Here is a 57671-nt window from a genome sequence, read left to right as displayed (position 1 = left end):
CGACAGCGCCAATCAGTACCCGGCCCTGGGCCTGCAACAGATGGTCGCTGGCACGGATGCAAACGCGCTGTTTGCCACGCCCCACACGGTGCCCGGCGTGTTTACCCGCCAGGCCTGGGAGGGGCAGGTGCGCCAGGCCATCGACGCCATCGCCGAAGCGCGCCGCGAGGAAATCGACTGGGTGCTCAGCGACCAGCCCGGGCAAATCGCCGCCGAGCTGAGCCCGGAACAACTGCGCCAGCAACTCACTGACCGCTACTTTGAAGACTACGCCGACGCCTGGCTGGACTTTCTCAACAGCCTGCACGGGCAACCGGTGGGCAGCCTGGGCGAGGTGATCGATCAGCTGACGCTGATGAGTGATGTGCGCCAGTCGCCGTTGATTGCGCTGATGAACACGCTGAGCTGGCAAGGACAGGCCGGCCGTCGGGGACAGGCGCTGGGCGATACTTTGGTGAAGTCCGCGCAGAAGCTGATGGGTCAGGACGCGGCCATTGATTTGCCTGAATCCACCGGCCCGCTGGAGAACAGTTTCGGACCCTTGCTCGCGCTGCTGGACAAGGACGGCGACAGCGAGCGCCTGAGCCTGCAAGCCTTGCTCAACCGGGTGACCCGGGTGCGCCTGAAGCTGCAACAGATCAGCAACGCCGCCAACCCGCAGGCGATGACCCAGGCGCTGGCGCAGACGGTGTTTCAGGGGCAGCAGATCGACCTCACCGACACTCAGGCCTACGCCAGCCTGGTGGCAGCGAGCCTGGGCGCGGAGTGGGACAACGTCGGCCAGACGCTGTTCGTGCAGCCGCTGGAACAGGCCTGGCAACGGGTCCTGCAACCGGCAGCCGCCGGTCTCAACAGCCAGTGGCAACGGGCGATCGTCAACGACTGGCAGCAGTCATTCGCCGGTCGTTATCCCTTTGCCAACACCGCCAACGACGCGTCGCTGCCGATGCTCGGGCAAATGGTGCGCGCCGATTCCGGGCGCATCGAGCAGTTTTTGCAGCAGCAACTCGGTGGCGTGCTGCGCAAGGAAGGCAGTCGTTGGGTGGACGACTCCCGGCACAGCCAGGGCTTGCGTTTCAACCCGCAGTTTCTCACGGCGATCAACCAGCTCAGCCACCTCGCGGACGTGCTCTATACCGACGGCGGCATGGGCATGAGTTTCGAGCTGCGCGGCAAACCGGTGCGCGATGTGGTGCAGACGATGTTCATCCTCAACGGCGAGAAACATCACTATTTCAACCAGAAGGAGAGCTGGCAGCGTTTCGGCTGGCCGGGCTTCACCAGCCACCCGGGCACGCGCCTGCTGTGGACCAGTGTGCGGGCGAGCGAGCGATTGTTCGCCGACAACGAGGGCACCTGGGGCCTGATCCGTCTGCTGGAAAAGGCCCGGGTCACACCCCTCAACGACAGCGCCAGCCACTACCGCCTGCAAGTGCGCGCACCTGACGGTCTGGACCTGACCTGGGACCTGCGCACGGAGTTGGGGGCAGGGCCGTTGGCGCTGCTCAAACTGCGTGACTTCAAGTTGCCCAGGCAGATTTTTCTGGTGGAAAACGAGACGACCATGGCGCAGAACAAGAGACGTTACTAGGCCTCGGCCATCGCGAGCAGGCTCGCTCGCACAAGAGCACCACCGGACCTGTGGGAGCGGGCTTGCCCGCGATCGACTTCACCGGTGACGCGGGTTTACTGACGCCCTGCGGTGTTCTTGCGACCATCGCGAGTAAACTCGCTCCTACAGGGGCGCGGGGTATTTAACAGGTGCGGCAGACTTTTAAACTGTGGGAGCGCGCCTGTTCGCGATAATCGTCAACGCCGGTATCCTGATACCCCGAGCCGGCTTCACACCTATTGCGAGCGGGCTCGCACACAAGGACAGCACAGGTGACCATTGATGACTGATCTGCAAATCATCCAGCAACTCGACCAATCCTACCGGCACTGGACCGGGCGCGGGCTTCCTGTTCCGGAGGCTGTCGACGGGTCGCGTGAAGCGTGGATTCACCATCACGCCCCCTACAGCCTGGTGGCCCACAATGACGACCCCGACCCGCACTTCATCTACACCAATGAATGCGCAATGACCTGCTTCAAGTACAGCCGGGAAGAGTTTTGCGCCATGCCTTCTCGATTCAGCGCCTCAAGCCTGGATCGCAATGCGCGCCAGGCGTTGCTCGAGGTGGTGACCGCCAAGGGGATCGCCAGCGGGTACAGCGGATACCGGGTCGACCGCCATGGCGAACCCTTCATGATCCACGACGGCATCGTCTGGGAAGTGCTCGACGCAGAAGGTACACGCACGGGGCAGGCGGCACTGTTCTGGCCGCAACCGGCGCCGCTTGGCAGGTTCAATCACTAACGTTGCGACTTGCCCGTTCCGACGAGCGGTCGCTGATCTGCGCACCAATCGCTCAATCGTTGACCATCATCAATCCTTCACCCGTTCGCCGGGCGCAGCCTTTGGAAACGTGCAGGTAAAGGAGGGATCACCATGGCAACCATGAGAGCGGCTGTTTTCGTAGAAAAGAACCGGATCGTGCTTGAGGACAAACCCATTCCCGAAGTCGGTCCGCTGGACGCACTGATCCGCATTACCACCACGACCATCTGCGGCACCGACGTGCACATTCTGCGCGGTGAGTACCCGGTGGCCAAAGGCCTGACGGTAGGCCACGAGCCGGTCGGCGTGATCGAAAAACTGGGTTCGCAGGTGCGTGGCTTTTTCGAAGGCCAGCGAGTGATTACCGGCGCCATCACACCCAGCGGGCAAAGCTATGCCTGCCTGTGCGGCTGCGGGTCGCAGGACGGTCCGGATACCCGCCATGGTTTTCGCGCCACTGGCGGCTGGAAGTTCGGCAACATCATCGACGGCTGCCAGGCTGAATACGTACTGGTCCCGGATGCCCTGGCCAACCTGTGCCCGATCCCTGACGGACTCAGCGACGAGCAGGTCCTGATGTGCCCGGACATCATGTCCACCGGGTTTTCCGGTGCAGAACGGGGCGAAGTGAACATTGGCGACACCGTGGTCGTCTTCGCGCTCGGCCCTATCGGGCTTTGCGCCATTGCGGGCGCACGACTCAAGGGGGCGACGATGATCATCGGCGTGGACGCCGTGCCCGAACGCATGAGCGTGGCTCGCAAGCTGGGTGCGACTCACGTGGTCAACTTCAAGGAGGGCGATGTGGTCGAGCAGATCATGGCTCTGACCGATGGTCGTGGTGTCGATGTGGCCATCGAGGCGCTGGGTACGCAGGGCACGTTCGAATCGGCGCTGCGGGTGCTGCGGCCAGGCGGGCGGCTATCGAGCCTGGGCGTTTACTCCAGCGACCTGCGTATTCCGGTCGATGCCTTTGCCGCCGGGTTGGGCGACTTGAGCATCGTTTCGACGTTATGCCCTGGCGGCAAGGAGCGCATGCGCCGGTTGATGGCCGTGGTGCAGAGTGGCGGGGTAGACCTGTCGCCGCTGGTGACCCACCGCTACAAGCTCGACGACATCGAAGCCGCATACGAGCTGTTCGCGCACCAGCGCGATGGCGTGATGAAGGTGGCGATCACTCCGTGAGGCGAGCAGGCACCTGCACCATGGGTGTGGGTGCCTGAACCGCCAGGCCACCGAACGAGGCGGCAGAGTCCACATACCGCAGCGCGGATTTCACGTCCTTCCAGCCCACGTAACTCATCAAGCCCTTGATGTCCCAGCCGTTCGCCGACGCCCAGGTGGCGAAGCCCCGGCGCAGCGAGTGGCTGCTGTAGAGCTCGGGCGCGACACCCGCTTGCTCAAAGATGCGCCGTAACAGTGGAACCAGGCTGTTGGCGTTGATCCCGTCTTCAGCCAGGTGGCCCCAGCGATCGATCTTCCTGAATACGGGGCCATGGGCGATGCCGGCGGCGGTGATCCAGTTGATGTAGGCCTGAACGGGGCAGAGTTTCTTCAGGGCCGGGGTGTGATAGGTCGTGCCCAGATGCTGTCGGTCGCCCTTGGAATGGGGCAGGTAGAAGGTGATGCCGATGCCCGCTTCGACCTGGGTGTGCTCAACCTGCAAGCGTGCCAGTTCATCCCCGCGAAACCCGCGCCAGAACCCGATCAGCACCAGCGCAATGTCGCGCCGATGACGCATGACACCGGGCCAGTCGCCGTGCGCCTGGGCCAGGCTCGTTTGTTGCTCCAGCCAGCCCACGGTTTGCTCCAGGTGAACGAGTAGCAGCGGGGCGGCCTGTTTTGCCGGGGCAGGATGCAGCGTGCGGATGCCCTTGATCATCTGCTTGACCGTGGGCGTCTTGGTGGGATCGGGAAACCCCTGGGTGACATGCCACTGTGCCAACGCCGCCAGTCGCTGTTTCAGCGTGCTGATCGCCAGCTTGTCCGCGTACTCGGCGAGGTAACGCACGATGCCATCGCCGGTCGCTGGCAGGAAACCGCCCCACGTCACTTCGAAATGCTCCACGGCCGCGCGGTAACTGCGTCGGGTGTTCTCCCGCGTACCGGCCTGCAGATAACGATCAACCTTGTTCATGACGGGGTTCCTGCGCAATACGGGCTCTCAAGCAGATCACGATGGGCGAAAACTACCCATCACATTCGATAACGCTCAATTATGTTATCAAATACCGAAGGTTGCTTTGTGTAATTTCTATACATAACGTAGTATGTAAATACGTATTACGTAATACAGTATGAAATAGTAGGAGCGAAAACATGGCGCGTGGCGGTGTAAACAAGGTAATCGTCCTGAAAGCGAGGCAATCGTTGCTGGCGCGTGGCGAGAATCCGAGCATCGACGCGGTCCGTATCGAGCTGGGCAATACCGGCTCGAAAACCACCATTCACCGTTATCTCAAAGAGATCGAGACGATCGATCCGGCGCCGCCAACTTCGTCAGAGCGCCTGAGCGAGGAGCTGACCGCGCTGGTCGCCGGTTTGCTGGAGCGACTCCAGGAAGAGGGCAGGGAAGCGATCGACCTCGCCCAGGCACAATTCGATACCGAGCGTACCGCGCTACAGCAGCAGCTCGACGCCTCCCAGGTCCAAGTCGGTTCCCTGCAACGTGAGGTCGATATCCAGAAAAGCGCGCTGGCGGCACAGTCCGAAGAACTGCAGCTCTGCCAGGCCAGCCTTCAAACCGAGATCACCCGCAATGCGCGCCTGAGCCAGAGTTGCAGCGACCTGGAGCTACGGGTGCAGGATAAGGACGAACAGATCCGCTCCCTCGAGGACAAGCACCAGCATGCTCGCGAGGCGCTCGAGCATTACCGCACTGCGGTCAAGGAACAGCGCGATCAGGAACAACGCCGCCACGAAGGCCAATTGCAGCAAGTCCAGCTCGAGCTTCGCCAGTTGCAGCAAACCCTGATGCTCAAGCAGGACGAGTTGACCCGCCTGAACCGTGACAACGAGCGTCTGCTGGCCGAAGCCCGACAACAGGCGAAGGCCATTTCCACGCAGGGGGATTCTTTGCAGCGCTTATCCGATGAAAATGCCCACATGAAAACCTCGCTCGCCAGGGCCGAAGGCGCCAGGGAGTTGCTGCAAGAGCAGATGGGTGTTTCCCGCGATGAAATCAAAAGGCTCGAAGGCGAGCTGGCGCGAGCCGCGTCCGAGGCCGCGCACCAGTTGCAGCAATCTCACGCGCAGGTCGCGGCGTTGCAGCAGACGATCAATCAATATCAAACAGGTGAAGAGCGATGACCCATGAAGAAGCAGGACGCAACGCGGTGTCGGTGGAGCGATCGAGCCTCAAGTCTGCCCACGAACGCATCGTCGAGATGTTGATGGCCGGCGAACGGATCAACCTTCTTTTGCCATCGCGGCGAGCGCTACCGAGGTTGCAGCCGTCCGCGTCTCCACGCCGAGCTTGATGTAGATGTGCTCAAGGTGCTTGTTCACGGTCCTTGGGCTCAGTTGCAGGATGTCGGCAATGTCCTTGTTGGTCTTGCCACATGACACCCAGCGCAGTACCTCGACTTCGCGTTCGGTCAAGTGAAAGCGGTGGGACAGGCGGGTGAAGACCAGCGCGTCATCGAACCCCACCTGCTGGGACGAGTCGCGCGCCGATTGCAACGTGCGTGCGGTACGCAGGTGCGAGGCGACCCGTGCGACCATTTCTGCGCACTGTATGGGTTTGGTGACGTAGTCGATGGCGCCGGCCTCGAATCCCTTGACCACATGATCGGTGTCGGTGAGTGCCGTCATGAACAGCACCGGAATGTTCGAAGCCTCGGGCTGTTGCTTGATCTGTCGACAGGTTTCAAAGCCGTCCAGGCCGGGCATCATCGCGTCCAGCAGGATCAGGTCCGGTCGCCGGCGCTGGATGCGCGTCAATGCGCTGGTGCCATCCAGCGCGACCAACACCATGTAGCCGGCTTCATCCAGCGCATCGGACAGCAACGCCAGGTTATCCGGCGTATCGTCGACAATCAGGATGACCCCTTTCTCAGTCGGCTGGGTGATGGCGTTCATTGAGCACCTCCTTTAACTGCAAACTCAGTTCGTCCAGGCGAAAGCCCTTGGCCAGCAGCCGCAAGTCGGCGATGAAACTGGCGCTGGCGACGCTTTGACGCTCGATGGCATCCAGCTTGTTCTGGATGCCGCGTACGTGCCCGAGCCCGCACAGTTCATACAAATCTTCCAGGTCCTGGCGGGGCGGTAGCACCCACGGCACCTTTATCTCTGCGGTATTGGGCGGCCGGTGTTGCCACTCCAGTTTCAGGTGATGCTTGAGGCGGTCGAGCAAGTGGCGCAGGTGCACGGGCTTGGACAGGTAGTCGTGGCCCAGACTGTCCTCTGTGCTGGTGTTGGCATTGGCCGACAACACAATCACCGGCACATCGGAGCGGGCGTTGTGGCGGATCATGCGGATGGTGCTCCAGCCGTCCATGTCCGGCATCGACAGGTCCATGAGGATCAGGTCCGGGTGCAGCAGCGACACCTGGCGCACGGCCTCCAGGCCGTTCTGTGCCTGGACGATCTCGAAGCCCAGGGGTTCGAGCATCCCGGCGATGACCTTGCGATGCTCGATGTGGTCATCCACCACCAATACCCGACGGCGCCGGCCTTCGTAGCCGATCACATCATGGTTGGCGTCCTCGACCGCCTTGGGCACCCGCACTTCGGAGAGGAACAGGCGCACCTGAAAGTGCGTGCCTTCGCCCTGGGTACTGGAGACGGAGAGGGCGCCGCCCATCAGCGAGGTCAACATGCGGGTGATGGTCAAACCCAATCCCACGCCATTGTCCTGGCGAGTCTGGCCGCCACGCTCGAAGGGCTGGAAGATGCGCTCGATTTGCTCCGGGGCAATGCCGATGCCGCTGTCGATGATGTCAAAGATGGCGGTTTCCCTGCGGTAGCTGACACGCAACACCACTTCGCCACGGTCCGTGAAGTTCACCGCGTTGCCCAACAGATTGATCAGGATCTGCCTGACGCGTTTTTCGTCACCGCGCACCACCATGGGCATGCGCCCCTCAAGTTCCAGGCGAAAGTTGAGGTGCTTCTGGGTGGCGGTACTGGCGAAGATTTTCTCAAGGTCGTGCAGGAACTCCTGAAACAGGATTTCCGACGGCTCCAGCCGCAGTTTCCCCGCCTCGATCTTCGCCACGTCCAGCAGCCCGTCGATCAACGACAACAGGTGCGAACTGCTGCGCATGATGGTTGCCAGCGGGTCCTGATTTCGTGCGGGCGTTGCCCCATCTCGTTGCAGGATCTGGGTAAACCCCAGGATGCTGTTGAGCGGAGTGCGCAGTTCGTGGGAAAGCCCGGTGATGTAACGACTCTTGGCGGCATTCGCCGCTTCCGAGGCTTCCTTGGCTTCTTGCAGCGCCAGGTCGGTTTTCTCGTGGGCTTCGATCTCCTGGATCAGCAAGGACGTCTGGCGCTCGGATTCTTCCTGGGCGACGCGTCGACTTTCCCGGGTCAGCACGATCCACCAGGCCAGCACACCGGCACCGACGCACACCATCAGGAAGGCCTTGAGGAACGCCAGCGTCAACATCTGTTGAGCCGACGGATCGACCAACCCATGGGCGACCTGTTTGTAGATCAGTGCGAGCCCTCCAGATGATCCGGCCAGCAGAATCGCCAGCAGGCCAAGGTATTGCGCTAGGCGTGTGTGCAGATAGCGGCGCGGCAGGCGCGGCAACATGCGGCTGATCAAGTCTTCCAGTTGCAGGGAGAGCCGCGCCCGGGTCTTGCACTGATCGGCGCAACGCGCGTCGAGTGAGCAGCACAGCGAGCAAATGGGCGTGCGGTAGGCGGGGCAGTACGCCATGTCTGGCGTTTCGAAATGGTTGTTGCACAGGCCGCACCGCAGGTTTTCCTGTGGACCTTCAGGGTAGAGCAGGTTGCTTGCGCTGGTGCGGGCAATGTAATAACGCCCCTGGGTCAGCCACGCCAATAGTGGCGCGGTGATCAACGCAATAGTCAGCGAGATCAGGGGCGGCGCCGCCTGGGCCAGCGAACCAAACAAACCGAAGTGCGCGCAAAACGAGGCGAGCGAAGCGATCAACATCGCGCCGACCCCCACCGGATTGATGTCGTAGAGGTGCGCGCGCTTGAATTCGATGTACCGGGGTGACCAGCCCATCGGTTTGTTGATCACCAGATCGGCAACCAGGGCACCAATCCAGGCAATCGCCACGTTCGCGTAAAGCCCCAGCACCTGCTCGATGGCATCGAACACGCCCAGCTCCATCAGCACCAGTGCGATGGCGACGTTGAACACCAGCCAGATCACCCGACCGGGATGGCTATGGGTGACGCGGGCGAAGAAGTTCGACCAGGCCAGGGAGCCGGCATAGGCATTGGTCAGGTTGATCTTCACCTGGGAAATGATCACGAACAGGGTCATGGCCGCCAGTGCCCATTCAGGCGAACTGAACACATAGCGGTAGGCGACCAGGTACATTTGCGTCGGCTCGGCAGCTCGCTCGATGGGCACTTCGTACTGCAAGGCCAGGAACGCGAGGAACGCTCCGGCCATGATTTTCAGGGCGCCGGGGATGATCCAGCCGGGGCCGGCCATCAGCAGCGCCGCCCACCAGCGTTTGCGATTGCGCCGGGTTTTCTCCGGCAGGAACCGCAAGTAGTCGACTTGCTCGCCAATTTGCGTGACCAGCGACAGCGCCACACTGAACGCGGCACCGAACAACAACAGATCAAAGGTGCTGCCTTCGCCTTCGCGCCCCGAAAAGGTCATCCAGTCGCTCAAGGCCGTGGGGTTTTTCCAGATCACAAAGACATAGGGAACCAACAGCAGGATCAACCACAGCGGCTGCGACCACATCTGCAAGCGGTTGATGAGGGTGATGCCGTAGGCCACCAGCGGAATCACGATCACCGAACAGATGACGTAGGCGAGCGCCAGGGGAATCTGGAAGTACAGCTCCAGGGCCAGGCTCATGATCGCCGCTTCCAGGGCAAAAAATAGAAAGGTGAAACTCGCGTAGATCAGCGACGTGATGGTCGAGCCGATGTAGCCGAAGCCCGCACCACGGGTGAGCAGGTCCATGTCCACGCCATAACGTGCTGCGTAGTAGCTGATGGGCAGACCCGTGAAAAAGATGACCAATGCGGCGGCCAGGATGGCCCACGCGGTGTTGGTGAAGCCGTAGCTCATCACCAGGGCGCCACCAATGGCCTCCAGCGCCAGGAACGACACCGCGCCCATGGCCGTGTTGGCGATACGAAACTCGGACCATTTGCGAAAGGCCTTTGGGGTGAACCTCAACGCGTAGTCTTCCATTGTCTCGTCGGCGACCAGGCTGTTGTAGTCGCGGCGGACTTTGATGATGCGCTGGGAGCCAGGTGGAGACACGATACGCTTCCGCAGGAGAGTTGAAGGGCGCTGACAGGGTCGGTCGAAGCAAATTCCGTGCCCCGGCCTGGGGCCCTGTCCTCGGCGAACGCCCGCGATCATGCCAGCCCGGCGCGGTGCTGGCGGTACGTCAAATGACGTACTTCCCTACGTCAAGCTGCGTATACCGGGTTAATGCCCCCGGCTTCATGCTGCGTCCACCTCGTGACGAAACGCCATTTAGAGCGTTTGCCGCGAATCACCCGCACAGGAGCCGCATCAATGGAAAAATCATTACCGGGCGCCAAGCGCTTCCTCCCGCGACGGTTGACACTGGGGGCCGCCGCGCTGTCGCTGATCGCCGCCAGCATTGTTGGCCAATCGGCGCTGGCGGATGACGCCAACACCACGGGCCTGGCGGTGACCGCCACCGAAGTCACCGTGGGCCAACTGCATTCGGCCACCGGCACCATGGCGATCTCCGAAACCGGTTCGATCCAGGCCGAACGCCTGGCCATCGACCAGATCAACGCTTCAGGCGGGATTTTGGGTCGTCAGATCAAGGTCGTGCAGGAAGATGGTGCATCCGACTGGCCAACCTTCGCGGAAAAAGCGCGCAAGCTGCTGGTGGGCGACAAAGTGGCAGCGGTGTTCGGCTGCTGGACCTCGGCCTCGCGCAAGGCAGTGTTGCCGGTGTTCGAGAAAGAAAACGGCTTGCTGTACTACCCCACGTTCTACGAAGGGCTGGAACAGTCCAAGAACGTGATCTACACCGGCCAGGAAGCCACTCAACAAATCATTGCCAGCCTGGACTGGATCGCCAAGGAGAAGGGCGCCAAGACGTTCTACCTGATCGGCTCCGATTACATCTGGCCACGCACTTCGATGAAGATCGCCCGCAAGCACATCGAAAACGTACTACACGGCACGGTGGTTGGCGAGGACTACTACCCGTTGGGCAACACCCAGTTCGGTTCGCTGATCAACAAGGTCAAGCTGAAAAAGCCTGACGTGGTGTTCGCCGCCGTCGTGGGCGGTTCCAACGTCGCTTTCTACAAGCAACTCAAGGCGGCAGGCGTGACCGCTTCCAAGCAGAACCTGCTGACCCTGTCGGTGACCGAGGATGAACTGCTGGGTATCGGCGGCGAAAACATGGCCGGTTTCTATGCCTCGATGAAGTACTTCCAGAGCCTGGACAACCCGAACAACAAAGCCTTCGTCGATGCCTTCAAGGCCAAGTACGGCAAGGACGCGGTGATGGGTGACGTGACCCAGGCGGCCTATCTCGGCCCTTGGCTGTGGAAGGCGGCGGTCGAGAAGGCCGGCAGCTTCGACATCGACAAGGTGGTGGCCGCATCCCCGGGCATCGAGCTGAAAACCGCACCCGAAGGCTACGTGAAGGTCCACGACAATCACCACCTGTGGAGCAAGACCCGCATCGGTGAAGCCCAGGCCGACGGCCAGTTCAAGGTGATCTACGAGTCGGATCTGATCGAACCGAACCCGTTCCCCAAAGGTTACCAATAAGCCTCGTTCAAGGTGGGGGCGGGGGCCCTCACCTTGAAAACGCCACGCTCTATTCATTCGGAGACCACCACCATGCAATGGCTGACTGATTTCGGTGCCATCGTGGTCATGCAGGGGTTCAACGGGCTTTCCGTATTCTGCGTGCTGCTGCTCATGGCCCTGGGGCTGGCGATCATTTTTGGCCAGATGGGCGTCATCAACATGGCCCATGGCGAATTCCTCACCGTGGGTGCCTACACCACCTACGTGTTGTCGACGCTGGTGCAAACCTACCTGCCGTCGATGCAGCCTTACTATTTTTTCTTCGCCATCGCCTTGTCATTCCTGGTTGCAGGCTCGCTTGGCTGGGTGGTCGAGCGGGTGATGATCAGCCGTTTGTACCACCGGCCCCTGGACACGCTGCTGGCCACCTGGGGTTTGTCGCTGGTGATGCAACAGGCGCTTCGCTCGATTTTCGGCGCGCGGGAAGTCAGCGCAAACCCGCCCGAGTGGCTGATGGGTGCGGTCAACCTGACCGACGCCATCGAGATTCCGCGCAACGGCTTGTTCGTCATGGCCCTGACCGTGCTGATGACCGGTGGCGTGTTCCTCATGCTCTATCGCACGCGATGGGGCTTGCAGGTACGAGCAACGGTACAGAACCGGGTGATGAGCCGGGCGGTTGGCATCAATACCCGTGAAGTGGACCGCATGACGTTCGCCCTGGGTTGCGGGGTCGCGGGTGTCGCCGGTGCCGCGTTTACCACCATCGGCTCGACCGGCCCGACTGCCGGCTCGCTGTATATCGTCGACACCTTCCTGGTGGTGGTGTTCGGCGGCGCGCAGAGTCTGCTGGGCACGATTGCCTCGGCGTTCACCATTGCCCAGACGCAGTCGGTCTCGGAATTCTTCATGAGTGGCTCGATGGCCAAGGTGCTGACCTTGTCGGCGGTGATCCTGATTCTGTTGCTGCGCCCGCAAGGGTTGTTCGCAAGCAAAGTTCGCAAGTAGAGGCCGCTGATGAACACGATAGACAAACTCATGGGTGGGCGGCAGGGCGTGATTGGCCTGCTGATTCTCGCCGCGCTGATCCTGGTAGTGTTTCCACTGACCCTCGACGCCTTCCGCTTGAACATGGTCGGCAAATACCTGACCTACGCCTTCGTCGCGGTTGGCCTGGTGTTGTGCTGGGGTTACGGCGGCATTCTCAGCCTGGGGCAGGGCGTGTTCTTCGGGCTTGGGGGCTATTGCATGGCGATGTTTCTCAAGCTTGAAGCCAGTGACCCGGAAAGCACCAGGATCCAGTCCACGCCGGGAATTCCCGATTTCATGGACTGGAACCAGATCACCGAGCTGCCGGCCCTGTGGATGCCGTTCCACAGTTTCAGCTTCACCGTGATCGCGGTGGTTGCCGTGCCCGTGATCCTCGCCCTGGTGATTGGGGCGGCGCTGTTCAAGCGGCGGGTGGGGGATGTGTACTTCTCCATCGTCACTCAGGCGATTGCGCTGATCCTCACCGTACTGATCATCGGCCAGCAGGGCCTCACCGGTGGCGTTAACGGGATCACCGATCTCAAGACCCTGCTGGGTTGGGATATTCGTGGGGATGGCGCCAAACTGATCCTGTACTTCATCAACGCGGTCCTGCTGCTGGGCTGCATCCTGATGGGCAAGTTCATCCTTGCGTCCAAGCTGGGGCGCCTGCTGATGGCCATGCGCGACAAGGAGGAGCGGGTGCGCTTTTCGGGGTATGACGTCGCCGGTTTCAAGATCTTCGTGTATTGCGTGGCGGCCGGGTTTTCCGCGATTGGCGGGGCGATGTTTGCCTTGCAGGTGGGCTTCATGTCGCCCTCGTTCGTGGGCATTGTGCCGTCGATCGAGATGGTGATCTTCGCCGCCGTGGGTGGACGGATGTCATTGCTGGGGGCGGTCTATGGATCGCTGCTGGTCAATTACGGCAAGACCTATTTCTCCGAGTCGTTCCCGGAACTGTGGCTGTACCTCATGGGCGGGTTGTTCATCGCCGTGGTCATGTACTTTCCCAATGGCCTGGCCGGGGTTTGGGAGACACACGGGCGCAAATGGATCGCACGGTTCGTGCCGGCCAGGAAGGTCGTGACAGTGGCGCCGATCATCAAGGCCGAGACTGCGATAGAGCCCCCTGCAACCACCCGCCCGATGGAGACCCAGTCATGAGCCAGGCGACTGCTTTTCATATGCCCAAGCCCGTGCTGGCCATCGAGGGGCTGACGGTCTCGTTCGACGGTTTCAAGGCGGTGGACAACCTCAACCTGTACATCGACCGCAATGAAGTGCGCGTAGTGATCGGTCCCAATGGCGCTGGCAAGACCACGGTGCTCGACCTGATCTGCGGCAAGACCCGCGCCACAGCCGGCAGCATCGACTTCAAGGGCCGCGAACTGACGAAGATGAAGGAATACGACATTGTGCGGGCGGGTGTCGGTCGCAAGTTCCAGACTCCGTCGATCTACGACAACCTGTCGGTGTTCGAGAACCTGGAAATGTCGTTTCCCAAGGGGCGTACGGTGTTCGGTGCGCTGTTTTTCAAGCGCAGCGACGAGGTGGTGCAACGTGTCCACGACGTGGCGGCGGACATCTTCCTCGGTGAGCTGTTGCAGCAGCAGGCGGGGCTGTTGTCCCACGGCCAGAAACAGTGGCTGGAAATCGGCATGTTGCTGATGCAGGACCCGGAGCTGCTGATGCTCGACGAGCCCGTTGCCGGCATGAGTGTCAGCGAGCGCGCGCAAACCGCCGAGCTGCTCAACCGCATCAGCCAGGGCCGCTCGGTGCTGGTGATCGAGCACGACATGGAGTTCGTGCAGAGCATCGCGCACAAGGTCACGGTGCTGCACCAGGGCAAGGTGCTCGCGGAGGGCAGCATGGAGGCGGTGCAGAAAAACCCGAAAGTCATCGAAGTCTATCTGGGCCACTGAGGAGCAAGGCATGTTTGCAATCAATCAGCTGGCCTGCGGCTACGGCCAGAGCCAGATCCTCCACGACCTGGATCTGAAGGTCGCGAAGCAGGAAATCGTCGCTGTCATGGGCCGCAACGGCATGGGCAAGACCACCCTGTTCAAGAGCCTGATGGGCATCCTGCCGCAATGGCGTGGCCAGGTGGCTGTCGAGGGCGTGAACATCTCGGCCATGGAAACCCATGCTCGGGTCGAGCACGGCCTGGCCTATGTACCGCAGGGGCGAATGATCTTCCCGTCCATGACCGTGCTGGAAAACATCCAGACCGGTTTGCCGGCTTCGGCCAGGGGCAAGGTGCCGGAAGACCTGTATGCGTTGTTCCCGGTGCTGTTCGATATGCGCAGCCGGCGCGGCGGCAACCTCTCGGGCGGGCAGCAGCAACAACTGGCCATCGCCCGTGCGCTGGCGACCAACCCCAAGGTATTGCTGCTGGACGAACCCACCGAGGGCATCCAGCCCTCCGTGATCAAGGACATCGCGCGCACCCTCAAGGAGATCCGCAATCTGCGTGACCTGACCATCGTCGTGTCCGAGCAGGTGCTGTCGTTCACCCTGGAAATCGCCGACCGGTTCCTGGTGATCGAGAAGGGCCGCTTCGTGATCGAGGAAACCCGGGCCAATGTCGATGAGGCAACGATCAGCCGCTATTTGTCGGTGTAACTCGTTGATACAGCTCGCAGGCTTGGCCCTTTGAAATAGCCACTACACTCAAACCCGATCGCTTGAACCGCAGTCACCGCAGGGCCCGCGCTTAATGAAGTCGCGCAGGCCCAAGGCGTTCGTTCGCCTGCGATCGGGGATATTTCCATCCAAGGAGAAACGCAATGACCGAAGTGTTGATCAAAGTCGACCTGAATCAGCCGGCCACTGAAAACGAGCAGATTCACAACCGCTGGCACCCGGATATCCCGATGGCGTGCTGGGTCAGACCCGGTGACGACTTCATCCTGGAAACCTACGACTGGACGGCGGGCGCGATCAAGAACAACGATGACGCCAGTGACGTGCGTGATGTCGACCTGTCCACCGTGCATTACCTGTCGGGACCGGTGGGCGTGCACGGCGCAGAGCCTGGCGACCTGCTGGTGGTCGACCTGCTCGACATCGGCGCCAGGGCCGATTCGCAGTGGGGCTTCAACGGTTTCTTTTCCCGGCAGAACGGTGGCGGTTTCCTCACCGACCATTTCCCTTCGGCGCAGAAAGCCATCTGGGACTTCAAGGGCATGATGACCAGTTCCCGGCACATTCCAGGCGTCGAGTTCGCCGGCCTGATCCATCCCGGTCTGATCGGCTGCCTGCCGGATCACAAGATGCTCGCCGAGTGGAACCGCCGTGAGCAGGAGTTGATCGACACCAACCCCGAGCGCGTACCGCCGCTGGCCAACCCGCCATTCGCCAAGACCGCCCACCTGGGCAAGATGAAAGGCCCCGAGCGTGACATGGCCGCCGCCACGGGCGCCCGTACCGTACCGCCGCGCGAACACGGCGGCAACTGCGACATCAAGGACCTTTCCCGAGGTTCCAAGGTGTTCTTCCCGGTGTACGTCGATGGCGCCGGCCTGTCGGTGGGCGACCTGCACTTCAGCCAGGGCGATGGCGAAATCACCTTCTGCGGCGCCATCGAGATGGCTGGCTGGGTGCACATGCGTGTCGAGCTGATCAAGGGCGGCATGGAAAAATACGGAATCAGGAGCCCGATCTTCAAGCCCAGCCCAATCATCCCGACCTACAACAAATACCTGATTTTCGAAGGGATCTCGGTGGATGAAAGCGGCAAGCAGCATTACCTGGACGTCAACATCGCCTACAAACAGGCCTGCCTGAACGCCATCAACTACATGACCAAGTTCGGTTATTCGCCTGCGCAGGGTTATGCATTGCTGGGGTCGGCGCCGGTGCAGGGGCATATCAGCGGGGTCGTCGACATCCCGAACGCCTGCGCAACGTTGTGGTTGCCCACCGAGATCTTCCAGTTCGATATCAACCCGAGTGCCAACGGTCCGACACGTTTTATCGATGGCAGTATCGATTTGCCGATTGCACCGGATAAATAAGCTCGCGTTCGGAAGTGTTTCCGGTGCAGGACGCGAGTCTTGCGCCGGAATCCATCAGGGATGAACAGTGATTTTTTGGAGTTCTTTCTATGGCTATGTACGAATACGATTGCCCCGAATGCGGATACTTCACGGCGATGCGCCCCATGGCAGACAGCGCATTGCCCTGTGATTGCCCGGCGTGCGGAACATCGAGCCTGCGGGTGATCCTCTCGGCGCCTGGGCTGGCCACCATGGCCGGCAACACACGCAAGGCCATCGCCGCCAACGAGCGCAGCTCACATGCACCCAAGACCGTCGATGAATATCGCGACAACGCCCGACATCCAAAAGGCTGCGGTTGCTGTGGCCCGAGCCAGAAAGTCGAGCCGAGCAAGACCAACCCCCATGCCCTCAAGGGCAAGGCCTCGGGCAGGCCTTGGATGATCAGCCACTGAGCGAAACAAATAACCTGTAGGAGCGGGCTTGCCCGCGATGAGTATGTATCAGGCGCCGACGATGCCGGATATCGCGAGCAAGCTCGCTCCTACAGGGGGCGACTTTTTTACATGCCGTTGGCAAACTCCGGGTCGCCCGGACGCAGGCGTTCGTTGAGGCCGCGCAGGGCGTGGGCGTATTCAGCCAACCCCCCGAGCGTCCAATCAGCACGCCGCCGGATGCGCAAGTCTTCGGCACTGGCGCTGTCCGGGCCATTCATCACCAACTCCACCTGCCGCACGATCAACTGCTCGGGCAGGTAGCAGATGCGGCAATTCTTGTAGCTCGAGGCGCGCAACTCCGAAAGCGGATAGGCGCCACCCTGACCCGAAGACACACCCACCAACAGCGCCGGCTTGTGCCCCAGCTCAAGGTAGCCAGCATGGACGAACAGGTTCTTCAACGCCGGGCACGCCATGCCGTGCCATTCCGGGGTCAGCACCACCAGCGCATCGGCCTCGCGCAACACGGCGCTGTGATCAGCCCACACGCCACCCACATCTTCGGCCGGCCACAAAGGCAGGGGCGCAGCACCAAGGTCGATCACCCGAGGCTGTTCACACAGTGCCAACGCCTGTAAACGCGCAGCGAGAAACCCCGCCACCTTCGACGATTGGCTCGCTTGCTGGCTGGAGCCTGCGACCAGGACGATGTTCAGGCTCATTTGGCCAACTCCTGATTGGATGGACGTTGCGCTTTTGCGCTTTTGCTGCGCGCGAGCGGCCAGAACAACTCCTGCTGCCAGCTCACCGGCTTCATGTCCTCGATACCGTAATGCTCCGGACGCCGGCGGGTGATTTTCGCCGAGCCGAACAACACGTCCCAGAAGAACAGCAGGTTGCCGAAGTTGCCCTTGTAATGGGTCACGCCGTCATCGGCATTCAGCCCGTGGTGCGCCGAGTGGGTGGCGGGCGTGGAAATGGTCCGCTCCAACAACCACATCAGCGGGCGCAACGCCGGTACGCGGTACAGCTTTTCGTCCCAGGGCACGCTGCTGTGGGCGGAGAAGATCACCAGCATCTTGACGATCAGGTAGCCGTAATACACCGGCGCCAGGCCCATGTAGATCAGCATCCCCGAGAACCACAGGCCAGGCATCAGCAGGTAGTAAAAGCTGTTGTTGCGGTAGACGATGCGTATGCTCATGTAAGGCGCCGAATGGTGCGCCCGGTGCAGCGAATACAGGAACGGCACCTTGTGGCTCAGGCGATGCCACCAGTACTGGGTCATGTCGTCCAGCACCAGGAACAAGCCCAGGCCGAGCAGCCAGTGCACATTGGCCAGGCTGTCTTTCAATTGCGGTGCGAAATGATCCAGTAACAGGCTGCTGAGCAAGGTCACCAGCGGCAGGGTCACGCCCATCAGCAGGCTGGAACCTAAGATTTCGATGATCACGTCGCGCCGCTGGCCACGGGGCTGGGTGAAACAGGCGCAGGCGATTTCCAGGGCGATAAAGCCAATCAGAATGGCAAGGATGATCGGTACCGGACTGTTGGAGATTATTGTTGTATTCATGGCACTCTCTGGTTGGGGCCGATAATGGCGACGCCCGACAATAAGAAACCATGGGTCCAGCTCAAGCTATGCGCAAAACGGACAGAATCACCATAAATCCGGCCAAGCCTTCGCCCGAACGATTTCATCGTGGCCCGTTGGGGCGGGTGCTGGAGCGCTACCTCGACAGTTGCACGCTCGAGGCCCGGAGCAACTACAGCATGGTTGCCCTGGAACAACTGTGGCGCAAGGCCGCCAGTCATGATCCGGCCATCGGCCTTAAGCTGTTTTCCCATTTCACCCGCCAGGATTGGCATGTGCTGGCACATGCTTGCCTGTACAGCGCCAATCTGGAGGAGTCGATTCGCTTCTGGGCGCGTTACGCACGCCTGGCTTCGGACATGGACAACATCGTGCTGGTCGAGGAGGGCGACTGCCTGGGTGTCGAGCTGCGCATCGAAGCCCCGGCCAGCCTGGCGCGGTATGTGGTCGAGCACTACTCGGTGATGTCGCTCAGTGTCCTGCGCATCGGCACCGGCTTGACCCTGCTGCCGATGCGCGCGTCTTTCGCCCATCCGCGCCCCGCGTATCATGCGCAGTACGTCCAGTGGTTCGGCGACAACGTGCAGTTCGGGTGTGAGCACAATCGGTTGTACTTCACCCGTTCCAGCCTGCAGACGCCGCTGCAAACCCACAATGCCGGGATGATGGAAGTGCTGTGCCAGGAACTGGACCGGCGCCTGGCGCAACAGCACCAACTCAGCGGCTGGGCCGGCCGGGTGGTGCAGGGGATTCGCCAGAGCCTGGTCGCGGGGCAGGTTTGCAGCCTGGAGACCCAGGCGCAGGTGTTGAACCAGAGCCCACGGACCCTGCGCCGGCGCCTGGACGAGGAAGGCCTGACCTTCCGCTATCTGCTGGACCGGGTGCGGGCGGAGCTTGAGCAGTACCTTGAACTGCAAGGCAACACCCGCACCCAGATCGCTGCGCAACTGGGCTACAGCGATCTGGCCGCCTACGTCCACGCCCGAAAACGCTGGCGCAGTCTTTAGGAGCGAGCATGTCGAAGCGTCGCGATGGCGGTGTGTCAGGCGCTGATGAGGTTGGATGTGCTGGCCCCATCGCGAGCAAGCTCGCTCCTACAGTGTCTGAGGTCGTACACAAAATCTGCGTTCACCGAGAAACCTGTAGGAGCGAGTTTACTCGCGATGGTGGTTAACGATTACGCGGGGTGCCTGGATGCCTGCGGTGTCTGGGATACCATCGCGAGCAAGCTGAACTGGCCTAATGATTTTGGACACTTCAATCGGGCGCTATGATAGCGCCCAAATCTGAGGTGTTTGGATATGCGTAAATCCTATTCGAGTGAGTTCAAGCTCAAGGCTGCCAGCATGGTGTTGGATGAAGGTCAGCCGGTTACCGAAGTCTGTGCCAGCCTGGATATCGGCCCCACAGCCCTGCGCCGTTGGGTTGATCAAGTGCAAAAAGAGCGCTTGGGCTCGACTCCGGTGGGGGCCAAGGCGATTACCGCTGATCAACGAGAAATCCAGAGACTCAAAGCTCTGCTCAGAGAGAAAGACCTGGATATCGAAATCCTAAAAAAGGCCAGTGCTCTCCTGCTTTTGGACGCCAAAGATCATTCACGCTGATCGATGAGCTGGGCGAGCAGTACGGCGTTAAAAAGTGTTGCCGGGCGTTTGGGGGCAACCGCAGTAGCTTTTACGCCTGGCGCCAGCGCCAAGGCAGAGCAAATCCTGAACGGGACAAGCTCAAAGCCGCGTTGGTCAGGCACCACAAGGCGTCCAGAGAGTCGGCCGGCGCACGTACTTTGTCCAAGGAGCTACAAGCCAAAGGGCATCGTATCGGGCGTTATATGGCTCGCAGTTTGATGCGCGAAGCTGGCATCGCTAGTCGTCAGCGCCGGCGCCATAAGTACAAGTCGCCGGGTGTGGAGGCCTTGGTGGCGCCGCACGTGCTCAAGCGAAAATTTGATGTGACGGCGGTTAATCAGGTGTGGTGTGGCGACGTGACATACATCAAGGTCGGCAAGCGGTGGATGTACTTCGCCGCCGTTTTGGATCTGTACGCTCGCAGGATCGTAGGGTGGTCGTTTTCGATGATTTCTGATGCCAACCTGACCTGCGAAGCGCTACGCATGGCGGTTGAGCTGCGCGGCCATCCCCAGGATGTGTTGTTTCATTCTGATCAAGGTTGCCAGTACACCAGCCATAAATTCCGAAATGCGCTTGTGAAACATCGGTTCAGGCAAAGTATGAGCCGTAAAGGCGAGTGCTGGGACAATGCCCCGATGGAGCGTTTCTTTGGTAGTTTGAAGTCCGAGTGGGTGCCTGAAACGGGCTACAAACTGGAGCATGAGGCCCGGGCAGATGTGCAGCGCTATGTCTCGCGCTACAACATCAGCAGGCCTCACAGCTATAACGACTACAGGTCGCCGGTCGTGAAGGAAAGATTGGCGGCGTGAACCGTAATCAGTGTCCAAGATTACTTGACCAGTTCAAGCTCGCTCCTACAGTGTCTGAGGTCGTACACAAAATCTGCGTTCACCGAGAAACCTGTAGGAGCGAGTTTACTAGCGATGGTGGTTAACGATGACGCGGGGTGTCTGGGTGCCTACGGTGTCTGGGATACCATCGCGAGCAAGCTCGCTCCTACAGTGTCTGCGCTCGTACACAAAATCTTCATTCACCGAGAAACCTGTAGGAGCGAGCTTGCTCGCGATGGTGGTTAACGATGACGCGGGGTGTCTGGATGCCTGCGGTGTCTGGGACACCATCGCGAGCAAGCTCGCTCCTACAGGGGTCAATATGCATGATTAGAGGCTCAATTTACGGCTGAACTTGGTTTCCATCACGATGTGTGACGCGGTGTGGGCCACGCCCTTGATCATGTTGATCCGGGTCAGTTCGGCGTTCAGTTCGCTCAAGGTTGGGGTCACCAGGTGGATGATGAAATCCGATTCGCCCGACACCGCATACACCGCCTGCACCGCGTCCATCTTGCGCAGCGAGGTCATGACGTCGGTGTAACTCTTGTTGGTGCACGAGGTCATGGTGAAGCAGTTGATGGTCTGCTGCAGCCGATCCTGATCGATGCGCACACTGTAGCCCGTGATGACGCCGGCCTTTTCCAGGCGGGTGATGCGTTCCTGCACCGCCGAGCGCGACACTCCGAGCTTGCGAGCCAATGACGCGGTGGGTTCGCGGGCATTGGTTTGCAGCAGGCCAAGCAGTTGCCTGTCCTTGTCGGTGAGGTTGAACAGCGGACCGGAACTCTGCACATCCATGGACACGTAATTGACCTCGCGGGGGTTCAGTTGCTCTGTGTCGCTCGGCGTTGCGAGCGGGCTTCCTGGAATATATCCATCATCTTGAGGCCGGCGTAAACCGTTTGTGCTGCCGCCGGTCCCAGCGGACCACCGTTCCATTGCAGGCCATAGGCGTCAAATAGTCGGTAGCGATCGGTTTCACCGCAAATGGCTTCGGCAATCACCCGCCCACCAATCGGCGCGGTGTTCATACCATGGCCACCAAACGAAGTACACGCCCACAGGCCCTGGCCCAGCGGGCCTATGTGCGGCATCTTGTGCCGTGCGTAGCCCATCAGCCCGGACCACGCCTTATCGATCCTGACGCCGCGCAATTGCGGGTAGACGTCGAGAATGTCGTCGGTCAGCAGTTGCCCCAAACGCTTTTCATCCTGCAGGTTGCGGGTGGTGATGCGGCCACCCCAGAGCAGGCGGTCGCCATCGACGATGCGGTAGTAGTCCGAGGCACGACGGTTGTCGCCCACGGCATCGGTGGTGCGCATCACCTCTGGCAGACGCTCGCCCAGGCGTTCGGTAAGTACCGCGTAGGTGGCGATCGGCAGGAAGGCCCGGCGCAGCTTGCCGAATTCGCGACCACCATAGCCGCCGCAGCAATACACCACGTGCGCGCAATCGACGCTGCCTTGATCGGTGAACACTCGATGACGACCGCGCTCGCTCTCGACACGCACCATGGGCGATTGCTCATGGATACGGCCGCCGCTGGCTTCGATCAGCCCGGCCAGGCCCAGGCAGTAATTCAACGGGTGGAAGTGAAAGCCGTGGGTATCGCGCAGCGCCTGGAAGTAGCGATCGGTCCTGAGCCGCTCGCGCACGGCCTGGCGATCCAGGTACTCAAGGTGAAAATCAAAATCGGCAGCCATTTTATCGCGGGTGCGTTGCAGGTTATCGCCGTCGTCGTAGCGCACCACGCTGAGCTTGCCCGACGTGGGCGCGCAACCCGCAAACTGATGACGGGCGATCATCCCGCGCACGGTATCGACGCCTTCCAGCGACAGCTTGAACAGCGCAGAAGCGGTCGCCTTGCCGCATCGCCGCTCGATGGCCGACAAGCCTTCGGACCAGCCCTGTAGTACAAAACCGCCGTTACGCCCCGAAGCGCCCCACGCCACGCGGCCGGCGTCGAGCAGCACCACCGACTTGCCCCGCGAGAGCAGTTCCCAGGCCGTGCTGAGCCCGGCCAGCCCGGCGCCGACGATGCATACGTCGGCCTGCATGGCGCCCGCCAGTGGCGCTCGTTCGCGGGCGTATTGCATGGTGGCGGTGTAGTAATTGTTGATGTACATGAAGGCTCTTGTCCTTTTCTTCACGGCACAGGCGAGCCGGGCGCCGCGTTTAAAACGGGCGCTCGGCAAGGCTTGGGTAGTTTGCTGCGGGTTACTGGACCTGGGTCAGGTCCGCGCCGTACCACTTCTGCGACAGCTGCTTGAGAGTGCCGTCGGCTTTCATCTCCGTGACGATCTTGGTCAAGGCGCTGTTGAAGGCGTCATCACCCTTGTCGGTCGCGAGGGCCAGAGGCTCGTAGTACGCGGGTTTGCCTTCAACCTGCACGATCGGATAGCCATTTTTCACTGCCGCGACGATGGTCGGCAGCGCTGACAAGGTGGCGTTCAGGCGCACACCGTTACCCATGCGCAGGTCATCCAGCGGGCCCATGCTGTCACCGTAGGTCTGCACCTCGCCAGGCTCAACCTCATAGGTGAAGGGCGGCACGTCGGCGGCGTCGATCTTGAGGCGGCGGTTGATGTAGTCCTCGGACGTGGTGCCGGCTTCGACGCCGATGGTCTTGCCATTCAAGTCTGAGGGTTTGGCACCGGCGGCATCCTTGTGCACCGCGAAGACGTAAGGCGTGTAGTAGTAGATCGCCGGGAAATCCAGCACCCGACCGCGCGCGGTGGTGGGGGTCATGGAGCCCACCGACAGATCCCAGCGATTGGCCCAGCGCCCGGCGGTGATGATCCCGTACTCGGGCGTGACGAAGGTGACCTTGCTGCCAAGGCGCTTGGCGATTTCGGTGGCCACATCGATGTCGAAGCCTTGCAACTGGTTATCCGGGCCGAGGAACGATTGCGGCGGCCAGTTGGCGGCGGTGGCGACCTTGATCACCTTGGTGTCGTGGATGCGGTCCAGGGTCGCGCCGGCCCAGGCGGCGCCTGCGGTGGCGGTCAACGCTGTAGCGACGGCGGTTGCGGTGAAGAAGCGGGTAAGTGAGCGCATGAGTCAGTCTCCAGTAGTCTTTGTGCTGGTTTTGTTGTTATCGACGGCTGATGTTTCTCAGTGGCTGAGAATCTGTGACAGGAACTCCCGGGCGCGGGCGTGCTGCGGGTTGTCAAAAAACTCGTTGGGTTTGGCTTGCTCGATGATGCAGCCCTGATCCATGAAAATGATGCGGTCCGCCACGCGCCGGGCGAAGCCCATCTCATGGGTGACGCAGACCATGGTGATGCCGTCCTGCGCCAGCTCGCCCATGACATCCAGCACTTCCTTGACCATCTCCGGGTCAAGCGCCGAGGTGGGTTCATCGAACAGCATGATGCGCGGGCGCATGCACAGGGCGCGGGCGATGGCCACGCGCTGCTGCTGGCCGCCGGAAAGCTGGCCGGGGAACTTGTCGGCCTGGTTGCGGATACGCACACGGTCGAGGTATTCGTAAGCCAGTTCGCGGGCCTGCGCTTCGCTGAGCTTGCTCACCAGACGCGGTCCAAGCATGAGGTTATCCAGCACGGTCATGTGCGGGAACAGGTTGAACTGCTGGAACACCATACCCACCTGGCGGCGGATGTCGGCGACGCGTGTGGCCTCGCGGGTCAACTCGGTGCCGTCGATATGGACGCTGCCTTTCTGGAAATCTTCCAGCAGGTTCAGGCAGCGGATCAGGGTGGACTTGCCGGAACCCGAGGGGCCGCAGACCACCACGATTTCGCCGCTGGCGATGTGCAGGTCGATGCCCTTGAGCACATGAAAGTCGCCGTACCACTTGTGCATGTCGCGAATCGAGACGGCGGGGGACAAGGCGGTTGCAAGTTGATTCATCACAAGGCTCCTGGCTTAGCGGTGGGCACGGTTGAAGTGCTTTTCCAGGCGCGCCTGGACGGTTTCCAGCAGGATCGACAGCAGCCAATAGAGCACGGCGGCGGTGATGAGCATTTCCAGATGGCGGAACTCGGCCCGGCCCTGGGTGCGTGCCAGGAACATCAACTCCCAGACGCCGATGACCGAGACCAGCGAACTGTCCTTGAGCATCGAGATGAACTGGTTGCCGGTGGGCGGAATGATCAGGCGCATCGACTGCGGCAGGATCACCCGGGTCATGGCCTGCCAGGGGTTGAGGCCGATGGCCCTGGAGGCTTCCCACTGGCCACGAGGAATGCTGCTGATGCCGGCGCGGAAGATCTCGGTCATGTACGCGCCGTAGCACAGCGACAGCGCGAGGATGCCAGCCGGCACCGCGCCAACCACATAGCCCAGCTGCGGGATGCCCAGGTAAATCAGGTAGATCTGGATCAGCAGCGGCACGCCCCGGAAGAACGAGGTGTAAAAACTGGCGATGGCAATCGCAAAGCCGTTGGACGACAGGCGCGCAGTGGCGCCCAGCAAGGCAAGGACGAAGGCGATGGCAATCGAGATCGCCGACACGTAGACGGTGGTGAACACACCCTGGGTGATCATGAAGCCGACTTTGGTGGCGATGAAGCTGTAGGACAGGTTGAAGGTGTCGAAAAACAGCAGGAACAACGCCAGCAATTCGCACCAGACCGTAATGATCTGCGTGCGCAGTGGCAGGCGGCCGAGGATGAACAAGTTGAGCACCAGCGTCAGGGTGAGGGTCCCGCCCACCGCGATATCACGCGCCAGTGGCGCCTGCAGGTCCAGGACGATAGGACCCATCAACTGGGACAGCCGACCCTGACCCAATCCAAACACCAGCGTAATGATGAAGATGATCACAGCCACCGCCCCCATGAAGGCGGCGCTGTCGGTCTTGCGAGGTTTGACGACAAGGTCTTTGTACATGGCTTACACGCCCCAGGGGGAACCCCTTTATTGTTGTAAGTCCATTATGAGACGGCAAAATGCCGGGCGGCAGCCGGCGATTTGATTGGTTGTTGGGTTTGTTTTGGCATTTGTCAGGGTTAAAGCCATACAAATGGTCAGCAGACCCTGCAGGAGCGAGCTTGTCGAAGCGTCGAAGCGTCGAACCGTCGAACCGTCGCGATGGCGGTGTGTCAGGCACCAATGATGTTGGATGTGCCGGCCTATTCGCGAGCATGCTCGCTCCTACAGGTTGGGGGAGATCTGATTTAGACCGCCAAACTCCGCTCACGCAACTCGCTATTGAGAATCCGGTCGTTCTCGCTGTAGTCCACCGGGCAATCGATCACATGCACGCCCGGCGTCTTGATGCAGTGTTCGAGCAACCCCAGGAAGCCTTCGGCGCTTTCCACTCGATGGCCGTGGGCGCCGTAGGCCTCGGCATATTTGACGAAGTCCGGGTTGCCATAATCCAGGCCGAAATCGGTGAAACCCATGTTCGCCTGTTTCCAGCGGATCATGCCGTAGCCGTCGTCGCGCAGGATCACCACGGTCAGGTGCATACCCAGTCTTACCGCCGTTTCCAGTTCCTGGCTGTTCATCATGAAACCGCCATCGCCGCACACCGAAACCACCGGACGATCGGGGTGCACCAGATGCGCTGCCATCGCGGACGGCAGACCGGCGCCCATGGTCGCCAAAGCGTTGTCGAGCAATACGGTATTGGGCTTGTGCGCCTTGTAGTTACGAGCGAACCAGATTTTGTAGATGCCGTTGTCCAGCGCTACGATGCCTTCGGACGGTAATGCACGGCGGATGTCGGCCACCAACCGCTGCGGGTACACCGGGAAGCGGTCGTCGTCGGCGCCTTCGGCGATCTGCGTTTCGTTGGCTTCACGGATCGTCATCAGGCGAGTGAAGTCCCAGTGCGACGTGTCGTTCAGCGCTTCACCTATCTGCCACACGGCGTTCGCGATGTCGCCGATCACTTCGATCTGCGGGAAGTACACCGCATCCACCTCGGCGGAACGGAAGTTGATATGGACCACCTCGGTTCCACCGCGCACCATAAAGAACGGGGGTTTCTCGATCACGTCATGGCCGATGTTGACGATCAAGTCCGCCGCTTCCACCGCGCGATGGACAAAATCGCCGGCTGACAGCGCCGCATTGCCGAGAAAACGCGGATGACGCTCATCGACCACGCCCTTGCCCATCTGGGTCGTGATGAATGGGATGCCGGTCTTGTCGATCAGTTGTTTGAGTACCTTGGCGGTCATCTTGCGGTTGGCGCCGGCGCCGATCACCAGGATCGGGCTGCGGGCGGTGCGCAGTTTGTCGACGGCGGCTTCCACCGCTTTGTTTTCCGCCAACGGCCGGCGATGCAGGCTTGGCGGGATCGGGAGGCTCTCGGTCTGCTCGGCGGCGATGTCTTCCGGCAGCTCGAGGTGCACGGCGCCGGGCTTTTCTTCCTCGGCGAGGCGGAAGGCCTCGCGCATGCGCGCCGGGATGTTATCGGCGGAAGCGAATTGGTGGGTGTACTTGGTGATCGGCGCCATCATCCCGCACACATCGATGATCTGGAACCGGCCTTGCTTGGACTTCTTGATCGGCTTCTGCCCGGTGATCATCATCATGGGCATGCCGCCCAGATACGCATAGGCGCTGGCAGTCACCAGGTTGGTGGCGCCGGGGCCCAGGGTCGAGAGGCTGACGCCGGTCTTGCCGGTCAGGCGCCCGTAAGTGGCGGCCATGAAGCCGGCGGACTGCTCGTGGCGGGTCAGCACCAGCTTGATCTTCGACTTGCGCAGGGATTCGAGCAGGTCGAGGTTTTCCTCGCCGGGAATGCCGAATACGTACTCGACACCTTCGTTTTCCAGGCATTGCACAACGACATCGGCAGCCTTGGCCATTTGCGATATTCCTCCAGCGAGTTGTAGGGGACGGGGTTGTCAGGCAGCTTAGCGCGACACCGGCGTATTTAGGCACCGAAAAACGACACTAGACAGCCGAACGACGTTCCGCGCGTAGGCGATAAGCACCTGGAGAACAACCAAACCAGCGATTGCAGGCTCGGTAAAAGCTGCTGATCTCGTTGAAGCCCAGTCGTTGGGCGATCCTGGCCGGGCTCTGATGGGTGAAGCGAATCAAGTGACGGGCCAGTTGCAGTCGGCATTCGTCCTGGAGCTCCCTGAACCCGGTCAATTCATCGTCAAGACGGCTGCGTAGCATGCGCGGCGTGAGGTTCAGCGCGCCCGCAGTACTTTCCAGAGAAATCACGACACCCTTGGCCAGACCAACAACAATGTGATTTTTAACGACCGAGGAGGTTTTAACCGGGAAATTCTGAAGTTCGCCGTTGAGCATGATGTCGTGATGCAGTCGCAAATCGGCACATCGTGTGGGCAGTGGCAGATGCCAGTCTGTTGGCGAAAAAGAGATCTTGTTCACCAGATCGGAGAACGTCAGGTGCGGCCCGAACATGTGTTGTAACGCAGTACAGTCTACAGGTTGGTCGTAGCTGAACGATGCGGCGATGGGCTTGACCCTTCGCGCTGGCAAAAGCCATTCAACAATAGCGATGATGGTCGAAAGATAACAATCGATATAGGACCTGGACAGCTGGAGCAATTCCAGTCGCAGGAACACAATGCTGTAACTATCCGCTTCCTCAAGGATCAGCAGGGGAAGGCCGTCGGATAAAAGCGAAGAGGAGTGTGCGAGGACTTTAAGCGCATCTCCCAGTGTCGGGCTGGACATCATGGGATAAAGCTGCGAATAGAGCTGGCCCGGATGGAACAGTTCGCGGCAGTGAAGGCCAATGTCGGGATTCTCGGCGTCTGCCTCGAGGAACCCCATGAAGTTCGAGATATCCTCGATACGCACCCTCTCGGCGTTCGCCGCTTCTGCGCTCAAGCGCGCATGCAAGCCATTGACCCATTCAGAGGGAGGGGGCGCATATTCCTTGAGTCTCAACACGATTCGGGCGCAGGAGGAGGCAAGCGTCGTCATGGCCTCAAAGCACCTCGATGCTGTTGGTTTTTCGCGCCCGGAGCTGCCCGGGGGACAAGCCGAACCAACGCTGACAAGCTTTATGCAGGCTGCTCGATTCACAGAACCCAAGCAGTGATGTGATTTTCTTGAGACTCATCGTAGAGGTGCACAAGAGGTTGTTGGCGAGCTCCTTGCGCAGTTGCTCCTGCAAAGCGGAAAAAGTGAAACCCTCATTCTCCAGGGACTTTTGCAGCGTTCGTTTGCTCATGCCCAGCGTCAGCGCCATGTTCTCGAGTGAAGGCAGCCGGCCATCTGAGACACCGGCGGAAAAAGCCGAGCGAACTTTCTCGACCAGCGATCCTTTCACCCGCTCTTCCAGCAGCGCCTCGGCATATCGGCCGTGAACGGCGTCCAGCGCAGGGTTGCAGGTCGCCACGGGAATGGCCTGGATGTCGCTATCGAAGGTAAACCTAAGATGCGGAGCATCAAACAGGATGTGGCTGCCGAATAGCTGCGTCAGGTCATTCGTTTCAAGCGGCTCCGGGTAGGGCATTTCAACCCTGATCGGATCGACTTTCGAGGGATGAGCCAGCCAGTGGATGAGCCCTAGTAAAAGAGCGGCTACAGCATCAAAAAAATACCGGGGGGCTTCGTAGGAACCGCCCGGTTGAACGGTGAGGATGAAGTCTGCACACGCCTCTTCAAAGGTGAGGACCGAAGAATCAGTGATTAACGGGTGATATCGTGCCAGGCGCTCCAGCGCAACTTTGATCGTGGAACTGGACATTACCAAATAACCCGGCACGCCAAGAAAATAGGGCCTGCCGAAATCATAGGCAATCAAACCAATATTTTCATCTCGGGTATTTGCATAAGCATCATTGCAAAAGCGATAAACTAGAGCGAGGTCAAGCTTGTCGGTGGTTATACCATTTGACAGTTCGGCCTGAAAATCGGCTAGAAGACTATTGAGTGCCTTATTATTTTTCGAGATCGCCTGGGCAACATTGTTAAATGCAGTCGCCGAAATTGTACACATTGCTCACCCTGAAAAATTCACAACTCACGGATAGTTTCGGCATTCAAGTTAGAAAACATGAACTGCGCGATCGGACATAATAAAAGAAGCTCAAGACACTAGGCAAGGATGACTGTCGGTGTGATGATTTATTCGGTGGTAGCTTAAGGCCACTTTCTTGAATGGATATTTGGAGAGAATTCAAATCGGTTTCATGCGCACACCAGCGCACTACCAGCGCAGGTCCGACGCAGAGCGTTTTGCACGCGTTGATTATCAACTGTAGTGGAGGCTGAGTTGAGTTTCACCGTTCGGTTTGCTCTTCGCTTCTGAGACTGGCGTACCAATATGGCGGCGTCGATCGAAAGGTAATATTGATGGTCTCTCACGTTGATATGTGTTCCGACCTGGAATTTTGCAGCGTTTGTTCAGATGAGGCATTGGAATTTGTACACTGGTTCTACGATGAGCTGGCGCGGGGCCAATTGTTTCTGGCGTTCCAACCTGTTACGTCGGTCAAGCCCGGCACGATTTTCTACTACGAAGGGCTTCTGAGGCATTGCGAAGGCCCGATGAAAACTAATCCCTTTCCGATCCTGGAAGGTCGCAAGTCCATTAGAAAGTTAGATCATTGCGTGGTCTCTAGCGTCATTTCAATGTTGCGCGATAATCCGGGCATTCGCCTGGGTTGCAATGTATCTGCACAGAGTGCAGTACTGGATGAGAGATGGAGCGACATTATCGCGCAATTAGTTGCAGAACCCTTGCTGGCAAAAAGACTGGTCATCGAAATAACCGAAAGCGCTTTAGCAAACCATGACGCAGCCGCGGAGTTTGTTATCCGCATGCGCAGTTTGGGGTGCCTGACAGCAGTTGATGATTTTGGTTCGGGCTTCAGTACTCTCGAGTTTATTCGCACGGCATCCCCCGACATTATAAAAATCGATAAGGGATATCTGCACCGAGCCCGTCACTGTGAAGTCGCTGCCAAGGCCTTCGAACACCTGATGGGACTGTGTCAGACATTTGTGCCCCATGTCGTGGCTGAAGGTGTGGAATTTGCGAGTGACACCGAGCGACTGGTGCACTGTTCAGCGCAATGGATGCAGGGCTTTCTGATTGCAAAGCCGCAACGCGTTTTACCAGGCGCATCGAGGCATTGCGTGGTCGTTAATTATCCGACCCCGTAACCGAGCGTTGATCGACGCTGATTTACTTTAAATGACCGACCGAGGTAAAAATGTTGCTGCGCAAATTAAAAATAGCCAATCGCGTGCTGGTGTGTTTTGCCTCGATGGTTTTGATTGTATTGATGCTGGGCGTTTTTGGCCTTTTACAAATTGCCAAGGTTCGGGAAGAAGGGCAGAGGATCGAGAACGATGCGCTGCCTGGTGTCGCATTGGGAGACGATATCGCCCTGGCTTTTTCGAACACCCGAGTCGACGTCGTTCGTTTGATGTCAGTCGGTGTAGCCAAATTGCCGGAGGCTTTCGCCAGCTATCAGGACAAGGTCAAGGCATTCAATTCGGCGGTTGATCACTATCGCCCGCTGATCAATACACGGGAAGAAGAAACGGCTATCGGTGCGCTGCTGTCGTTGTTCGCCACCTACAACACCGATGCCCAAGCCAGTTACGAGCTTTTGCAAAACGGCAAAAGCGAGGCGGCCCAGGCTGTCATCATGGGCAAAATGGTGACCACCGCAGGGTTGATCAAAGAACAACTCGCGAACCTGGAAACCATCAACGACGATACCAAGGCCAGTGCAGTCGACGCGGCTGCCGCTGCCTATAGCGAGGCCCAACTGGTGGTCGGCATCGTACTGGTCGTGGCGTTGCTGTATACGATGATGCTCGCCTGGCGATTGATCGCGAGCCTGGCGGGGCCCATCAAGCTGGCACTCGACAGCTCGGATCAAGTCGCGTCCGGCGATCTGCGCAAGACGGTTGTGGACATCGAGGGCACCGATGAAGCGGCCTTGTTACTTCAATCCATGGAGCGCATGCGTGGCAACCTGCATGCGATGCTCCTGCAGATTGGGGCTGCGTCGAACCAATTGGGATCAGCCGCTGAAGAGCTCAATGCGTTGATGCGCGACAGTCATGCGGATTTGAATGCCCAGAATGTTGAAATCGAAATGGCGGTGACTGCCGTTACGGAGATGACGCAAGCGGTCGAAGAAGTTGCGCGCAATGCCGTATCCACGTCCGAGGCGTCCCGTTCGTCAAACAGTGCCGCTCGTTCCGGGCAGGAAGAGCTCGATGTCACCCTGGGCTCGATCACCGATCTGGTGCGCAATGTGGGTGAGGCGTCCGCTCAGGCGCAGTTGTTGTCGGATCACACACAAGCTATCAGTAAGGTTCTGGAGGTGATTCGCGCGGTGTCGGAACAGACTAACCTGTTGGCGCTGAACGCCGCGATCGAGGCGGCCAGGGCGGGCGAAGCGGGGCGTGGGTTTGCCGTGGTTGCCGATGAGGTTCGAGGACTGGCCTATCGCACCGGTGAGTCCACGCGGGAAATCGAAAGCATGATCGAACAGGTTCACGTCGGTACGCACAACACCGTGCAGGCGCTGGGGCACAGTACATCACAGGCCGAGCGCACCCATTCTCAAGCCACTTTGGCCAATCACGCGTTGTCGGTGATCGTCAAATCGGTTGCCGAGATTGATGAGCGCAATCTGGTGATTGCCAGCGCTTCGGAAGAACAGGCGCAGGTCGCTCGAGAAGTCGATCAGAACCTGGTGCGTATTCGCGACCTGTCGGCTCAATCGGCTGTTCGTGCAAGCCAAACCACCAGTGCCAGCCAGATGCTCGCGCAACTGGCCGGCGAGCTTAATGTCACGATCCAACGCTTCACGCTCTGAATTGCGGCGCTGCCGGATCCTCCTCGAGGGAAGATCCGGCCAGCCTCCGGTGTTCTAGAACGTGTACGCCACCCCCATCTGCACCGTCCGCGGTGCACCCGGATAGGCATAGGTGTTGAACGCGCCTTCGTCGTAACCCTTGTTGAAGACATTCTTCACATCCAGGTTCAACCGCACGTGCTCGTTGACCTTGTAGAAGCTCAGCAAGTCCACCACGCTGTAGCGGTCCATGCTGTAGGTGGTCGCTTCGGTCTGGCCGTTGCGGTCATCCACGTATTTAACGCCGGCGCCCAAGCCCAATCCCTTGGCGAAGCCATCCTGAAACTCGTAGGTGTTGAGCAGGCTGAAGCTGTTGCGCGGAATGTTGGCCAGGCGCGTGCCGTTGGGCAGGCGATTGTCCTCGATCACTTCGGCATCGACGTACGCGTAGCCACCGATCACTCGCCACTCTGGGGTAATGTTGCCGGCAACGTTGATGTCCAGCCCACGGCTGCGCACTTTGCCCGCCGCCACGCTGTAGTTGGTGTTCACCGGGTCAAGGGTCAGCACGTTTTCCTTGACGATGTGGTACACCGCCGCATCGACGCTCAGTTGGCGATCCAGCGCTTCCCATTTCACACCCAGCTCATAGGACTTGCCTTTCTCCGGATCGAAGCCACCGCCGGCGAACGGAGTGCCGCTGTTCGGTTTGAACGAGCGCGCGGTGTTGGCGTAGACGGCGACGGTATCGGTCAGGTCATACAGCAAGCCAAAGCGCGGTGTGGCCGCATTCTGGCCCTTGGTGAAGTCCCGGGAGTTGACCAGCTTGTCATCGTAGTCATGCTCGAAGCGCTCCAGACGCACACCGGCCAGGGCCTTCAGGCGCTCGGTCAGCGCAACCTGGTCTTGGATGAAGAACGCCCAGGTCTTGAGGTTTTCCTTGTCCCAGGTGGTGGTGCGGGTGAGGGCAGGGCGGGGCTGTCCAAGGACCGGGGTGTAGATGTCGATTGGATAGGTGCCGTTGGCCGCCGACGAGCGCCGGATGATCGAGTTGTAGTCGTAGTTCTCGTACTCGATGCCGGTCAGCAGCGTATGAGCGAAACCTGCCGTGTCGAAGTGGCCGGTGAGATTCAGTTGGAAGTCACGGTCGGTCCACTCAAGCTTCCGGTAGTTGAAGTTGCGCTGCAACGTACGGCCATCGGCCGGCGCGCCATTGGCTTCGACCGCATTGCCTTCAAGCGAGCCATCGAGAAACTGGAAGCCACCGCCTAGGGTCCAGTCGTCATTGAGCATGTGCTCGAAACGCACTTGGGCCATGTTGTTGTCATTGTGCAGCAGGTTGTCGCTGCCTTTTTCCCAGATGTAGGTATCGCGCGAGGCGCTGCCGGATTGCGTGGGGTAGCGTGTCAATCCACGGTCGAGCGGGTGGTTGTTGCGCATGAAGTCACCCTCGAAGATGATCTTCGTGGTGTCGTTGACCTGCCAGCTCACCACCGGCGCAACGTCATACCGCTCACTTTCGACATCATCACGGAAACTGTCACCCCCTTCGCCCAGCAGGTTCAGGCGATAGGCCAGGCTGCCGTCCTGATTGAGCGGCCCGGTGGCATCGAGCGTGGCACGGTGCATGCCCTGGTCATCGAACTGGCTGCCCAACGTCACTTTCGATTCTGGCAACGGCTGCTTGCTGACTACGTTGAACGTGCCACCCGGATCGCCACGGCCATACAGGCTGGTGGCCGGACCGCGCAGCACTTCCAGACGCTCGATGGTATTGGCGTCCGGGGCATTCGGGTAGCCACGGTTGATGGGGAAACCGTTGCGGTAGAACTCGCCGGTGGTGAAGCCGCGCACGGTGAACGTGGTCAAACCCTGGCCGCCGAAGTTATTGGCGCGTCCTACGCCACCGGCGTAATCCAGCGCGTCCTGCAGGCGCGTGGCGCTGGTGTCCTCGATGACATCGCGAGGCACCACGCTGACCGATTGCGGCGTTTCATGCAGGGCGGTATCGGTGCGGGTGGCGCTGGCCGAGCGGGTGGCCTTGTAACCTTCGACCGGGCCGTCGGCACGTTCGACATTCAGCGCATCGGCATTGATGGTGAGGGCTTCGAGTTCAATACTGACGGGTTCTTGAGCGGGTTGCTCAGCCCAGGACAACGAGGGGACAGCTTGTAGCAGACAAAGGGAAACGAGGGTGCGGCGCATTGGTAGGGAAATCCTTGCGGGGGCAGGGTAAAGAAAGCGCGCGGATATTATCTGCGAATAGTTCCTATTAGCAATGTAATTTTGGGATGATGGTATGCCGAACCAAAACCGTGATTTTCCCTCCTGTTAATTCAAGACTGGCCGATAAGGATCAACGTCTACGGCTGATTTACTTGTGGTGTGAAGTTGAAAAAATCCATCCTGATCTGCTGCATCGCGTGGCTGGCGGGCTGCGTCGGTCACTACCAGCAACCGGCGTCGAGCGCTCCCCATGCCACCCTCGAGGCCAAATGGGGCACGAACAATTTGATGAATGGTGGTAGCCAGGCGTACTGGGCGTATCACGATAGGCGCTGCCAGGACACGACCGAGACCGGCGTGCTGGGCGCGCTCTCGCAGACGGAGCCTGCGAAGAATCGATTTCTGATCAAGGCGGATCAGCGCATTTACCTGACGGCGGCCAGCATGGGCATCATCGAGCGCAAGAGCAGCGGCGACGCACTGATTCACCGCAGCTGCATGAACGCCAGCAGCTTTGTGCCCGAGGTGGGGGTGACGTACCAGGCCACACATTCGGCGACGGAGTCGGCGTGTTCGTTGGCGGTCGTCGACACGCGCACCGGTCAAGCACCGACATCGCTGGTCGTCGAGACCATCTCGAAAGAGTGTGGTTTTTGACGGGTGCCTTCGCCGTCACCTCGCAATAAACGTGGCCACGACGGCCACCTTTGCGCTGACTAAGCATCCAGTTCCAAAAGCACCGCTTGCAAGCGCCTGATCGTCGCCTCCGTGCACGCTTGCATGGGCTCCCGAAGCTCATTGGCAATCAGGCCCTGAAGGCTCAGCGCAGCTTTCACCACCGCAGGATTGGCTTCGACAAACGCCATCTGAATCCACGGCAGCAGCCGGTAGAACGTCGCCCGTGCACCGGCCACATCGGCTTGATCCATTTCATTCATCAACTGGACGTAGAGATCGGCCCGCACATGCGCGGAGGCGGATATTGCACCCGCGCCGCCCAGCGCCAGATTCGAAAAGATCTGCACGTCTTCGCCCGTCAGCACCTCGGCCAGGCCATCGTTGATGAGCGCCAGGGTGGTTTCGATGTCCCCGCCGCAATCCTTCACCGCCGCGATATTGGGGTGACCCACGATCCTTCTTAGGGTTTCCCGCTCTATCCGTACGCCGGTCCGATAGGGAATATCATACACCACCACCGGCAGCGACGATGCGTCAGCCACTGTCTGGAAAAACGATTCAAGGCCTTGTTGTGAAGGGCGGATGTAGCAGGGTGCCGGAACAAGGACGCCGGCAATGTCACGTGCCTGGATCTTTTGCTGGAATGCCAGGAGTTCGTGCAGGTTGTAACCTGACAGCCCCATGATCACCTGATGTGGCTGCGCGACTTGCAGCACGGCATCCAGCACCGCCAGTTGTTCGTCCTTGCTCATGGCAGCCGCTTCGCCGGTGGTGCCACACACCACCAGGCCGCGCACACCGTCCGCCAACAGCTTCGTCACCAAGCCAGCAAGGGCGTCGAAATCAACGTGCCCAGCACGAAAAGGTGTGACCAGTGCAACCCAGATACCGCGAAAATTAGACATGCATGACTCCTAAGGCAGACCGATTAGTCGACGTCAGAGGAGGAGAGGGGAATCAAGCAGGGGGAGGAAACCTGGCGCTATCTGTCCTGTCAGCTCATCTGACGGGACAGCGCCCCGGTCAAATGAGCGACTGTTTCTTCGATTTCTTGGCAACGGACACACATGCGCAGCCCTGGGCAAAAAGGCCCTGGGTCGTCAGCATGGGGTGAGCGTTGAGAATCATGAATGATCCGTTGCCAAGTTAGGTGAAGCCGGATAATGCGCAGGGTGGCGCGCGCAAGTCAACCACCTATCTCGCGACTTGCCCGCCCCAACCTGTAGGAGCGAGCATGCTCGCGATGGTGGTACAGGCACCGCGGAGTGCCAGGCCGCCAGCGTTATCGTTAACGACCATCGCGAGCATGCTCGCTCCTACAGATTTGGTGTGACCTCTGTGGGAGCGAGCCTGCTCGCGATTGCGGGCGTCCTGATACCCCGCAGTGTCAGAGCGCCGCTTTCACCTGCAACCCCACCACCAAGGCGTTGTCGATGTCCTGTCCGGAAAACGCCCCCGGCTCGATGATGTATTGCAGGTTCGGCCGCAGGGTCAGCCAAGGGGTCGCTTGATAGCCGTAGCCGAGCTCGATCAATTGTTCGGCGCTGTCCAGGTTCGACAGCGGCGTGCCGTTGGCCAGTGCGGCGTCCTGTTGTACGTCGCGGCTGCGCGGGTTGGGCACCGCGCGGCCGTAGCCCAGGGCAACGGTGTCACGCGGGCGGTTTTCGAACGGTTTGTACAGCACCACGCCGGTGCCGTACCACTTGCTGAACGGTGACGCCGCTTCACTCGCTGCCGAATATTGGCCGAAGGCATGCAGGCTGCGGCCCTGGTTCGTGGACGAGTTCCACACCGCCTGGTTGATCAGCAGGTAATGACCGCCACGGCCGGACACTTCCTTGTCGCTGCCGATGCGTTTGACATCGGAGCTGTCGTAGTAATAGCCAACCTTGTATTCGCCGGGCAGGCTGCCGGCGTGTTTGTACACCAGCTCGATGGGTACCACGGTGCCGGTGGTGTGTTTCGGGCCCAGGTGCCAGGCGCGGCTGGAGTTGCCGTTGCTCGACGGGTCGACGTTGAACGCGGCCACGCGCAGTTGCCAGGCTGACGACAGGTCGTATTTCACCCGTGCCCCCAGGTGAGCGTTGGGGTAGTTGGTCCAGCCGCTGCCGCCGGACATGTTCAGCGGGTGGCCGCAGAAACCGGCGTTCATGAAGTTGCAGAGGATGCCGCTGTCGAGACCGCCCAGGTCGTTGCCCATGGCCATGTAGCCGAGCTTGACGTTGAGTGCGGGAGTGAACAGCGTGCGCTCATAACTCAGCTCGGTCAGGCGGGTGTAGAGGCCGCCGTAGTTTTCCTGGATCGGCAGGCGGTTGCCCACCAGGTCTTCGGAGGCGCTGTTGCCGCGACGGTCGTTGATGGTCAGTTGGACTTTGCCGGCATTGTCGACGCCATACAGCTTGCTCAAGTCGAACTGCGCGCCGAGCTTGATGTTCTGCGAATAGCGCGCCGAGCGGTGCAGGCCGCCGTCGACGTTGTAGGCGGTTTCGCCGCTGTAATCGCCGGTGAACTTGACGCCGTCTTCATCGAGTTGGTGGCGCAGGCCACCCCAGTCGCCGGTCAGGGTGTTGCGGGTGAACAGGTCGGATTCGGCGAAGGCGGGCAGGGCTGTGCTGCAGGTGAGACCGAACAGCACCCCGGTGACGACGCCGGGGTGGGAAAAACGAACTGGCATGTGAAACTTCCTGCTGAAAGCTAGTACGGAAAATGACGCGGCACCCGAAGGTGCCGCGCACTGTTGCAATGAAGGGAGCCGCAGTTACGGCAGGGCGTAGGCCATCACGTAGTCGCCGCGATCGGTCGACTGACGCGCACCACCGGCGGTGATGACCACGTATTGCTTGCCGGTTTTTGGCGACACGTACGTCATCGGGCCACCCTGGCTGCCCACCGGCAGGCGGGCTTTCCAGACTTCTTCACCGTTGCCGCTGTTGAACGCACGCAGGTAGAAGTCCTGGGTGCCGGCGATGAAGATCAGGCCGCCCTGGGTCGACAGTGTGCCGCCGAGGGTCGGCAGGCCGATCTTGATTGGCAGGTGCATGCGGATCCCCAGAGGACCGGTGTCTTCAACGGTGCCGACCGGCACTTGCCACGCGATTTTCTGGGTCTTCATGTCGATCGCGGTCAGCGTTCCGAACGGCGGCGCCTGGCAGGGAATGCCGGCCACCGACAGGAAGCGGTTCTTGTTCACGGCATAAGGCGTGCCTTTGAGCGGAACGGCGCCCATGCCCGTATTAAGCGCTTCGCCACCGGAGGTGGTCTGGCCCTTGTTCTGCGACGCGATCATCTGGATCCACAGGCCCAGGCGCATGTCGTTGACAAAGATGAAGCCATGCACCGGGTCGGTGGAGATGCTGCCCCAGTTCATGCCACCCAGGGAACCGGGGAAACTCAGCGATTTGTCGGTCCCCGGTGCGGTGTAGAGGCCGTCATAACGCATCGATTTGAAATCGATCCGGCACAGCAGCTGGTCGTACGGCGTCGCGCCCCACATGTCCGACTCGGTCAGGTGCTGGGCACCGATCTGCGGCATGCCCACCGATTTCGGCTGGGTCGGCGAGTACGGCTCATTAGGGATGTTGGACGCCTTGACCGGTACTTCCTTGACCTCTGTCAGCGGCTTGCCGGTGGCACGGTCCAGTACGTAGATCTGTCCGGCCTTGGTGCCGATCACCAGCGCCGGGATGGTTTTGCCGTCCTTGGTGAAATCGATCAGGCTCGGCTGCATCGGCAGGTCGAAGTCCCAGAGGTCGTTGTGGACGGTCTGGTAAACCCACTTTTCTGCGCCGCTGTTGGCGTCCAGCGCCAGGATCGAAGCGCCGTAGGTGTGATCCAGCTTGCTGCGCTCCACGCCGTAAATGTCGGTGGACGAGCTGCCCATTGGCAGGAACACCGTGTTGGTGGTGGCGTCGTAGGACATCGGCGCCCAGCTGTTCGGCGTGCTGCGCACATAGGTGGTGCCGTCGGCGGGCGCGTTGCGATCCTGCGGGTTGCCCGGGTCGAACGCCCAACGCATGGCGCCGGTGATCACGTCAAAACCACGGATCACGCCGCCTGGCATGTCGGTCTGCACGTTGTCGGCCACACGACCGCCAACTACCACCGTGGTGCCCGCCATCAACGGCGCGGAAGACAACTGATAGTAGCTGTCCGGCACATCACCCAGGCCGGCCTTGAGGTCGACCTGGCCGTTGTTGCCAAAGCCCTGGCAGAACTCGCCGGTGTCGGCATCGACGGCGATCAGGCGGGCGTCGATGGAGTTGGTCAATAAACGACGCTGGCAGTTGGCGCCAGGTGCAACTGCAACCGGCTCCGCCAGCGACGGCGTTTGCGGCGGGGCGACGGCGGCCGTCGCGTCGAAGTAGGCCATGCCACGGCAGCGCTGCCAGACCTTGGACTGGGCGTTGATCGCGTTCTTCCAGAGTTCCTTGCCCGTGTCGGCATCCAGCGCAATCAGGTTGTTATGCGGGGTACAGATGAACACCTTGTTGCCGACCTGCAATGGGGTGAGCTGGTCTTCGGCGCCATTGCCGTCACTCTCGGCCACGTCGCCGGTGTGATAGGTCCAGGCGACCTGCAACTTGTCGACGTTGGTGCGATTGATCTGGTCCAGCGCGGCAAAGCGGCTGCCACCCTCGGTGTTGCCATAATGCGCCCAGTCTTTCTGCGCCTTTTCAGGCGCTACCGGCGTCAGGCTAGGGCCGGTGCCCGTCGCGGCGACGGTAGGGTGTGCAACGAACATGTTGCCGCCAGCGACGGCGACCGCTACAGCCAGCACGGCGGCAATGCCAAAGGCACCGCGACCTGGCACGCCACCGCTGGCACGCTGCAGCAGCGGATAGACCAACGCCACCACCACGCCCACGACGCTGAACATGAACAGGCGCGAGAACACCGGCCAGAACACCAGGCCGGCATCGATCACCGCCCAGATCGCCGTGCCCACCAGGAACGCTGCGAACAACCAGGCACCAGCGGGTCTGAAGCGAGCGATCAGCAGGCCGGAAACAGCCATTACCAGACCGCCCACCAGGAAGTACCACGCCCCCCCCAGGCTGACCAATTTCACGCCGCCAGCAGCCAGCGCCAGGCCGAGGAGGGCGATGACCACGCCCAGCCCGACCAGTATGAATTTTGATAGGCCTGAGAGGCCCTGACTCTGCTTCACGTTGAATGTCCCGTTGGAAAGAGGGACGCAGCATATAGATAGGTAACTACCTAGTTAAATCATAAATTCACGACGAAGGTGGATTAGCGTGAGTTCGCGCAAACAGTGGCATGCGCTCGATGATCCAGCTCAGGCACTCTTCGGCGGCAGGGGATAGCGGGCGCCTGGCTTTAACCAACAGGCGTGCATGGGCGGTCTGGAAAAAATTGTGATTGATGGAGAGAGCAACCAGATCGTCACCGGTAATGCTCAGGGAGTCTGCAAAACCACCCAGCAGAGTCACACCGTTGCCTCGGCTGACGAAGCGGCGCAGGCCTTCCAGCGAATTGGTGACAAGGGTCGGATGCAGTTGCAGGTTCTCCGAGAAGGCGACCCAACGTACTGCCTGGCCCAGCCCATATTCTGGCGGCATCAGGGCCAGTGGGTACTCGAGCAACTCCTTGACCTCGACCGCAGTACCCCGCACAGCCAGAGGGTGCCGGGCATGTACCAGCAACTCAACCGGCTGCAACGCGCTGCAGCGGTATTCAATTTCAGGGTGTGGGGCCGGGTTGTAGGCGATACCGATGTGGGCACGGTTTTGCGCGACCTCCGTCAGCACTTCGTCGACCGGCAGGATATCCATCAGTATCCTGAGCCCCGGATAAGTCGAACAAAAGTCGGTGAGAACTGATTCCATCAGTCCGTCCACGTAGCCTTGGCTGAGGACGATGCGGATCTCCCCGGTCTGCAAACCCATCAGCGCGTTCAGTTGATCTTCGAGGCGCTCCTGCTCCGACTGGCAGCCTCGCCAAAACTCCAGCAAACACTGAGCAGCCTCCGTTGGCAGTACGCCACGCGCCTGGCGCTCGAACAACTGCGCGCCCACTTCGCTCTCCAGCAACTTGATCTGCCGGGTGATGACCGAGGGAGCGGTATTCAGGTTGTCTGCCGCCCCTCGTATGGAGCCCGTCTTGAGTACTTCGTGGAAGTACCGAATTCGCCGCTGATTGAGCTCGCGCATGTTCAACCTCCGTTGCTCTTAGGGCAACGATAGTACCAACAAGTTGCTCTTGCTGTAGCCAGCGTCCCGTCAGACCATGACCTCACCCAGCAGGCGACGACCGTGCGCCTGGCTTACCCACGAGAGGTCTGGTCATGTTGCTCGATACCAAGAATAAAAATAGTCCGGATGCACTGTCCCGCCTGTATCGCAAGATTAGCTGGCGGCTGCTTCCATTCCTGCTCCTGTGCTACGTCTTTGCGTACCTGGACCGGGTCAATATTGGTTTCGCCAAGCTGCAGATGCAGGCGGACCTGGGGTTCAGCGACAAGGTCTACGGCATCGCCGCCGGCATGTTTTTTGTGGGCTACGTGTTGTTCGAGGTGCCCAGCAACCTGATGCTGCCCAAGGCCGGTGTTCGCCGCACGCTCGGTCGTATCATGGTGCTGTGGGGGCTGACATCCACGAGCATGCTGTTCGTACAAAGCGAAACCACGTTCTACGTCTTGCGCTTCATTCTTGGCGTGTTCGAAGCGGGCTTTGCCCCCGCCATGATCTTTTACATGACCTACTGGTATGCCCAGAAACGCATGGCCAGCGTCATGTCGATCATCTGGTTGGCGGCACCATTGGCCGGTGTTTTCGCGGCGCCGGTGTCGACGTGGATCATGGATGCATTTGCCGGCCACAATGGTCTGGCGGGTTGGCAGTGGATGTTCTTGCTTGAAGGGCTGCCCTGCGCTGTGCTCGGCGTCGTGGCCTGGTTCTACCTGACCGATCGTCCCGAACAGGCTCAATGGCTCAGTGTTGAAGAAAAGCAGCTGCTGGCGTCGCAAGTCAATGTCGAGAAGACGCAGCATCATTCATTCAGGGCCGTCCTGCGTGACCCCAAGATCTACCTGCTCGCCGCAGCCTATTTTTGCCTGCTGAACGGCATTTACACCACCAGCTTCTGGTTGCCGACGCTGCTTCGTGACGCTGGGATCACGGATATCAAGCAAGTGGGCCTCTATTCTTCAGTTCCCTATATCGCGGCAGTAGTCGCCATGCTGATTTTCAGTCGCAGCTCTGATCGGCTTGGTGAGAGACGCCTGCACAGTGCAATCCCCGCACTGATCGCAGCGGTTGCACTGGCTCTGAGTACCCAGATCAGCGGACAGTTGTTCTGGACAATGGTAAGCCTCACCGTGGCGACCTCCATGACCTGGGTGGCCTACACCGTGTTTTGGGCCATGCCCGGTCAATTCCTCAAAGGCGACAGTGCCGCAGGGGGCATCGCCCTGATTAACAGCATTGGGCAAACCGGCGGTTTTTTCAGCCCCATCATCATCGGCTGGGCGAAAACCACCACCGGGAGCACCAACGCCGGCCTGCTGCTCATGTCCTCGTTACTGGTGGTGGGGGCCTTGCTACTGCTCGCCAGCCGTGCACCCCAGCGCTCGATCGCGAACGCACTGCCCTCACGATAACAACCGATTGAATGGACCCGTCATTTGAACGGGGATCAGATTCAGGAGTTTGCCGACATGAACATTCGAGTACTGATTGCGGGGTTTCAACACGAGACCAATACCTTCGCCCCGTCCAGGGCGACGTACGAGAACTTTGAGAAGGGTGAAGGTTTTCCGATGATGGCGCGGGGTGAGCAGGTGCTGGCGCTACGCGACGTGAACATCCCGGCGGGTGGTTTCATACAGGCTGCGGAGCGTGCCGGATACGAGCTGCTGCCGGTCATCTGGGCAGGCGCGAGTCCCAGTGCACACGTGGAGGAAGAGGCCTATGAACGCATCGTCAAAGAGATAACCGACGCTGCCCGCGAATGGGATTTCGATGCCATCTACCTGGACTTGCACGGTGCAATGGTTGCCGAACACACGGACGATGGGGAGGGCACCTTGCTGGAGCGCCTCAGGGTGATAGTCGGACCGCAGTTACCCATCGTTGTCTCGCTGGATTTGCACACCAACTTCACGCAAAAGATGTTCGAAAATGCCGACGCGTTGGTCGCCTACCGGACGTATCCGCACATCGATCTGGCGCAGACGGGCGAGCGGGCAGCGCAATTGCTCGAACGTTTGCTCATCCAAGTCACTCCCTATGCTCGCGTGATGAAGCGGGCGCCATTTTTGATCCCCATCAATGGCATGTGCACGTTGCTGGAACCCGCTCGGTCTTTTTACGCGCGCCTCGCGGAACTGGAGACTGGCGCGGTGCAGTCGCTGTCGTTCACCCCGGGGTTTCCGGCAGCTGACTTTCCCGAGTGCGGTCCGGTTATCTGGGGACATGGGAGTGATGCAGAGGCGGTCGCCCGGGCCGTTGATGAGCTTTACGCCACGCTACTTGCCGAGGAAGCGAAGTGGAGGGTGCCACTGCTTGACCCCGATGCCGCTGTCCTGCAAGCCATGCGACTGAGCGCAGGTGCGAGTAGGCCCGTGGTGATTGCCGATACCCAGGACAACCCAGGGGCAGGTGGGGACGCCAACACCACCGGCATGTTGCGCGCACTGATACGCAACGGCGCCCAGCGAGCAGCCATCGGCCTGATATGTGACCCTGAAGCGGCTCGCGCCGCTCATGCCGCAGGCGTGGGGGCATTTATCGAAATCGGATTGGCCGGCTGCGCGAAAATCACCGGGGATGAACCGCTGTTCGGGCGTTACCAGGTCATGTTTCTTTCTGACGGACGATGCAGGTTCGATGGCCCGATGATGCATGGCATGCTCGCCGAACTGGGCCTCGTAGCCTGTCTCAAGATTGACGACGTGCTGGTTGCGGTGAGTTCGAACAAGGCCCAAATGTTTGATCGTAATCTTTATCGCGTGGCAGGCATTGAACCTGAGGCAATGAAGATTCTGGTCAACAAAAGCTCAGTGCATTTTCGTGCTGACTTCGAGCCCATTGCCGAGGCGATCCTGGTCGCCCAATCACCGGGGCCGGCAGTGGCGGACCCTGCTGCATTGAACTGGACGCGACTGGCAGAAGGCATGCGCACCAGCCCGATGGGCCGCCCATTCACCCGTGCCGTCGCCGCGTGCGCTCCGATGCCGTGATACTTTGGGTTCAAGGACCCCAAAAACACCGGCAGCAGGAGTTCACACCCAGATGAATCACGAGCTCGACAGCAAGATCAGGAGTTTTCTGTGTATCTCCATGCATGGTTCCATCTCGAAGGCGTCCGAACACCTGGAAATCTCCCAGCCTAGCCTGAGTCGCCAGTTGGCCTCGCTCGAAGCCTTTGTGGGCCGGCCATTATTCAAGCGTACCGGCCGAGGCTTGATATTGACGGACGCCGGTACGCACCTGGCTGCCAGCGCGGGGCCTGCCTTCATTGCCATCGACTCGGCACTCACCCAGATCAGGGAGCAGTTCGGGGTGACACAAGGCAACCTGCGCCTTGCGACGGTACACACCTTGACCTACTACTTTCTCGGCGCAGTCGTTGCCCGTTTCGTGCACGAAAATGAGGACGTCAACGTCTCGTTCATGGCGCGCAGCTCAACCGAGGTGGTCAAACTCGTGGAGTCGGGCAGGGCGGAACTCGGTTTTGTCTATGACAGCGCGGTTGCATCTGCGGAACTGGTCAGCCAATCACTGTTCATGGAGTCCATGTGCATCGTCATTCGGGCAGAGGAGGTGGCGCCGCAGGGCACTCTCGATCTACACGAAGCCTGCCCCAGGCTGGTGGTATTCCCACAAGGCTATGCGCTGCGAAGAATGCTCGACACCAGCGGTATTACATACACGATTGCCGCTGAAGTCGAAACGGTCGATGCCATGCTGGAGCTTGTTTCGTCGGGTGTTGGCGCGTGCATTCTGCCTTCGTTCATCCCATCGCGCGTGCTGGAGCAATACCAGCTCAAGCGTGTGCCGGATATCACTCCCGCACTGACGCGCAAGGTGGTGGCAATCTTTAAATCCGATCAGGAACCGAGCGCCGTTACCCGGGAATTTCTGCGACGAGCTGCTCAAACCATCCCCTTCGTGGATTGAATAGCTGATATAGCGCTGGCCCCATCGCGTCGGGCAGCACAGGTTTTTATTCTCGAGTTCAGTGATTGAACGTCTGCATCCGAGGATAAGAAAAATGAGTCAGCCATTGCGTAGCAAAGAATATTTCGACCAGCGAGCCACCGAGGAGATGGCTCAGCACCTCAAAAGCAAAAAGATGACACTCAAGGAGCGGCTTGCCTACGCCGCGCGCATTCTAGCCATGACTGGCCAGGAGGCGGGGCTCGCGGGGCAGCTCAGCGCTCGCTCCGAACGTGAGGATACCTATTGGACACTGCGCTTCGGGCTCGGCTTTGAAGAAGCGACGGCAGACGATTTCATCGAGGTCGACAAGGATCTCAATACCGTATCCGGTGAAGGGATGGCCAACCCCGCCACTCGTTTTCATTTGTGGGTGTATCGCAACCGGCCCGATGTCATGTCGATCATTCACACACACTCACCATGGGCCTCTGCGTTGGCGGCTGCGCGTCAGCCATTGGTCATTTCCCAAATGGACATGACGCCGCTGTTCAACGATTGCGCATTTCTTGGGGAGTGGCCTGGCGTGCCCATTGCCGACCATGAGGGCACGCTGATTTCAGAAGCGCTGGGCGCCATGAAATCGATCATTCTGGCTCACCATGGCTATCTCACCGCTGGCGTGACAGTGGAGGAAGCGACGTATCTCTCGGTGTATCTGGAGCGCGCTGCGCGCCTGCAAATACGTGCCCAAGCGTTCGGAAACCTGACGCCCGTAGACCCCGTGCTGGCCCAGGAAGCCCACGATTACTTGCTTAAACCCTCCATCGTGAATGCAACCTTCGAGTACTGGTGCCGCCAGACCCATCGTGCACCCGGCATGCCGCCGATGTAGCCCAGTCAGTCGCTCAGTATCAGGCGTCCTGTCCTCGATGGCAGGACGCCGCACGGGCCTATAAGAAAACCAATTTCCCGAATATTGAAAACTGCCAATAAAGGTGACACCGCATGTCTAAGCAAACAAGAACGGCAGGTTCGAGTCCACAATCGGTTAAACGCCAGACCGTGATCGCGGCGTTGGCAAGCATGATGGGGACGACCATCGAATGGTACGACTACTTTCTGTACGGAACAGCCGCAGCGCTGATTTTCAACAAGATCTTTTTCCCGGATTTTGATCCGGTCACCGGCACGCTGGCAGCCTTCGCCACTTACGCCGTGGGGTTCTTCGCACTCCCTTTCGGTGGCATCGTGTTCGGTCATTTCGGCGATCGTTTCGGGCGCAAATCAATGCTGCTCATCACGTTGTTCATGATGGGCGTGCCGACAATCGTCATCGGCCTGATTCCGTCCTACGACTCAATTGGCTATTGGGCAGCCGTGCTGCTGGTTCTCATGCGTATCCTGCAGGGCATCGCGGTGGGAGGCGAGTGGGGCGGGGCGATCCTGTTGGCGGTGGAGCATGCGCCTGAAGGCAAGAAGGGGTTCTTCGGCAGCCTTCCCCAGACAGGCGTTGCGCCGGGGCTGATCCTGTCTTCGCTGGCCATGGGCGCTGTTTCCCAGCTACCCGAACAGGACATGCTCAGTTGGGGCTGGCGCATTCCGTTCCTGGCCAGTGCGGTCCTGTTGCTGGTGGGTTGGTACATTCGCGAGCATGTGTCCGAGTCGCCCGATTTTATCGCTGCGAGGCGAGAAGCCCCCAAGGAAATGCCACTGCGCACGGTGTTCCGGGATCACACCCGGGCGTTGCTGGCGGTCGCGGGTGCGCGACTGGCGGAGGTCACCTGGTTCTATACCGTGGCAACGTTTTCGCTGGCCTATGCCACCAAGACGTTGAGCATCCCTCGGGATACGCTGCTCGGCGCAATCGTCTGGGGAGCCGGCGTCGCGATGTTCACCATGCCCATTTGCGGCTGGCTGGGCGACAGGATTGGTAATCGAAGAGTCTTTGCACTCGGCACAGTGGGCGTCATCCTCTTTTCGCCGATCTTTTTCTCCCTGCTGCAAACCCAGGATGCATTCTGGGTAGTCTTTGCCATGGTGGTGGCGATCGGTATTGTCTACGCGCTGTTGTATGGACCTGAAGGCGCGTTGTTTTCGGCGCAATTTTCAGCGGACGTCAGGTACACCGGCATTTCGGTGGCGGTGCAGATTTCCGGTGCGGTCGGTAGCGGCTTGGCGCCGATTGTTGCGACCTCCTTGCTCGCCTACGGCAGTGGAAACCCGTTCTATATCAACTGTTACCTCATGGGGCTGGGCGGCATCGCACTGCTGGCGCTGTGTTTCATGAAAGGTGTGGTAGGCGAGGACGTCAGCGCGCAGCGACCAGGCCAACCTGTTCCCGCTCGTTAGACACCGTTGCTCGCTGATACAACACGGGGCGGACTCAAGGAGTGAGTCCGCCCCGTGCGCTTGATGGCAACTCCAGTGCCGCGTGATGTCACGGGATAAGGAGCAGTTTGCCGGTGGTGATACGGCTCTCAAGGTCAGCCAAAGCTGTTTCTGCATCGGCCAGGTGGTAAACGCCGCCGATTTTAACGGTAATCGCGCCGCTACGCAGCCAGTCGAACAACTGCATCGCCTTTACCCGCAACAGCTGTGGCGTGTGAATACTGTCGGAGAACACCGCGTACCCCAGCTTGATGCTTTTGGGCAGGCTCATGATGTCAATCAGGCCAGGACCGCCGAGCACCGGGCCATACCAACAAAACGTACCGGTTCGGCGCAGCGCTTGCAGCGATCCTTGAAAAGTCGCGGGGCCTGATCCATCGAAGACCACGTGGACACCTTCACCACCCGACAGCCTGACGGCTTCCTCTGCAAATGTTCCATCGCCACTGACGATCACATGGTCAGCACCTGCTGCCTTGGCAATCTCAACCTTGGCTTCGCTTGAAACTCGGCTGATAACCGAACCGCCCCTGAGCTTGATGATCTGCGTGAGCAATCGTCCCAAACCGCCAGCACCTGCGTGGACGAGGGCGATATCGCCCTGCTGGACCGGGTAGAAGCAGGTTGCGAAGTGACTGGCTGTCAGGCCCTGCATCATCAGGGCTGCGGCCGAATGGTCATCGATGTCATCCGGAATTTTCACCAGGTTGTTCACATCTGTCACGATTTTTTCGGCATAGCTGTGCGGAACAAAGACCCATGCCACTCGATCTCCCACCTGGAAATCCCGCACATGCGCACCGACCTCGACGATGCGTCCTGCCCCTTCGACGCCAAGAATTGAAGGCTGGTAGCTACCACCCAAGGCACCGCTTCTGGCGCCCAGATCCATAAAGTTTACCCCTGCAACTGAAACTTCGACGGCCACTTGGCCATTGCCTACGGCTGGTTGTTCAACAGCAGCATACGCCAGGGTGGGCGCGCCTGAGGCGCGGTTGATGGTCATCGCTTTCATAAAACTCTCCGTTATTGAACGTTCATTCCAGAACAGTGCAAAAAAAAGCGCGCCTATCGCAACGCACGCAAGGCCATTTTTTTCAACGACTCCAGACGGGCAGGGTCTGAACCACCCCGTGCCGCGATGCGTATTCCGGTAATACTGGCAAGCAAAAAATCGACGACATATTCCTGATCAAGCTCCGCTGATATGTCACCACGGACCTGTGCATCACTGACGCTTTGGGCAAGGCCCTCGCGCAGCACATGTCCCGCCATTTGTCGTATTTGATTGATGTCCGGCTTCGTGTCAGCAAATTCGCAAATCGAGCTGATTCCGAGACACCCGCGATAAGCCTCCTGCACGATTCGTTCGAGGAACGCTGAAATGCCGGCGTAACCATCTACGGACTCCCTTAATGTGGCCAGATGAGCTGACGTTTCAGTCGAACTGTAGTGGCGAAGGGCAGCAAGGTAGAGATTCCACTTGTCCCCGAAAGTCGCGTACAGGCTTTGCCGACCGATGCACATTGCCTGGATGAGCATGGTTGCGGAGGTTCCTTCAAAACCATGTTCACGGAAAACCTCAACGGCGGCGTCCAGCGCCTGTGTTTCATCAAACTCTCTGGGGCGGGCCATATTTTTCGTTTCAGAATGATTGGTCAAAAAAAGGGTAGCAGATGTGAACACGCCACGCCAATCCTTGAATTGCTCAAACATCCGCAAACGCACAACTGTTGCCTATCGAGCAACAGATATGGATTCTTGTTGCTCTTGCTCCGATGCCTGGTTGGGCGCACCATTTTCATACAGGCGCGATGAAACGCCTCCGTGGATAGCCTTCCACCCAACCTGCGAGGAGAACCGCCGCATGCTTTTGTATATGTCGACATGGTCTGAGATCGGCCAATACCTGGAGCGCAGCCGTACGATAGTGATTCCGATCGGCTCGAACGAGCAGCATGGCCCGACCGGACTGCTGGGTACGGACTGGATGTGCCCGGAAATCATCGCCCGCGAAGCGCAAAACAACGCCGATCTATTGATCGCTCCAACCTTCAACATCGGCATGGCGCAGCATCATCTGGGTTTTCCAGGGACAATCTCGTTGCGCCCATCAACGTTTATCGCCGCCATCGGCGATTGGGTGCACTCGCTGGCGGCGCACGGCTTTGAGAAAATCCTGTTTCTCAATGGGCACGGCGGCAATGTGGCCTCCATCGAGGCGGCGTTTTCCGAGCTGTACGCCCAAGCCAGCTTCGCCAAACGGCCAGCCGGTTTCGCTTTGAAGCTGGTGAACTGGTGGGATCTGGCAGGGGTCAATGAGCTGGCTCGTGAGCAATTCCCAACAGGGCATGGCGCCCACGCCACCCCCTCGGAAATCGCGGTTACTCAATGGGCCTATCCGGACTCCGTCAAACAGGCTCACTACTCCCCGCAAATTGCCAACTCTGGTCCCATCCGCGAGGCAAGTGATTTCCGTGCGCGCCATCCTGACGGCCGAATGGGCTCGGATCCAGGTCAGGCGAGCCCGGAGAAGGGAAGGGCATTGGTGATGCTGGCTGCTCGCAGTCTCGTGCAGGAAGTCGCGGCCTTCAGTCAGGAACGCTGACGGCCTGCCCGGCTCTCAACGTCGCCCGGTGCGCGTGCTCACGTCCACCCACACGGCCAACACCAGAATGCTGCCCTTGACGATCATCTGCCAATAACTGTCGACGTCGAGCATGGACATGCCGTTGTCCAGGCTGGTGATGACCAGCGCGCCGAGGAGGGCGCCGTAGACGGTTCCGGAGCCGCCGCGCATGGACGTGCCGCCAATGAAACAGGCAGCAATGGCGTCGAGTTCGCCCATGCTGCCGGCGGAGGGCGAACCGGCGGCCAGGCGCGCGGTGTTGACCACGCCGGCGAGGGCGCACATCACGCCCATGATGCCGAAAATCCACAGCTTCACGGCTTGGACGTTGATACCGGACAGGCGTGTGGCTTCCATATTGCTGCCCACGGCATAGACGCGTCGACCGAACACCGTCTGGCTCGCGACGTAGCTGAACACGCCCAACAGCACCAGCAGGAGCAGCACCGGCACGGGAATGCCGTCGTAGCTGTTGAGCGTCTGGACGAAGCCGGCCAGCACGGCGCCGATCACCGCCACGCGTATGATGTCCCGCGCCAGGGAGTGCGCCGCCAGACCGTGAAGGGCGCGATTGCGCCGTTGTTTCCAGATCAGGAACACCGTCAACGCGAACAACAGCACACCCAGGCCGGCCCCGATCGAGTGGGGCAGGTAGCCCTGGCCGATGTACACGAGCTGCGGCGATACCGGCGCGATGGTCGTGCCGCCGGTGATCCCCAGCAAAATGCCTCGGAAAGCCAGCATGCCGCCCAGACCGACGATAAAGGAGGGTATGCGCAGGTAAGCCGCCATGTAGCCATTGGCAAGGCCGATCAACAAGCCGCAAAGGGCGACCAGGCTCAGGTTCGCCAACAGTGGGACGTGGTAAATCACATCGAGAATGGCCGCCAGCCCACCCAGCAGTCCCAGCAATGAGCCGACCGACAAATCGATCTCGCCGCTGATGATCACCAGCACCATGCCGCAAGCGAGGATGCCGGTAATGGACATCTGGCGCAGCAGATTGGAAAGGTTGCGCGGGGTCAGGAATCCGCCGTCGGTCTGCCAGCTGAAAAACAGCCAGATCAACACCACGGCAAACACCAGCGCGAGCATCTTGTAGCGGGTGAACAGTTGTTTAACCTGATTCATTTACGCGGATTTCCGATCATTATTGTTATGGCTGCCAGGCTGGCTGAGTGCGGCGGCGAGCACCTGTTCCTGCGTGAGTTCATGGTTGACGAAGTCGCCCCTTAACTGGCCTTCGCCGATCACCAGCACGCGATCGGATACGCCGAGCACTTCGGCCAGCTCCGACGACACCATGATGATCGACACCCCAGAAGCGGCCAGCGCGCCCATCAACTTGTAGATTTCGTATTTGGCGCCCACATCCACGCCTCGGGTGGGCTCATCGAGAATCAGCACCCGGGGCTGAGTCAGCAGCATCTTCGCCAATACCGCTTTTTGTTGATTGCCTCCCGACAGACTGGTGATCGGCAGGAACGGGCTCGCGGTCTTCAGGTGCAGGCGCGAGATCTCCCGATCGATGCTGCCCAACTCGGCCTCGGCATCGATGCGAGTCAGTTTCGAATAATTGTCCAGCACGGCCAGGGTGATGTTCTGGCCGACACCCAGGTCCGGAATGATGCCCTGGCGCTTGCGGTCCTCAGGCACCAGGCACACACCTGCGCGAATGGAGTTGAGGGGCGTGCGGGTGTCGATGCGTTGACCTTCCAGCCAGACTTCGCCCTCGTGGCGTCCGGGGTAGGCGCCGAACAGCGCGGTCACGAGTTCCGTGCGGCCTGCGCCGACCAGCCCGGCGATGCCCAGGATCTCGCCACGCTTGAGAGCGAAGGAGACATCGTCGACGCGTTTGCGCCTGGGGTTGTCGACGTCGTAGCAGGTGATGTGACGAGCCTCGAAAATCACTTCGCCAACGTCGTGGGGTTCGGTGGGATAGAGGTTGCTCATTTCCCGCCCGACCATCTGGGTGATGATCTGTGGGATGTCCATGTCGGCCATGGCCGTGGTGGCGATGTGTTTTCCGTCGCGGATCACTGAAATGGTGTCGCAGACGGCGGCCACTTCATCGAGTTTGTGCGAGATATAGACGCAGGCCACCCCCTTGGCCTTGAGGTCGCGGATGATGTCCAGCAGCACCTCGATTTCCGAACGGCTCAAGGCCGACGAGGGTTCGTCGAGGATCAGCAGGCGCGCCTTTTTGTTAAGGGCCTTGGCGATCTCCACCAGTTGCTGATAGCCACCACCGTACTGGGAAACCGGCAGCGATACGTTCATGTCGGGGACTTTCAATTCGCGCATCAGGGCTTCGGCGCGGTGGATCATTGCCGGGTAGTTCATTCGTCCGCCCGGCAGCGTCAGTTCGTGGCCCATGAAGATGTTTTCGGCCACCGACAAATCCGGAACCAGGGTCAGTTCCTGATGAATGATGACGATGCCGGCGGCTTCCGTTTCGCTGATTGACTGCGCGGTGAGCGGTTGCCCGTCCCAGAGGATTTCACCGTCCCAGGTGCCGTGGGGATAGACCGCCGAAAGGATCTTCATCAGCGTGGACTTGCCGGCGCCATTCTCGCCGCACAGTCCCACGCATTCACCCGGCTTGACCTTGAGGTCGATACCGTTGAGCGCTTTGACACCGCCGAAGGTTTTGACGATACCGTTCATTTGCAGCAGATAGTCGGGCATGGAGAGGACTCAAAATCGCAAAGACACTGGACTCTGTGGGAGCGACGGTGCGACGAGTCGACCTGCTCGCTCCCACAAGGTTTTGCGTAGAACCAGAAGTTGGTGCCTTTGTCACTGCCCGGCTATTTGCGCCTTGGTATAAAAGCCATCCTGTTCGAGCAGGTCGGTGTTGTCCTTGGTCAACGCCGTAGGCGTGAGCAGGATGGTGTCGACTTTTTTGCTGCCGTTGTCGTACTGCGAGCTGTAGGCGGGTTTCTCGTTGCGCGCCAGTTGTACCGAGAGCTTGGCGGCTTCAGAAGCGATGAGTTTCAGCGGCTTGTACACGGTCATGGTCTGGGTGCCGGCGATGACACGCTTGACCGCTGCGAGGTCAGCGTCCTGGCCCGAAATCGGCACCTTGCCGGCCAGTTGCTGAGCTGCAAGGGCCTGAATGGCGCCGCCTGCCGTCGCGTCGTTGGAGGCGACAATGCCGTCGATTTTGTTGTCGTTGCGGGTCAGGGCGTTTTCAACAATGCTCAGCGCTTCGGTTGGGTTCCATTCCTTCACCCATTGTTGGCCAACGATCTTGATATCGCCCTTGTCGATGGCCGGTTGCAGCACTTTCATCTGGCCTTCGCGCAGGATTTTTGCGTTGTTGTCGGTGGGTGCACCACCCAGCAGGAAGTAATTGCCCTTGGGCGCAGCATGCAACACGCCACTGGCCTGCATCTCGCCGACCTTTTCGTTATCGAAGGAAATATAGGCGTCGACGTCGGCATTGAGAATCAGCCGATCATAGGACACGACCTTGATCCCGGCCTTCTTCGCTTCGGCCACCGCGTTGGTCAGCACGGTGGCGTTGAACGGCACGATGACTATGACATCGACGCCGCGGGAAATGAGATTTTCGATTTGTGAAATCTGTTTTTGCTCGTTGGCATCCGCTGATTGTACGAACACCTTGGCATCCATTTTTTCTGCCGCCGCGACAAAATAATCACGGTCACGGGACCAGCGCTCCAGGCGCAGGTCGTCAATGGAGAAACCGATTTTCGGGTGGGTCGCATCAGCCATCACTGGCAATGACAGCAGCGCCAGGGCAGAGGCCAACAGTGTACGTTTCAGGTTTTTCATAGCGGGGCGTCCTTTTATTGTTGTTTGAAAGAAACGGCCTGACGATGAGTCTCGGGCTGGGTAAAACTGTAGAAAATCCGCAGGCGCCGCAAGCATAGTTTTGTCGTTGAAATGTCACAGCGCGCGCAGACCGCTTGGTGATCAACGATAGATAAATCGGTTGACGACGTTCTCGAGCATTTCCTGCCTGCCGCTGACGGCCTGCGGGTTCAATGCGTTGGCGAAGGCGTGTTCGGCCAGTGACTCAAGGTTGAATTCACCTGCCAGCACTGCCTTCCCCAATGGCTGTTGCCACCCGGCGTAGCGCTGATCCTTGAAGCGCTGCAGCTCATCGTTCTGCACCATGGCGGCTGCGCGTTCCAGAGACTGGGCAAGAACGTCCATGGCGCCCACGTGGCCATGGAACAGGTCGATCTGGTCGAGGCTTTGGCGACGAACCTTGGAATCGAAGTTGAATCCGCCATTGTTGAACCCTCCCGCCTTGAGGATTTCATAGAGGGCCAAGGTCATTTCTTCGACGCTATTGGGGAACTGATCGGTGTCCCAGCCGTTTTGCGGATCACCGCGGTTGGCGTCGATGCTGCCGAAGATGCCCAGGGAGGCGGCTGTCGCTATCTCGTGATGAAAACTATGGCCGGCGAGGGTGGCGTGGTTAGCCTCGATGTTGACCTTGATTTCCTTTTCCAGCCCAAATTGCTGGAGAAAGCCGAACACGGTGGCGCTGTCGTAATCGTATTGGTGCTTGGTGGGCTCCTGCGGTTTTGGTTCGATCAGAAGATCGCCGGTGAAACCGATCTTGTGCTTGTGCTCGACCACCATGCGCATGAAACGGCCCAACTGCTCACGTTCATGCTTCAAGTCAGTGTTGAGCAGGGTTTCGTAGCCTTCGCGACCGCCCCACAACACGTAGCTGGAGCCTTTGAGGCGATGGGTCGCGTTCATGGCGCTGAACACCTGGGCCGCGGCGCAGGCAAACACCTCAGGGTCCGGATTGCTCGCCGCGCCGGCTGCAAAACGTGGATTGCTGAAGCAGTTTGCGGTGCCCCACAGCAGCTTGATGCCACTCTCTTCCTGATGGCGCTCCAGGTGGTCAACCATTTGCGCGAAGTGGTTGCGGTACTCCTTCAACGAGTTGCCTTCTGGAGCGACATCGGTGTCGTGGAAACAGTAATAATCGATACCCAGTTTGGAGAAGAACTCGAAGGCGGCAGCCGCCTTGCCGATCGCGACTTCCATCGGGTCACCGGCCTGATGCCATGGGCGCTTGAACGTACCCGCACCGAACACATCGGAACCTGGCCACACAAAGGTGTGCCAGTAACACGCGGCCATGCGCAGATGTTCGCGCATGGGTTTGCCAAGGATGATCTTGTCGGCGTCGTAGTGGCGGAAGGCGAGGGGAGAATCGCTGTTCGGTCCCTCATAGCGGATTGTGTCGACATCGGGGAAGTACTGCATTGGCCATGTCCTGGTTGTTCTTGTTGGTGACTTGATACTAACAACGGCGTTTGGCCTGCTGATTATGAAAAACATCAACACAGGGTGCGATTTTGCGTATTGAGCTTCGCCGCCCACGCGCCTAGTCTGTGCACATCGCCTCAGTGACACCGGGGCCCTGAACCTGCATAAAAACAATGAAAACAGTACCGCCTGTTCACCGCATCGCACTGTTGTTCAACGGCAGCAAGGTTTATGACCGAGGCATCATCAGCGGCATCGGTAACTACCTGAGCAGCACGCGAGCGTCCTGGGACCTGTTCCTGGAAGAAGACTTTCTGTGCCGCTTGAAGGGAATAGAGCGCTGGCAGGGAGACGGCATCATTGCCGACTTCGATGACCCGTTGATTGGCGAGGCGCTCGCCGACATCCATCTGCCGGTGGTAGCGGTAGGGGGCTCTTATGAGGAGAAGGGGGCCTATCCGACATCGATTCCCTATGTTGCCACTGACAACAACGCACTGATCACCCTTGCCTACACGCACCTGATCGAGGCGGGGCTGCAGCGTTTTGCCTGCTTCAGCCTGCCTGAAGCACAGGCCAATCGTTGGGCCCAGGAGCGGGAAAAAGCCTTTCGCCGATTGATGCAGCGCGACGGCTTGCACACCGAAATCTATCGCGGCATGGGCACCAGCGCACCGCTCTGGGACAGCGCCGTCGAACAGTTGATCGCCTGGCTGCAAAGCCTGCCCAAGCCCATTGGAATCATCGCGGTCAGTGACGCCCGCGCCCGGCAGTTGCTGCAAGCTTGCCTGACAGCCGGCATTGCGGTGCCGGAGCAGGTGGCGCTGATTGGCATCGACAACGACCCACTGACCCGCAGCCTGACGCGGGTCCCTTTGAGTTCGGTGAGTCAGGGCACTGAAACCATGGGCCGGACCGCCGCTCAGTTACTCCACCAGATGCTCCACGGCATGCCATCCACCGGCACGCAAATCCTGGTGCCTCCGGATGCGGTCAACGTGCAGGTGTCGAGCTTGCACCAACCGTTGGGCAATCCGTATGTGATGCAGGCGCTGCTGTTTATCCGCCAGTACGCCTGCCAGGGCATCAAGACGGCGCAGGTCGCGGCCTATGTCGGCGTATCTCGCTCGTCACTCGAAGCGCATTTTCGCAACGAGCGCGGCTGCAGCGTGCATGACGAGATTCTGCGTTTCAAACTGGCCGCGGCGACCAAAGGGCTCAAGAACACCGATTCGGCCATTGCCGATGTGGCGAGGATGTGCGGCTTTAAATCGGCGCAGTATCTGCACACGGTGTTTCGGCGGGAGTTTGGGTGCACGCCCCGGGAATATCAGCAGGGGGGAGGCACTCGCGGGATCTTGAGTCAAAACCCCTGACTCACGCTGATCGACCTTGACAGTTAAGTCATCTATATGAATACTCCGCCCATATTCATATAGATGACTAGATAACAAGGTGAATAAAGTCGATGAATGCTCTTTCCAGCGATGCTCGTCTGCCGCTTTATCAACGTCTGCGTGACCACCTGGTTGAACAGATCGCTAACAATCGTTGGCGTCCGGGGGAAGCCATTCCCACGGAGGCTGCGCTTTGCGCGGAATATCAGCTGTCCACGGGCACCGTGCGCAAGGCGGTGGATTCGTTGGTCAGCGAAGGCATTCTTGAGCGTCATCAAGGGCGGGGCACCTTCATACGCCGTCCGCAGTTTCAGTCATCGCTGTTTCGATTCTTTCGTTTTCAAACCGCTGCCGGCGAACGTCAGGTACCCGAGAGCCGCATTCTGTCGATCGAACCGGTCGTCGCGCCGTCGGCCGTCGCT

Annotated in this window: 49 protein-coding genes and 1 pseudogene (2 of these 50 only partly in view); 26 read left to right on the top strand and 24 right to left on the bottom strand. The window is 59.8% G+C overall.

From position 1 onward, the window contains the following. From AB4O36_RS11495 to AB4O36_RS11485, 3 genes are all read left to right on the top strand, one after another. Positions 1-1591: the 3' end of an ImcF-related family protein gene (locus tag AB4O36_RS11495; RefSeq protein WP_460141793.1), read on the top strand. The gene continues 1748 nt to the left of window position 1, outside the view; 1591 of the gene's 3339 nt are visible here — the last part of the coding sequence; its start codon lies beyond the left edge, outside the window; its stop codon occupies positions 1589-1591. A 303-nt stretch (positions 1592-1894) separates the two neighbouring features. Then, complete coding sequence (locus tag AB4O36_RS11490; RefSeq protein WP_460141792.1) at positions 1895-2359, top strand: MEKHLA domain-containing protein; 465 nt, start codon at positions 1895-1897, stop codon at positions 2357-2359. A gap of 132 nt (positions 2360-2491) precedes the next feature. Then, complete coding sequence (locus AB4O36_RS11485) at positions 2492-3565, top strand: NAD(P)-dependent alcohol dehydrogenase (protein WP_460141791.1); 1074 nt, start codon at positions 2492-2494, stop codon at positions 3563-3565. On the opposite strand, the gene AB4O36_RS11480 is transcribed toward AB4O36_RS11485, so the two are convergent. Beyond that, entirely contained in the window at positions 3555-4517 is a 963-nt protein-coding gene (locus AB4O36_RS11480; RefSeq protein WP_460141790.1) for a site-specific integrase, read from the bottom strand. The genes AB4O36_RS11485 and AB4O36_RS11480 overlap by 11 nt on opposite strands. 182 nt (positions 4518-4699) lie before the next feature. On the opposite strand from AB4O36_RS11480, the gene AB4O36_RS11475 reads away from it, so the two are divergent. Beyond that, a complete protein-coding gene (locus tag AB4O36_RS11475) occupies positions 4700-5689 on the top strand; it encodes a DNA-binding protein (protein WP_460141789.1) in 990 nt (329 codons plus the stop codon). A 99-nt stretch (positions 5690-5788) separates the two neighbouring features. Here AB4O36_RS11475 and AB4O36_RS11470 read toward each other — a convergent pair whose 3' ends face one another. Beyond that, on the bottom strand, positions 5789-6460 hold the full coding sequence (locus AB4O36_RS11470) for a response regulator (RefSeq protein ID WP_169866583.1): 672 nt from the start codon (positions 6458-6460) through the stop codon (positions 5789-5791). Next, on the bottom strand, positions 6435-9812 hold the full coding sequence (locus AB4O36_RS11465; protein ID WP_460141788.1) for an ATP-binding protein: 3378 nt from the start codon (positions 9810-9812) through the stop codon (positions 6435-6437). The genes AB4O36_RS11470 and AB4O36_RS11465 overlap by 26 nt, the downstream gene beginning before the upstream one ends. 261 nt (positions 9813-10073) lie before the next feature. Here AB4O36_RS11465 and urtA point away from each other — a divergent pair, with 261 nt between their 5' ends. The 7 genes from urtA to AB4O36_RS11430 all read left to right on the top strand — a co-directional run bounded on the left by urtA (position 10074) and on the right by AB4O36_RS11430 (position 16782). Beyond that, entirely contained in the window at positions 10074-11318 is a 1245-nt protein-coding gene (gene urtA / locus AB4O36_RS11460; RefSeq protein ID WP_169866581.1) for an urea ABC transporter substrate-binding protein, read from the top strand. A gap of 72 nt (positions 11319-11390) precedes the next feature. After that, positions 11391-12308: an urea ABC transporter permease subunit UrtB gene (gene urtB / locus AB4O36_RS11455; protein ID WP_460141787.1), complete on the top strand. Its 918-nt coding sequence runs from the start codon at positions 11391-11393 to the stop codon at positions 12306-12308. A gap of 9 nt (positions 12309-12317) precedes the next feature. Beyond that, the gene (gene urtC / locus AB4O36_RS11450; protein ID WP_460141786.1) at positions 12318-13493 is read left to right on the top strand and encodes an urea ABC transporter permease subunit UrtC; all 1176 of its coding nucleotides are present in this window, start codon (positions 12318-12320) and stop codon (positions 13491-13493) included. Continuing rightward, positions 13490-14251, top strand: coding sequence for an urea ABC transporter ATP-binding protein UrtD (gene urtD / locus AB4O36_RS11445; protein ID WP_460141785.1), 762 nt, complete (start codon positions 13490-13492; stop codon positions 14249-14251). The genes urtC and urtD overlap by 4 nt, the downstream gene beginning before the upstream one ends. Positions 14252-14261: 10 nt before the next feature. Further along, the gene (gene urtE, locus AB4O36_RS11440) at positions 14262-14951 is read left to right on the top strand and encodes an urea ABC transporter ATP-binding subunit UrtE (RefSeq protein ID WP_460141784.1); all 690 of its coding nucleotides are present in this window, start codon (positions 14262-14264) and stop codon (positions 14949-14951) included. A gap of 164 nt (positions 14952-15115) precedes the next feature. Then, a complete protein-coding gene (gene fmdA, locus AB4O36_RS11435) occupies positions 15116-16345 on the top strand; it encodes a formamidase (RefSeq protein WP_169866576.1) in 1230 nt (409 codons plus the stop codon). Positions 16346-16434: 89 nt separating this feature from the next. After that, a complete protein-coding gene (locus tag AB4O36_RS11430; protein ID WP_460141783.1) occupies positions 16435-16782 on the top strand; it encodes an FmdB family zinc ribbon protein in 348 nt (115 codons plus the stop codon). 107 nt (positions 16783-16889) lie between these two features. Here the strand turns inward: AB4O36_RS11430 and AB4O36_RS11425 are convergent, their stop codons facing one another. Together AB4O36_RS11425 and AB4O36_RS11420 are read right to left on the bottom strand one after the other, a co-directional pair. After that, entirely contained in the window at positions 16890-17486 is a 597-nt protein-coding gene (locus AB4O36_RS11425; protein ID WP_460141782.1) for an NADPH-dependent FMN reductase, read from the bottom strand. Continuing rightward, a complete protein-coding gene (locus tag AB4O36_RS11420; RefSeq protein WP_460141781.1) occupies positions 17483-18337 on the bottom strand; it encodes a sterol desaturase family protein in 855 nt (284 codons plus the stop codon). The genes AB4O36_RS11425 and AB4O36_RS11420 overlap by 4 nt, the downstream gene beginning before the upstream one ends. Positions 18338-18405: 68 nt before the next feature. Here AB4O36_RS11420 and AB4O36_RS11415 point away from each other — a divergent pair, with 68 nt between their 5' ends. The 3 genes from AB4O36_RS11415 to AB4O36_RS11405 all read left to right on the top strand — a co-directional run bounded on the left by AB4O36_RS11415 (position 18406) and on the right by AB4O36_RS11405 (position 20795). Continuing rightward, positions 18406-19365, top strand: coding sequence for an AraC family transcriptional regulator (locus tag AB4O36_RS11415; protein WP_460141780.1), 960 nt, complete (start codon positions 18406-18408; stop codon positions 19363-19365). Between the two features lie 294 nt (positions 19366-19659). Further along, positions 19660-19962, top strand: coding sequence for a transposase (locus tag AB4O36_RS11410; protein ID WP_014717988.1), 303 nt, complete (start codon positions 19660-19662; stop codon positions 19960-19962). Next, entirely contained in the window at positions 19959-20795 is an 837-nt protein-coding gene (locus tag AB4O36_RS11405; RefSeq protein ID WP_460142121.1) for an IS3 family transposase, read from the top strand. The genes AB4O36_RS11410 and AB4O36_RS11405 overlap by 4 nt, the downstream gene beginning before the upstream one ends. A gap of 351 nt (positions 20796-21146) precedes the next feature. Here the strand turns inward: AB4O36_RS11405 and AB4O36_RS11400 are convergent, their stop codons facing one another. The 8 genes from AB4O36_RS11400 to AB4O36_RS11365 all read right to left on the bottom strand — a co-directional run bounded on the left by AB4O36_RS11400 (position 21147) and on the right by AB4O36_RS11365 (position 29724). After that, a complete protein-coding gene (locus tag AB4O36_RS11400) occupies positions 21147-21617 on the bottom strand; it encodes an Lrp/AsnC family transcriptional regulator (RefSeq protein WP_169866571.1) in 471 nt (156 codons plus the stop codon). Positions 21618-21643: 26 nt separating this feature from the next. Continuing rightward, entirely contained in the window at positions 21644-22945 is a 1302-nt protein-coding gene (locus AB4O36_RS11395; RefSeq protein ID WP_460141779.1) for an NAD(P)/FAD-dependent oxidoreductase, read from the bottom strand. A 91-nt stretch (positions 22946-23036) separates the two neighbouring features. Beyond that, the gene (locus AB4O36_RS11390) at positions 23037-23876 is read right to left on the bottom strand and encodes a transporter substrate-binding domain-containing protein (protein WP_169866569.1); all 840 of its coding nucleotides are present in this window, start codon (positions 23874-23876) and stop codon (positions 23037-23039) included. Positions 23877-23933: 57 nt separating this feature from the next. Continuing rightward, entirely contained in the window at positions 23934-24692 is a 759-nt protein-coding gene (locus AB4O36_RS11385) for an amino acid ABC transporter ATP-binding protein (protein ID WP_460141778.1), read from the bottom strand. A gap of 15 nt (positions 24693-24707) precedes the next feature. Next, on the bottom strand, positions 24708-25673 hold the full coding sequence (locus AB4O36_RS11380) for an amino acid ABC transporter permease (protein WP_460141777.1): 966 nt from the start codon (positions 25671-25673) through the stop codon (positions 24708-24710). A 287-nt stretch (positions 25674-25960) separates the two neighbouring features. After that, the gene (locus AB4O36_RS11375) at positions 25961-27604 is read right to left on the bottom strand and encodes an acetolactate synthase large subunit (RefSeq protein WP_460125074.1); all 1644 of its coding nucleotides are present in this window, start codon (positions 27602-27604) and stop codon (positions 25961-25963) included. 88 nt (positions 27605-27692) lie between these two features. Further along, complete coding sequence (locus AB4O36_RS11370; protein ID WP_460141776.1) at positions 27693-28703, bottom strand: helix-turn-helix transcriptional regulator; 1011 nt, start codon at positions 28701-28703, stop codon at positions 27693-27695. A 4-nt stretch (positions 28704-28707) separates the two neighbouring features. Next, positions 28708-29724: an AraC family transcriptional regulator gene (locus AB4O36_RS11365; RefSeq protein WP_460141775.1), complete on the bottom strand. Its 1017-nt coding sequence runs from the start codon at positions 29722-29724 to the stop codon at positions 28708-28710. Positions 29725-30080: 356 nt separating this feature from the next. Here AB4O36_RS11365 and AB4O36_RS11360 point away from each other — a divergent pair, with 356 nt between their 5' ends. The 3 genes and pseudogenes from AB4O36_RS11360 to AB4O36_RS11350 all read left to right on the top strand — a co-directional run bounded on the left by AB4O36_RS11360 (position 30081) and on the right by AB4O36_RS11350 (position 32569). Next, complete coding sequence (locus tag AB4O36_RS11360) at positions 30081-30893, top strand: EAL domain-containing protein (protein WP_460141774.1); 813 nt, start codon at positions 30081-30083, stop codon at positions 30891-30893. Positions 30894-30943: 50 nt separating this feature from the next. Beyond that, positions 30944-31714, top strand: a pseudogene (locus tag AB4O36_RS11355) (MCP four helix bundle domain-containing protein); the annotation flags it as partial. Next, on the top strand, positions 31697-32569 hold the full coding sequence (locus AB4O36_RS11350; RefSeq protein WP_460142134.1) for a methyl-accepting chemotaxis protein: 873 nt from the start codon (positions 31697-31699) through the stop codon (positions 32567-32569). The pseudogene AB4O36_RS11355 and the gene AB4O36_RS11350, both read left to right, overlap by 18 nt. Before the next feature lie 54 nt (positions 32570-32623). On the opposite strand, the gene AB4O36_RS11345 is transcribed toward AB4O36_RS11350, so the two are convergent. Continuing rightward, complete coding sequence (locus AB4O36_RS11345; RefSeq protein WP_460141773.1) at positions 32624-34753, bottom strand: TonB-dependent siderophore receptor; 2130 nt, start codon at positions 34751-34753, stop codon at positions 32624-32626. Positions 34754-34933: 180 nt separating this feature from the next. Between AB4O36_RS11345 and AB4O36_RS11340 the strand changes: the two genes are divergently transcribed. After that, positions 34934-35431 carry a hypothetical protein gene (locus AB4O36_RS11340; protein WP_460141772.1) on the top strand — a complete coding sequence of 166 codons (498 nt, stop codon included), beginning with the start codon at positions 34934-34936 and terminating at the stop codon, positions 35429-35431. Between the two features lie 59 nt (positions 35432-35490). Here AB4O36_RS11340 and dapA read toward each other — a convergent pair whose 3' ends face one another. The 4 genes from dapA to AB4O36_RS11320 all read right to left on the bottom strand — a co-directional run bounded on the left by dapA (position 35491) and on the right by AB4O36_RS11320 (position 41622). Beyond that, positions 35491-36357 (bottom strand): 4-hydroxy-tetrahydrodipicolinate synthase, encoded by an 867-nt coding sequence (gene dapA / locus AB4O36_RS11335; RefSeq protein ID WP_460141771.1) that lies wholly within the window; start codon positions 36355-36357, stop codon positions 35491-35493. A 482-nt stretch (positions 36358-36839) separates the two neighbouring features. Further along, a complete protein-coding gene (locus AB4O36_RS11330) occupies positions 36840-38126 on the bottom strand; it encodes a carbohydrate porin (protein ID WP_460141770.1) in 1287 nt (428 codons plus the stop codon). A gap of 84 nt (positions 38127-38210) precedes the next feature. After that, entirely contained in the window at positions 38211-40619 is a 2409-nt protein-coding gene (locus AB4O36_RS11325; RefSeq protein WP_460141769.1) for a glucose/quinate/shikimate family membrane-bound PQQ-dependent dehydrogenase, read from the bottom strand. 67 nt (positions 40620-40686) lie between these two features. After that, entirely contained in the window at positions 40687-41622 is a 936-nt protein-coding gene (locus tag AB4O36_RS11320; RefSeq protein ID WP_460141768.1) for a LysR family transcriptional regulator, read from the bottom strand. A gap of 134 nt (positions 41623-41756) precedes the next feature. Here AB4O36_RS11320 and AB4O36_RS11315 point away from each other — a divergent pair, with 134 nt between their 5' ends. The 5 genes from AB4O36_RS11315 (at position 41757) to AB4O36_RS11295 (ending at position 47922) form a co-directional block, all read left to right on the top strand. Next, positions 41757-43070, top strand: a complete 1314-nt coding sequence (locus AB4O36_RS11315) for an MFS transporter (RefSeq protein ID WP_460141767.1) — start codon at positions 41757-41759, stop codon at positions 43068-43070. Between the two features lie 24 nt (positions 43071-43094). Continuing rightward, positions 43095-44651, top strand: coding sequence for a M81 family metallopeptidase (locus tag AB4O36_RS11310; RefSeq protein WP_460141766.1), 1557 nt, complete (start codon positions 43095-43097; stop codon positions 44649-44651). 52 nt (positions 44652-44703) lie between these two features. After that, the gene (locus AB4O36_RS11305; RefSeq protein WP_460125041.1) at positions 44704-45591 is read left to right on the top strand and encodes a LysR family transcriptional regulator; all 888 of its coding nucleotides are present in this window, start codon (positions 44704-44706) and stop codon (positions 45589-45591) included. A 94-nt stretch (positions 45592-45685) separates the two neighbouring features. Continuing rightward, positions 45686-46465 carry an aldolase gene (locus AB4O36_RS11300; RefSeq protein WP_460141765.1) on the top strand — a complete coding sequence of 260 codons (780 nt, stop codon included), beginning with the start codon at positions 45686-45688 and terminating at the stop codon, positions 46463-46465. A 113-nt stretch (positions 46466-46578) separates the two neighbouring features. After that, entirely contained in the window at positions 46579-47922 is a 1344-nt protein-coding gene (locus tag AB4O36_RS11295) for an MFS transporter (RefSeq protein ID WP_460141764.1), read from the top strand. 88 nt (positions 47923-48010) lie between these two features. On the opposite strand, the gene AB4O36_RS11290 is transcribed toward AB4O36_RS11295, so the two are convergent. Together AB4O36_RS11290 and AB4O36_RS11285 are read right to left on the bottom strand one after the other, a co-directional pair. Next, complete coding sequence (locus AB4O36_RS11290) at positions 48011-48976, bottom strand: quinone oxidoreductase family protein (protein WP_460141763.1); 966 nt, start codon at positions 48974-48976, stop codon at positions 48011-48013. 53 nt (positions 48977-49029) lie between these two features. Further along, positions 49030-49647, bottom strand: a complete 618-nt coding sequence (locus AB4O36_RS11285) for a TetR/AcrR family transcriptional regulator (RefSeq protein WP_460141762.1) — start codon at positions 49645-49647, stop codon at positions 49030-49032. 181 nt (positions 49648-49828) lie between these two features. On the opposite strand from AB4O36_RS11285, the gene AB4O36_RS11280 reads away from it, so the two are divergent. Beyond that, on the top strand, positions 49829-50569 hold the full coding sequence (locus tag AB4O36_RS11280) for a creatininase family protein (RefSeq protein WP_460142133.1): 741 nt from the start codon (positions 49829-49831) through the stop codon (positions 50567-50569). Positions 50570-50584: 15 nt separating this feature from the next. Here AB4O36_RS11280 and AB4O36_RS11275 read toward each other — a convergent pair whose 3' ends face one another. From AB4O36_RS11275 to xylA, 4 genes are all read right to left on the bottom strand, one after another. Then, positions 50585-51721: a sugar ABC transporter permease gene (locus AB4O36_RS11275; protein ID WP_460141761.1), complete on the bottom strand. Its 1137-nt coding sequence runs from the start codon at positions 51719-51721 to the stop codon at positions 50585-50587. Next, complete coding sequence (gene xylG / locus AB4O36_RS11270; RefSeq protein ID WP_460125030.1) at positions 51722-53278, bottom strand: D-xylose ABC transporter ATP-binding protein; 1557 nt, start codon at positions 53276-53278, stop codon at positions 51722-51724. Positions 53279-53389: 111 nt separating this feature from the next. Next, positions 53390-54391 (bottom strand): D-xylose ABC transporter substrate-binding protein, encoded by a 1002-nt coding sequence (xylF, locus tag AB4O36_RS11265; protein ID WP_460141760.1) that lies wholly within the window; start codon positions 54389-54391, stop codon positions 53390-53392. Positions 54392-54532: 141 nt separating this feature from the next. Then, the gene (gene xylA, locus AB4O36_RS11260; protein WP_460141759.1) at positions 54533-55849 is read right to left on the bottom strand and encodes a xylose isomerase; all 1317 of its coding nucleotides are present in this window, start codon (positions 55847-55849) and stop codon (positions 54533-54535) included. A 176-nt stretch (positions 55850-56025) separates the two neighbouring features. Here xylA and AB4O36_RS11255 point away from each other — a divergent pair, with 176 nt between their 5' ends. Then, the gene (locus AB4O36_RS11255; RefSeq protein WP_460125021.1) at positions 56026-57228 is read left to right on the top strand and encodes a XylR family transcriptional regulator; all 1203 of its coding nucleotides are present in this window, start codon (positions 56026-56028) and stop codon (positions 57226-57228) included. 92 nt (positions 57229-57320) lie between these two features. Then, positions 57321-57671 carry the 5' end (the start) of a GntR family transcriptional regulator gene (locus tag AB4O36_RS11250; RefSeq protein WP_460141758.1) on the top strand. It continues 381 nt past the right edge of the window, so only the first 351 of its 732 coding nucleotides appear in the window; its start codon is at positions 57321-57323; the stop codon falls past the right edge of the window.

The sequence above is a fragment of the Pseudomonas sp. S2_E01 genome (assembly GCF_054668365.1).
This window is presented reverse-complemented; position numbering and strand designations above follow the sequence as displayed.

Excerpts from the sequence above, each read along its gene's own strand:
- AB4O36_RS11470 (WP_169866583.1), bottom strand. The coding sequence starts at position 6,460 with ATGAACGCCATCACCCAGCCGACTGAGAAAGGGGTCATCCTGATTGTC.
- AB4O36_RS11475 (WP_460141789.1), top strand. The coding sequence starts at position 4,700 with ATGGCGCGTGGCGGTGTAAACAAGGTAATCGTCCTGAAAGCGAGGCAA.
- AB4O36_RS11375 (WP_460125074.1), bottom strand. The coding sequence starts at position 27,604 with ATGGCCAAGGCTGCCGATGTCGTTGTGCAATGCCTGGAAAACGAAGGT.
- AB4O36_RS11330 (WP_460141770.1), bottom strand. The coding sequence starts at position 38,126 with ATGCCAGTTCGTTTTTCCCACCCCGGCGTCGTCACCGGGGTGCTGTTC.
- AB4O36_RS11255 (WP_460125021.1), top strand. The coding sequence starts at position 56,026 with ATGAAAACAGTACCGCCTGTTCACCGCATCGCACTGTTGTTCAACGGC.
- AB4O36_RS11350 (WP_460142134.1), top strand. The coding sequence starts at position 31,697 with ATGGAGCGCATGCGTGGCAACCTGCATGCGATGCTCCTGCAGATTGGG.
- urtD (WP_460141785.1), top strand. The coding sequence starts at position 13,490 with ATGAGCCAGGCGACTGCTTTTCATATGCCCAAGCCCGTGCTGGCCATC.
- AB4O36_RS11395 (WP_460141779.1), bottom strand. The coding sequence starts at position 22,945 with ATGTACATCAACAATTACTACACCGCCACCATGCAATACGCCCGCGAA.
- AB4O36_RS11380 (WP_460141777.1), bottom strand. The coding sequence starts at position 25,673 with ATGTACAAAGACCTTGTCGTCAAACCTCGCAAGACCGACAGCGCCGCC.
- AB4O36_RS11480 (WP_460141790.1), bottom strand. The coding sequence starts at position 4,517 with ATGAACAAGGTTGATCGTTATCTGCAGGCCGGTACGCGGGAGAACACC.
- AB4O36_RS11390 (WP_169866569.1), bottom strand. The coding sequence starts at position 23,876 with ATGCGCTCACTTACCCGCTTCTTCACCGCAACCGCCGTCGCTACAGCG.
- urtE (WP_460141784.1), top strand. The coding sequence starts at position 14,262 with ATGTTTGCAATCAATCAGCTGGCCTGCGGCTACGGCCAGAGCCAGATC.
- AB4O36_RS11295 (WP_460141764.1), top strand. The coding sequence starts at position 46,579 with ATGTCTAAGCAAACAAGAACGGCAGGTTCGAGTCCACAATCGGTTAAA.
- AB4O36_RS11345 (WP_460141773.1), bottom strand. The coding sequence starts at position 34,753 with ATGCGCCGCACCCTCGTTTCCCTTTGTCTGCTACAAGCTGTCCCCTCG.
- xylA (WP_460141759.1), bottom strand. The coding sequence starts at position 55,849 with ATGCAGTACTTCCCCGATGTCGACACAATCCGCTATGAGGGACCGAAC.
- urtB (WP_460141787.1), top strand. The coding sequence starts at position 11,391 with ATGCAATGGCTGACTGATTTCGGTGCCATCGTGGTCATGCAGGGGTTC.
- AB4O36_RS11410 (WP_014717988.1), top strand. The coding sequence starts at position 19,660 with ATGCGTAAATCCTATTCGAGTGAGTTCAAGCTCAAGGCTGCCAGCATG.
- AB4O36_RS11490 (WP_460141792.1), top strand. The coding sequence starts at position 1,895 with ATGACTGATCTGCAAATCATCCAGCAACTCGACCAATCCTACCGGCAC.
- AB4O36_RS11485 (WP_460141791.1), top strand. The coding sequence starts at position 2,492 with ATGGCAACCATGAGAGCGGCTGTTTTCGTAGAAAAGAACCGGATCGTG.
- AB4O36_RS11315 (WP_460141767.1), top strand. The coding sequence starts at position 41,757 with ATGTTGCTCGATACCAAGAATAAAAATAGTCCGGATGCACTGTCCCGC.
- AB4O36_RS11365 (WP_460141775.1), bottom strand. The coding sequence starts at position 29,724 with ATGTGTACAATTTCGGCGACTGCATTTAACAATGTTGCCCAGGCGATC.
- AB4O36_RS11370 (WP_460141776.1), bottom strand. The coding sequence starts at position 28,703 with ATGACGACGCTTGCCTCCTCCTGCGCCCGAATCGTGTTGAGACTCAAG.
- AB4O36_RS11425 (WP_460141782.1), bottom strand. The coding sequence starts at position 17,486 with ATGAGCCTGAACATCGTCCTGGTCGCAGGCTCCAGCCAGCAAGCGAGC.
- fmdA (WP_169866576.1), top strand. The coding sequence starts at position 15,116 with ATGACCGAAGTGTTGATCAAAGTCGACCTGAATCAGCCGGCCACTGAA.
- xylG (WP_460125030.1), bottom strand. The coding sequence starts at position 53,278 with ATGCCCGACTATCTGCTGCAAATGAACGGTATCGTCAAAACCTTCGGC.
- AB4O36_RS11305 (WP_460125041.1), top strand. The coding sequence starts at position 44,704 with ATGAATCACGAGCTCGACAGCAAGATCAGGAGTTTTCTGTGTATCTCC.
- AB4O36_RS11300 (WP_460141765.1), top strand. The coding sequence starts at position 45,686 with ATGAGTCAGCCATTGCGTAGCAAAGAATATTTCGACCAGCGAGCCACC.
- urtA (WP_169866581.1), top strand. The coding sequence starts at position 10,074 with ATGGAAAAATCATTACCGGGCGCCAAGCGCTTCCTCCCGCGACGGTTG.
- AB4O36_RS11415 (WP_460141780.1), top strand. The coding sequence starts at position 18,406 with ATGCGCAAAACGGACAGAATCACCATAAATCCGGCCAAGCCTTCGCCC.
- urtC (WP_460141786.1), top strand. The coding sequence starts at position 12,318 with ATGAACACGATAGACAAACTCATGGGTGGGCGGCAGGGCGTGATTGGC.
- AB4O36_RS11430 (WP_460141783.1), top strand. The coding sequence starts at position 16,435 with ATGGCTATGTACGAATACGATTGCCCCGAATGCGGATACTTCACGGCG.
- AB4O36_RS11275 (WP_460141761.1), bottom strand. The coding sequence starts at position 51,721 with ATGAATCAGGTTAAACAACTGTTCACCCGCTACAAGATGCTCGCGCTG.
- AB4O36_RS11320 (WP_460141768.1), bottom strand. The coding sequence starts at position 41,622 with ATGCGCGAGCTCAATCAGCGGCGAATTCGGTACTTCCACGAAGTACTC.
- AB4O36_RS11360 (WP_460141774.1), top strand. The coding sequence starts at position 30,081 with ATGGTCTCTCACGTTGATATGTGTTCCGACCTGGAATTTTGCAGCGTT.
- AB4O36_RS11280 (WP_460142133.1), top strand. The coding sequence starts at position 49,829 with ATGCTTTTGTATATGTCGACATGGTCTGAGATCGGCCAATACCTGGAG.
- AB4O36_RS11385 (WP_460141778.1), bottom strand. The coding sequence starts at position 24,692 with ATGAATCAACTTGCAACCGCCTTGTCCCCCGCCGTCTCGATTCGCGAC.
- AB4O36_RS11420 (WP_460141781.1), bottom strand. The coding sequence starts at position 18,337 with ATGAATACAACAATAATCTCCAACAGTCCGGTACCGATCATCCTTGCC.
- dapA (WP_460141771.1), bottom strand. The coding sequence starts at position 36,357 with ATGTCTAATTTTCGCGGTATCTGGGTTGCACTGGTCACACCTTTTCGT.
- AB4O36_RS11400 (WP_169866571.1), bottom strand. The coding sequence starts at position 21,617 with ATGGATGTGCAGAGTTCCGGTCCGCTGTTCAACCTCACCGACAAGGAC.
- xylF (WP_460141760.1), bottom strand. The coding sequence starts at position 54,391 with ATGAAAAACCTGAAACGTACACTGTTGGCCTCTGCCCTGGCGCTGCTG.
- AB4O36_RS11290 (WP_460141763.1), bottom strand. The coding sequence starts at position 48,976 with ATGAAAGCGATGACCATCAACCGCGCCTCAGGCGCGCCCACCCTGGCG.